39 protein-coding genes and 1 pseudogene are annotated in these 46,014 nt (G+C 64.1%); 23 read left to right on the top strand and 17 right to left on the bottom strand.

Going from position 1 to position 46,014, the window contains the following annotated elements:
* Positions 1–342: 342 nt before the first annotated feature.
* Genes CH274_RS24545 through CH274_RS24535 form a run of 3 tightly spaced genes read right to left on the bottom strand, consistent with a single transcriptional unit; the run spans position 343 to position 2,557 of the window.
* A complete protein-coding gene (locus tag CH274_RS24545; RefSeq protein ID WP_094659235.1) occupies positions 343–744 on the bottom strand; it encodes a RidA family protein in 402 nt (133 codons plus the stop codon).
* A 50-nt stretch (positions 745–794) separates the two neighbouring features.
* The gene (locus CH274_RS24540; RefSeq protein WP_094659234.1) at positions 795–1,538 is read right to left on the bottom strand and encodes an IclR family transcriptional regulator; all 744 of its coding nucleotides are present in this window, start codon (positions 1,536–1,538) and stop codon (positions 795–797) included.
* A complete protein-coding gene (locus CH274_RS24535) occupies positions 1,535–2,557 on the bottom strand; it encodes a sugar kinase (protein ID WP_256993686.1) in 1,023 nt (340 codons plus the stop codon). The genes CH274_RS24540 and CH274_RS24535 overlap by 4 nt, the downstream gene beginning before the upstream one ends.
* Positions 2,558–2,681: 124 nt before the next feature.
* Here CH274_RS24535 and CH274_RS24530 point away from each other — a divergent pair, with 124 nt between their 5' ends.
* The 4 genes from CH274_RS24530 to CH274_RS24515 are packed head-to-tail and all read left to right on the top strand — an operon-like array spanning position 2,682 to position 7,666.
* Complete coding sequence (locus CH274_RS24530) at positions 2,682–3,965, top strand: alanine racemase (RefSeq protein WP_094659233.1); 1,284 nt, start codon at positions 2,682–2,684, stop codon at positions 3,963–3,965.
* Positions 3,966–3,978: 13 nt separating this feature from the next.
* Positions 3,979–5,592, top strand: coding sequence for an N-acyl-D-amino-acid deacylase family protein (locus CH274_RS24525; RefSeq protein ID WP_256988257.1), 1,614 nt, complete (start codon positions 3,979–3,981; stop codon positions 5,590–5,592).
* Between the two features lie 5 nt (positions 5,593–5,597).
* Entirely contained in the window at positions 5,598–6,227 is a 630-nt protein-coding gene (locus tag CH274_RS24520; protein ID WP_094630839.1) for a bifunctional 4-hydroxy-2-oxoglutarate aldolase/2-dehydro-3-deoxy-phosphogluconate aldolase, read from the top strand.
* Positions 6,224–7,666 carry a GntP family permease gene (locus CH274_RS24515; RefSeq protein ID WP_094630690.1) on the top strand — a complete coding sequence of 481 codons (1,443 nt, stop codon included), beginning with the start codon at positions 6,224–6,226 and terminating at the stop codon, positions 7,664–7,666. Before CH274_RS24520 ends, CH274_RS24515 begins: the two co-directional genes overlap by 4 nt.
* A gap of 64 nt (positions 7,667–7,730) precedes the next feature.
* Here the strand turns inward: CH274_RS24515 and CH274_RS24510 are convergent, their stop codons facing one another.
* Together CH274_RS24510 and CH274_RS24505 are read right to left on the bottom strand one after the other, a co-directional pair.
* A complete protein-coding gene (locus CH274_RS24510) occupies positions 7,731–8,840 on the bottom strand; it encodes a hypothetical protein (protein ID WP_094659232.1) in 1,110 nt (369 codons plus the stop codon).
* Between the two features lie 70 nt (positions 8,841–8,910).
* A complete protein-coding gene (locus CH274_RS24505) occupies positions 8,911–10,092 on the bottom strand; it encodes an NAD(P)/FAD-dependent oxidoreductase (protein ID WP_094659231.1) in 1,182 nt (393 codons plus the stop codon).
* Between the two features lie 268 nt (positions 10,093–10,360).
* Between CH274_RS24505 and CH274_RS24500 the strand changes: the two genes are divergently transcribed.
* Together CH274_RS24500 and CH274_RS24495 are read left to right on the top strand one after the other, a co-directional pair.
* On the top strand, positions 10,361–10,630 hold the full coding sequence (locus CH274_RS24500; RefSeq protein WP_045194358.1) for a hypothetical protein: 270 nt from the start codon (positions 10,361–10,363) through the stop codon (positions 10,628–10,630).
* 196 nt (positions 10,631–10,826) lie between these two features.
* Positions 10,827–11,234, top strand: coding sequence for a VOC family protein (locus CH274_RS24495; protein WP_045194355.1), 408 nt, complete (start codon positions 10,827–10,829; stop codon positions 11,232–11,234).
* 12 nt (positions 11,235–11,246) lie between these two features.
* Here CH274_RS24495 and CH274_RS24490 read toward each other — a convergent pair whose 3' ends face one another.
* Positions 11,247–12,221 carry a sigma-70 family RNA polymerase sigma factor gene (locus tag CH274_RS24490; RefSeq protein WP_094659237.1) on the bottom strand — a complete coding sequence of 325 codons (975 nt, stop codon included), beginning with the start codon at positions 12,219–12,221 and terminating at the stop codon, positions 11,247–11,249.
* Between the two features lie 91 nt (positions 12,222–12,312).
* Between CH274_RS24490 and CH274_RS24485 the strand changes: the two genes are divergently transcribed.
* From CH274_RS24485 to CH274_RS24470, 4 genes and pseudogenes are all read left to right on the top strand, one after another.
* On the top strand, positions 12,313–13,293 hold the full coding sequence (locus CH274_RS24485) for a GTP pyrophosphokinase (RefSeq protein ID WP_032395080.1): 981 nt from the start codon (positions 12,313–12,315) through the stop codon (positions 13,291–13,293).
* A 50-nt stretch (positions 13,294–13,343) separates the two neighbouring features.
* A complete protein-coding gene (locus tag CH274_RS24480) occupies positions 13,344–14,813 on the top strand; it encodes a DUF2079 domain-containing protein (protein ID WP_094659230.1) in 1,470 nt (489 codons plus the stop codon).
* Between the two features lie 56 nt (positions 14,814–14,869).
* Positions 14,870–16,063 (top strand): annotated as a pseudogene (locus CH274_RS24475) (sulfite reductase subunit alpha); the annotation flags it as partial.
* Between the two features lie 77 nt (positions 16,064–16,140).
* A complete protein-coding gene (locus CH274_RS24470) occupies positions 16,141–16,959 on the top strand; it encodes a TY-Chap domain-containing protein (RefSeq protein ID WP_094659228.1) in 819 nt (272 codons plus the stop codon).
* Positions 16,960–16,977: 18 nt separating this feature from the next.
* Here the strand turns inward: CH274_RS24470 and recD are convergent, their stop codons facing one another.
* The 3 genes from recD to recC are packed head-to-tail and all read right to left on the bottom strand — an operon-like array spanning position 16,978 to position 25,450.
* The gene (gene recD, locus CH274_RS24465) at positions 16,978–18,840 is read right to left on the bottom strand and encodes an exodeoxyribonuclease V subunit alpha (protein ID WP_094659227.1); all 1,863 of its coding nucleotides are present in this window, start codon (positions 18,838–18,840) and stop codon (positions 16,978–16,980) included.
* Entirely contained in the window at positions 18,837–22,178 is a 3,342-nt protein-coding gene (locus CH274_RS24460; protein WP_094659226.1) for a UvrD-helicase domain-containing protein, read from the bottom strand. The genes recD and CH274_RS24460 overlap by 4 nt, the downstream gene beginning before the upstream one ends.
* Entirely contained in the window at positions 22,175–25,450 is a 3,276-nt protein-coding gene (gene recC / locus CH274_RS24455; RefSeq protein WP_094659225.1) for an exodeoxyribonuclease V subunit gamma, read from the bottom strand. Before recC ends, CH274_RS24460 begins: the two co-directional genes overlap by 4 nt.
* Positions 25,451–25,596: 146 nt before the next feature.
* On the opposite strand from recC, the gene CH274_RS24450 reads away from it, so the two are divergent.
* Both CH274_RS24450 and CH274_RS24445 read left to right on the top strand, forming a co-directional pair.
* Complete coding sequence (locus CH274_RS24450; RefSeq protein WP_032395074.1) at positions 25,597–25,947, top strand: VOC family protein; 351 nt, start codon at positions 25,597–25,599, stop codon at positions 25,945–25,947.
* A gap of 172 nt (positions 25,948–26,119) precedes the next feature.
* The gene (locus CH274_RS24445; protein WP_094659224.1) at positions 26,120–26,824 is read left to right on the top strand and encodes an excalibur calcium-binding domain-containing protein; all 705 of its coding nucleotides are present in this window, start codon (positions 26,120–26,122) and stop codon (positions 26,822–26,824) included.
* A gap of 6 nt (positions 26,825–26,830) precedes the next feature.
* On the opposite strand, the gene CH274_RS24440 is transcribed toward CH274_RS24445, so the two are convergent.
* The gene (locus CH274_RS24440) at positions 26,831–27,340 is read right to left on the bottom strand and encodes an O-acetyl-ADP-ribose deacetylase (protein ID WP_094647325.1); all 510 of its coding nucleotides are present in this window, start codon (positions 27,338–27,340) and stop codon (positions 26,831–26,833) included.
* Positions 27,337–28,263 (bottom strand): ADP-ribosylglycohydrolase family protein, encoded by a 927-nt coding sequence (locus CH274_RS24435; RefSeq protein ID WP_094659223.1) that lies wholly within the window; start codon positions 28,261–28,263, stop codon positions 27,337–27,339. Before CH274_RS24435 ends, CH274_RS24440 begins: the two co-directional genes overlap by 4 nt.
* 61 nt (positions 28,264–28,324) lie before the next feature.
* On the opposite strand from CH274_RS24435, the gene CH274_RS24430 reads away from it, so the two are divergent.
* The 8 genes from CH274_RS24430 (at position 28,325) to CH274_RS24395 (ending at position 38,384) form a co-directional block, all read left to right on the top strand.
* Positions 28,325–28,999: an NUDIX hydrolase gene (locus CH274_RS24430; protein WP_094647322.1), complete on the top strand. Its 675-nt coding sequence runs from the start codon at positions 28,325–28,327 to the stop codon at positions 28,997–28,999.
* 48 nt (positions 29,000–29,047) lie between these two features.
* Complete coding sequence (locus CH274_RS24425; RefSeq protein ID WP_094647320.1) at positions 29,048–30,214, top strand: hypothetical protein; 1,167 nt, start codon at positions 29,048–29,050, stop codon at positions 30,212–30,214.
* A 91-nt stretch (positions 30,215–30,305) separates the two neighbouring features.
* Positions 30,306–31,607, top strand: coding sequence for a T3SS (YopN, CesT) and YbjN peptide-binding chaperone 1 (locus tag CH274_RS24420; RefSeq protein ID WP_094647318.1), 1,302 nt, complete (start codon positions 30,306–30,308; stop codon positions 31,605–31,607).
* 92 nt (positions 31,608–31,699) lie between these two features.
* Complete coding sequence (locus CH274_RS24415; RefSeq protein ID WP_094659222.1) at positions 31,700–32,719, top strand: AurF N-oxygenase family protein; 1,020 nt, start codon at positions 31,700–31,702, stop codon at positions 32,717–32,719.
* A 46-nt stretch (positions 32,720–32,765) separates the two neighbouring features.
* Entirely contained in the window at positions 32,766–34,364 is a 1,599-nt protein-coding gene (locus CH274_RS24410; protein WP_094647316.1) for an FAD-dependent oxidoreductase, read from the top strand.
* Between the two features lie 184 nt (positions 34,365–34,548).
* Positions 34,549–35,358, top strand: coding sequence for a hypothetical protein (locus CH274_RS24405; protein WP_094659221.1), 810 nt, complete (start codon positions 34,549–34,551; stop codon positions 35,356–35,358).
* Between the two features lie 90 nt (positions 35,359–35,448).
* Positions 35,449–36,747, top strand: coding sequence for a DUF2786 domain-containing protein (locus CH274_RS24400; protein ID WP_143546637.1), 1,299 nt, complete (start codon positions 35,449–35,451; stop codon positions 36,745–36,747).
* A 20-nt stretch (positions 36,748–36,767) separates the two neighbouring features.
* On the top strand, positions 36,768–38,384 hold the full coding sequence (locus CH274_RS24395; protein ID WP_094659219.1) for an AMP-binding protein: 1,617 nt from the start codon (positions 36,768–36,770) through the stop codon (positions 38,382–38,384).
* Between the two features lie 10 nt (positions 38,385–38,394).
* Here the strand turns inward: CH274_RS24395 and CH274_RS24390 are convergent, their stop codons facing one another.
* The 3 genes from CH274_RS24390 to CH274_RS24380 all read right to left on the bottom strand — a co-directional run bounded on the left by CH274_RS24390 (position 38,395) and on the right by CH274_RS24380 (position 41,457).
* On the bottom strand, positions 38,395–39,990 hold the full coding sequence (locus CH274_RS24390) for an ABC-F family ATP-binding cassette domain-containing protein (RefSeq protein WP_179275855.1): 1,596 nt from the start codon (positions 39,988–39,990) through the stop codon (positions 38,395–38,397).
* 91 nt (positions 39,991–40,081) lie between these two features.
* Entirely contained in the window at positions 40,082–40,783 is a 702-nt protein-coding gene (locus tag CH274_RS24385; RefSeq protein ID WP_094659217.1) for an aminoglycoside 3'-phosphotransferase, read from the bottom strand.
* Positions 40,780–41,457: a SanA/YdcF family protein gene (locus tag CH274_RS24380; protein WP_045194325.1), complete on the bottom strand. Its 678-nt coding sequence runs from the start codon at positions 41,455–41,457 to the stop codon at positions 40,780–40,782. The genes CH274_RS24385 and CH274_RS24380 overlap by 4 nt, the downstream gene beginning before the upstream one ends.
* Positions 41,458–41,777: 320 nt before the next feature.
* Between CH274_RS24380 and CH274_RS24375 the strand changes: the two genes are divergently transcribed.
* Positions 41,778–43,151, top strand: coding sequence for a dicarboxylate/amino acid:cation symporter (locus CH274_RS24375; protein WP_032395064.1), 1,374 nt, complete (start codon positions 41,778–41,780; stop codon positions 43,149–43,151).
* A gap of 60 nt (positions 43,152–43,211) precedes the next feature.
* On the opposite strand, the gene CH274_RS24370 is transcribed toward CH274_RS24375, so the two are convergent.
* The 3 genes from CH274_RS24370 to CH274_RS24360 all read right to left on the bottom strand — a co-directional run bounded on the left by CH274_RS24370 (position 43,212) and on the right by CH274_RS24360 (position 44,944).
* A complete protein-coding gene (locus CH274_RS24370; protein ID WP_143546635.1) occupies positions 43,212–43,607 on the bottom strand; it encodes a hypothetical protein in 396 nt (131 codons plus the stop codon).
* 12 nt (positions 43,608–43,619) lie between these two features.
* A complete protein-coding gene (locus CH274_RS24365; protein WP_094659215.1) occupies positions 43,620–44,189 on the bottom strand; it encodes a DUF3558 domain-containing protein in 570 nt (189 codons plus the stop codon).
* 65 nt (positions 44,190–44,254) lie between these two features.
* Positions 44,255–44,944 carry a DUF998 domain-containing protein gene (locus CH274_RS24360; RefSeq protein ID WP_256993685.1) on the bottom strand — a complete coding sequence of 230 codons (690 nt, stop codon included), beginning with the start codon at positions 44,942–44,944 and terminating at the stop codon, positions 44,255–44,257.
* Positions 44,945–45,054: 110 nt separating this feature from the next.
* On the opposite strand from CH274_RS24360, the gene CH274_RS24355 reads away from it, so the two are divergent.
* The gene (locus CH274_RS24355) at positions 45,055–45,396 is read left to right on the top strand and encodes an ArsR/SmtB family transcription factor (RefSeq protein ID WP_032395060.1); all 342 of its coding nucleotides are present in this window, start codon (positions 45,055–45,057) and stop codon (positions 45,394–45,396) included.
* A 4-nt stretch (positions 45,397–45,400) separates the two neighbouring features.
* Positions 45,401–45,886, top strand: coding sequence for an SRPBCC family protein (locus tag CH274_RS24350; RefSeq protein WP_094659214.1), 486 nt, complete (start codon positions 45,401–45,403; stop codon positions 45,884–45,886).
* Positions 45,887–46,014 lie beyond the last annotated feature (128 nt).

Below are 46,014 nucleotides of genomic sequence, written 5' to 3'. Positions count from 1 at the left end.
CACAAGCGGATGGCTGATACATCGAATGCTTTCACCAAAATAAATTCGGCACTGACATTCATCGACACACTGTTGAGTTCTCAAAGAACACGCACACACCGTCGCTGCCGTTTGCACGGTAACTTCGGGGCTTACACGCTCGAACCCCAGGCATGGCTGATACCATCTCGCCTTGCCTGGGTTGTTCAGTGCACACTCCGTACAACCTCGTTATCCCAGTCCGTGAAGACCGGGTCGGTGTCCGTGTCGCTCTGACTCGACAAAAGTTACGCGAAGACCAACGCTTACGCAAATCGCCTGGTCAGATGTAATTTTCGTGTGAACATCTGCCGCCGGACTCGGTCAGACGATCGCGACGGCGTCGATTTCGACCAACATCTCTTCTCGTGGCAGGCCCGTGAACACTGTCGTGCGGCTCGGTAGGACGTCGCCCGAGGTATGCGCCGACACGAACTGTCCGTAGGCGTCGTTCATGGTGGAGAAGTCTTCGCGCTTGGTCAGATAGACCCTCAGCATGACGACGTCGTCGAATGTCGCACCGCTGGCCTCGACGATGGCCTTGACGTTCTCGAGAGTGCGGGTCGTCTGTGCGGCAACATCGTCTGGGTACAGGTACTCGCTGGTGACCGGGTCGACCGGTCCCTGCCCCGAGACCTGAACGAACGGTCCCTTCCGGACTCCTTGAGAAAAGGTGTGAGCCGGTGCGGGCGCGTCTGTGGTGCGGATTTCGATCTTTTCACTCATTGTGTTCCTTCCGTCGAGCTCTCGTCCTGTGTCTTGCAGTCCTGGGTTTCTCACGGTCGCCAGCCCAATCCCTCGGAGATCGCGGCCGCGGCGCGCTGTACTTCGGGGAGTGTTGCGAGGACTTGTTGGTGATCGAGCACCATGTCGGGAACAGACATCGACACCGCTGCCACGACCTCGCCGGTTCCGTCGCGCACTGCGCAGCCGATGCAGTTGACGAACGACTCGTGCTCCTCGCGGTCCTCGGCGAACCCCTGCTCGCGCACGAGGTCGAGCTCGCGCAGATAGCGCTCGGCCGTCGTGATTGTTCGTTCGGTGAACGGTGTGTATGTGATGCCGTGTGCAATCTGCGCTCGTTCTGCCTCGGGACGGGCCGAGACCAGAACCTTCCCCACAGCTGTGCAGTGGAGTGGTGCGGGCTTTCCGATTCGCGAATACATCCGCACACTCTGTTGGGCGTCGAACTTGTCGATATAGATCACGACGCCTGCCTCGTAGGTGGCGAGATGGACGGTCTGACCGGTGATCGAGTTCAGTTCGGCCAGATGCGGCCGCGCGATGCTCCGAACGTCGCGCTGTTCGAGCGCTCGGTTGGCGAGCTCGAACAGCCTGGATCCGAGCTGATAGCGGTGATCCACGTCGTGCTGGACGAATCTGTCGGCTTCCAACGTGCGCAGCAGGCGCAGCACGGTCGTCTTGTGAACCTCGAGGACCGACGCCAACTCGTCGAGTGACCGCGGGCCGTCGCCGAGCAAGCCGAGGAGTGTCATCGCTCGCGCGAGACTTTGACTCACTGCGATACCCCCGAGTGACGCGCGGTGGTGACTGCGTAGTCCAGCCTCGCCCAGTCGGCGTCGTGCAGTTCGGCCAGTTCGATCAGCACCGCCAGGGGCAGCACCGAGGCGATGTCACCGTGCCCGGTCAAGGCACCCGCCGCGCAGAGATGCCCGAACCGAACGCGCTCGACGGAACTCCTACCCAACATCAGTCCGGTCAGATACCCGCCCGCGAACGCGTCTCCGGCACCGATCTTTTCGACTACGTCGAGCTTCAGCGCCGGTACGTCTACCCGAGAGGTTCCCTCGAACGCCGTCACGGTGTGCGCGTCGTTCTTGATCACCAGATGGCGTGGCTGCGGGAACATCTCGCGCAGCTCGGCGGGATCGGATGTGCCGAACACCAGCGCAGCTTCGTCGGCCCCCATGGACGCCACATCGCTTCCCCGAACATGTTCCCCGAGCACATCTGCAGCTGCGTCCGGCCGAGACTTCCACAGCGCCGGCCGATAGTTCAGATCGAAGCTGACGACGGTGGGTAGACCCATCAGGGACCTCGTCAGATCGGCCGCGGTATCGGAGATCGCCACGGTGATCCCGGTGAAGTGGATCAAGTCGGCACGATCAACCAAGGTCGCCGCACGCCCGTCGATGTCTCCGGGCGACAGGGCGCTCGCAGCCGAGCCGGCACGGAAGTACGTCATGGCACTGTCTCCGCACGCGAGGTCGTGTCGATCATCGGAACCCGAGCCGCGTTGCTTCACATACATGCCCGTGGGTCGCGCGTCGTCGACCGTCACACCGGAGGTGTCGACACCTGCCGCGTCCAATTGGCCGACGAGGTACCGGCCGAATCCGTCGTCGCCCACTCTCGAGATCCACGATGCATCGACGCCCAGTTGACCGAACACCCTTGCCACGTTGGCTTCAGCGCCACCGGCCGTGCGATGGAAGGTGTCCGAATTCTCCAGTGGGCCAGGCTCGGCGACCAGAACGACGAGGCCTTCGCCTACGCACACCGCTCGTGGTGCTTTCACGTCGATCTCCTCGAACTCTTGCGGGAACGCTGGCTTTCGTTGCAGACTACAAATCATAAACACATTGCGCAACTAGCGTTGCACAATACGCAACGCTTTCGATTTCGAGACCCAGGAGACGACCGTGATCGACACCGATGCCGTCGAGGCACTCAGCCGGCGAGTGCTCGGACCCGAGCACAAGGCGCTGCCACCCAGGTCGTGGGGGCACACCATCGAGAGCTTTCTCGCCACGTCGCCACGACTCTCCGAGTTCACGACGCCCGTACTCACTCTCGACCGCGCACGCATCGCGTCGAACATCTCGGTCATGGCCGAGTGGACGGCGCGCGCGGGAGTGCTGCTCGCGCCCCACGGCAAGACGTCGATGGCCCCTCAACTGTGGAAACAGCAACTCGATGCGGGAAGCTGGGCGATCACCCTCGCAACGGGATGGCAGGTTCAGGCAGCGCGTGCGTTCGGGGTCGAACGGGTCCTTCTCGCCAATGCCGAGATCGATCCTGTCGCACTGACATGGATTGCGGCCGAACTGGATTCGCATCCGACATTCGAGTTCTATTGCTGGGCGGACAGCGTCGCGACGGTGCACGAGATGGACCGCATCCTGGCGGCGCAGGGAACACGCTCCATCCCGATCATCGTCGAACTCGGTGGCCCGCACGGTCGCACCGGAGCGCGGACGACCGACGAGGCGATCGCGGTCGCTCGTGCGATCGCGTCGTCGCCGCGGCTGACCCTGGCCGGGGTCGGCGGCTACGAGGGCGCACTCAGCCACGACCGGACCGACAGCGGCCTCGCGGCGGTTCGGACCTACCTCGACAACGTCGCCACCCTTCATCGCGCGCTCGATGCCGAAGGGTTGTACGGCGACCATGCGATCGTGACTGCCGGCGGTAGCGCCTACCAGGACCTGGTTGTCGAGCGGTTGCACTCCCTCACCACCGGCGAGGGTGTACCTACCGAGGTGGTGCTGCGCTCGGGTGCCTATGTGGTGCACGACGACGGCTTCTACTCGCAGATCTCACCACTGACTCCCGCCCGCACCGACGCGCCGCTGATGTCTGCGATGCACGGATGGGCTCGGACGGTATCCCGGCCGGAACCCGGTCTCGCGCTGCTCGATGCAGGCAAGCGGGACTTTCCGTTCGACGAAGGTCTGCCGGTCCCCCAGCTGGTTCGAGGAACCGAAACCCTCGATTCCGGTGCCGCTGTCACAGCGCTGAACGATCAACACGCGTTCCTTCGCCTACCGGCCGAGGACGCCGCGGCGCTGCCGGTGGGATCGGTGGTGCGGTTGGGCCTGTCTCACCCGTGCACCGCCTTCGACAAATGGCGTCTGGTTCCCGTCGTCGACGACGCCGATGGCGATGATCCCCGCGTCGTCGATCTCGTGCACACATTCTTCTAGAAAGCCGAAACCCTTGTCCGATATCCTCATTCGAGGTGCCGACGTCATCGACGGCACCGGGTCACCGCGGCAGCGTCGTGACGTTCTCGTACGCGACGGTCTCATCGCCTCGGTCGCCGAACCCGGCACCGTTCACGGTGCCGACAGAATCGTCGACGCCACCGAGGGGCACGTCCTGTCCCCCGGGTTCATCGACATGCACGCCCATTCCGATCTGCGTCTGCTGACCGACCCCGACCACTTCCCGAAGATCAGTCAGGGCGTCACCACCGAAGTCATCGGACAGGACGGAATCGCCTACGCTCCGATCGACGACGCGACGCTCGATGTGGTGCGGCGTCAGATCGCCGGATGGAACGGCAATCCCGTCGACCTCGACTTCTCGTGGCGTTCGGTCTCGGAGTACCTCGCTCGCCTCGACCAGGGCATCACTCCGAACGCTGCCTATCTCGTTCCCCAGGGAACACTGCGATACCTCGCGGTCGGCCCTGATCAGCGACCCGCGTCGCCGTCCGAGATCGCCCACATGCAGCAGTTGTTGGCACAGGGGCTGCAGGAAGGTGCCGTCGGGATGTCGAGCGGCTTGACGTACACGCCCGGAATGTACGCGGACACAAGCGAATTACGAGCGTTGTGCGAGGTCGTCGCCGACTTCGGTGGGTTCTATGCGCCGCACACTCGGTCCTACGGCGCGGGCGCGCTCGACGCGTATCAGGAGATGCTCGATCTCTCCGAGCAGACGGGATGTGCGCTGCATCTGACTCACGCGACGATGAACTTCGGCGTCAATCGGGGCCGGGCACGCGAGTTCTTGGACCGCGTCGATTCGGCGATCGCGAACGGCTGCGACGTCACCCTCGACACGTATCCCTATCTGCCCGGAGCCACCACCTTGTCTGCGCTGCTTCCGAGTTGGGCGATGTCGGGTGGCCCGGACCGCGCGCTGGAACGACTCGACGATCCGGACATGCGTCGACGCATCGCACGAGATGTCGATGTCAACGGGTCCGACGGCTGCCATGGCGTCACCGTCGAGTGGGAGACCATCCAGCTCAGCGGGGTGGCGAACCCCGACCTCGATCGGTACGTCGGACGCACGATGTCCGACATCGCGTCCGAGGCGGGTAGGTCCCCGGTGGACGTGTTCTTCGACTTTCTTCGACGAGACGCGCTGGCCACCACCATCCTGCAGCACGTCGGACACGAGGAGAACGTGCGCGAGATCATGGCGCATCCACGCCATATGGGCGGCAGCGACGCGATCCTGGTCGGCGAGAAGCCGCACCCGCGCGCCTGGGGAACGTTCCCCCGCTACCTGGGTCACTACGCGCGAGACGAGCAGTTGCTGTCACTGGAGGACTGCGTCAATCACCTGACCGGCCGTCCCGCTGAGCGACTCCGCCTGCGCGCCCGCGGCACGATCGCCGAAGGGTACGCAGCCGATCTCGTCCTGTTCGACCCGGCCACCGTCCGCGACACCGCCACGTTCGAGAACCCGAAACAACAGGCCCAAGGCATCAGCCACGTCATGGTCAACGGCGCGTTCGCCATCGACGAGCATCGCCCCACTCATTCTCTGGCAGGCCACGCCCTGCGGATGAACCCCACCGGAAGGCAAACATCGTGAACGCCATGACGACCATTCTCGAGGATCGCACACTGTCGGTGGTGCGCGCCCCGCACATCTCGGATTCTGCTGCGTTGGCAGATGCGCTCGCGCGCGGAGGAATTCGCGCGCTCGAGCTGACCTTCACCACGCCCGGCGTCCTCGCGCTGATCCGCGCGGCATCGGACGCAGGTGCAGTCGTCGGGGCGGGCACGGTCCTGACCGCCGACCAAGCCCGGTCCGCGATCGACGCCGGGGCGCACTTCGTCGTGACACCCGGGCTGCGTCCCGACGTTGCCGCGATCGTCACCGACGCCGGAGTCCCGCTGATGATGGGCGCACTCACCCCGTCCGAGGTGATGACCGCCCTCGATCTCGGAGCCGATGCCGTGAAGATATTTCCGGCTCGGACCGTCGGGCCCGCGTATTTCAAGGATCTGCTCGGCCCCTTCCCCGACGCACAACTCGTTCCGTCCGGCGGAGTCAACGCGGGCAACGCTGCTCAGTTCCTGACATCAGGTGCCGTCGCAGTGACTGCAGGTACCGATGTGGTCCCACCGGCGTCGGTCGCGGCCGCCCAGTGGGACGACATCACCGTGCGAGCGCAGGCGTTCGTGGCGGCTATCAGTGCACACATCAAGGAAGGCTCGTCATGAATTCTGTCGTCGACTGGCTCAGGACCTCGACTCCTGGTCTACTCGTACTGTGCGGCATCGCAATTGCCGTACTGCTCGTAGTCATCATCAAGGTCAAGCTCGAACCGTTCATCGCACTTCTCATCGTCGGCCTCGGATTGGCTCTGGCTGCCGGTTTGCCCGTCAACGAGATAGTCGGCACCGCGATCAAGAGCAACGAGTCGCTTCTCGAAACCGGGTTCGGCGGCATCCTCGGGCACATCGCAGTCATCATCGGACTGGGAACGGTCCTGGGGGCGATTCTCGAAAAGTCGGGTGGTGCACAGGCTTTGACCGCCAAACTACTCGGGATCTTCGGCGAACGCGGAGCACCCATCGCAATGGGACTGCTGGGGCTGATCTTCGGTATCCCCGTCTTCTTCGACATCGGCATCTTCGTGCTGGCACCGCTGGTGTACGTGGCGGCGCGTCAAGGCGGAAAGTCGTTGGTGCTCTATGCGCTGCCGATGCTGGCCGGGTTGTCCATGACGCACGCCTTCCTGCCGCCACACCCAGGTCCGGTCGCCCTCGGCGGGTTGCTCGAGGTGAACCTGGGCTGGCTCATCCTGTTCGGATTCATTTGCGGGATACCAGGATTCATCGCCGCCGGCCTGGTCTGGGGTAACTGGATCGGTAAACGCGTCATCGTCGACGTCCCCGAGGACTTCATCAACGACGGCGACGACGCAAGCACCACCGAGAGTGGAGGCGCAGGCACGGTCGCAATTAAGCGCCCGGTCGTCACGACGCCGCCGTCGGTGGGCACGATCGGAGCGATCATTGCCGTTCCACTGGTCCTGATCCTCGGGGCCACGTTCGGCAGCATTCTGCTCGATCCCGGAAACCTCCTCGAAGTACTCACCTTCTTCGGCACACCGGCCGTCGCGCTGCTCATCGCAGTTCTGATCGCGTTCTACGTTCTGGGCATTCGACGCGGATCGACAGTCCAGGAACTCAGCAAGCTGACCGGAGAGTCACTTCGTCCGGTGGGCATGCTGTTGCTGGTCGTCGGAGCTGGTGCGTTCTTCGGGAAGGTCATCTCGGCCACGGGTATCGGCACGGCGTTGGCCGACACCATGGCAGCCGCGGGCCTACCGATCATCGTCTTGGCCTACATCATCAGCTGCGCCCTGCGCGTGGCGCAGGGCTCGGCCACAGTGGCCATCGTGACGACCGGCGGAATCGTCGGACCCCTGGTAGCGGCGCAGGACTACTCGGCTCCGGCCGTGGCGCTCATCGCCATGGCCATCGCGGCGGGCTCGATCATCGCCAGCCACGTCAACGACGGCGGATTCTGGATCATCGCGAAGTTCTTCAACCTCACCGTCAAGCAGACACTGCAGACGTGGACGGTCCTCGAGACCATTCTGTCCGTGGTCAGCTTCGCCGTCGCGGGGATTCTGTTCGCAATCATCGCCTAGAGCCGGTGGCGCGATTCAGTGGCCCGAACGGCAGTGAATCGCGCCTCTGCGCCGATGGTGTCATTCAGTCGCGCCACTGTGTCCGCACTTGATTACCGACGAAGTGCGTGTTCTCGGCAGACATCTCCCGGCTCCCCGACCGCCCGACGAGGTCGTCGATCCGATCGTCCAGGCTGTGCGCACGGGCCATCGCGTCGGAGGTGCGTGCCTCGGTCTCCGAGGACTCGACCACGTTCGCGAGCCGAACCAGCGCAGCCACCCGTCCGGTCAACTGTTTCCACACCACTTCCAGTGCGACACGGCGGGATTCGACCTGTGCTGCTGTCTCCTCGTCGACCATCGTTTCACCGATCCGATTCAACTCGGTCGCTACCGTATGCAACGAGGTGGCATCGACCGAGATCTCGGTGAGTTCGACGAACAGGTCCAGCTGTTTGCGTTGGATCTCGAAGTACGTCGACTGCCATGCCGGCGACCGACGCACCCGATCGAACGCCGTGCCGGCAAGGAACAGCAGGGTGTCGTAACGATCGACGAAGCGGTCGTCCTTTCGATCCACGAACTGATCCACCACTCCTGTCGCCCACTCGACCCTGTCGGCCACCGGAGTTCTGCGCGCCAGCGTGCTCACCCGATCCGTGGCCGCGTCCACCAGCGAGAGGCCACGCTCGGCGATCGGGCCGAACTTCTGTGGTGCAGGCGTTTTCGTCAACGCATCGAAGATCGCGTCCCGCTGGTCCAGGTCCAGATGCACACCTTCCCTGCGCTCTTTGCGCGCCGCGCGTACCCCGGTGGCGTAGTGGCGATTCGACATCACCACGGTGGTGCGGTGGTGATTGACTCGTTTGGTCAACTCTGCAGCACGGAGTTTGTACACGAGCGCCGATCCGGGCTTGTTCGTCGTGTCCTTGCCGAGCCAGCGATCGCGCTCGTCCACCAGATTGCGCAGTGCGCCGAATCCTCCGATCGACGGCAGCGAGCGTCCGGCATGCCATCGGCCGACGAGGACTGCTCGGGTGGCCTCGTCCACTCGTCCGGCCGCGATGGCGACAGCCGCCGCGTCGGACAGCTGGTCGGAGCGACCGGGCAGCCGGCAGTCGGCACAGCGGCGATGGACCTCGTCGTCGAACCGGGCACGCTGATCGGCCGACTCACTGCGATCGAACTCGGACATCGTCTCTCCTAGGTCGCGCCGAATCGCCGGCGTCGTCGACGGATCGCTCGCGATCGAGTGTTCCAGAAGGTCAGATAAGTCCGCGCAACGATTGTTCGGTCTGCGGCTTCTTCTCCGCCAACAGGCTGCGCGCCACGTCGAGCCCCTCCCAGACGTTCCACATGAGCACGCCCCGGACGACGGCATCGTCGTCGAGGTAGTAGACGACGCCTTCCTTCCCCACCGATTTCCAGTCCTCGACGACGGTCAGCGTCGTGGACACCGTGCCGATCGCTTGATAGCCGTCGTCGTACACGTCGGAGTAGAAGTACGGGGTGTACGTGTAGGGATCTGCGGCACCGGCCATGTTGCGTCCGGCAGCCTTACCCATCTCGGTCGCATTGTCGACATGCTCTATGCGTCGGCGTCCGAGAATGGCGTCGGGGTAGTTCGCCACGTCACCGGCGGCGTAGACGCGTTCGTCCTCGGTGCGAAGAAACTCGTCGACGATCACGCCGTCGTCGACTGCCAGCCCCGCAGCCTCGGCCAGTTCCGTGTCGGGTCGCACACCGAGTCCGAACACGACTCCGTCCGCCTCCACGGTCGAACCGTCGTCGAGTTGCAGTTGCACGCGCGCCGACGCCTCGGCTCCGGAAACGACCCTCGTTCCTCGGCGCACGGTCACACCGTGGCCGGCGAAACCCTTGTCGAAGCCGGCTGCCAGGCTCTGCGGAAACATGTGTCCGCCGAGCACGGAGTCCGACGTGACCAGTGTGACCTTCACATCCTGGAGAGACAGCGCAGCTGCGATCTCGGTGCCGATGTATCCGCCGCCGACCACGGCGATGTGGTCGGCGGTCTTCGTCAGTTCACGCAGCGCCCGGTAGTCGGCGAAGGTGCGGAAGTACACCACGCGCGGGCTGGGGGTCAGTTCGATGCGCGTCGGCGTCGCCCCCGTTGCCAGGAGCAGCTTTCCGTACTCGTGGGTGTCTCCGGATTCCGTGGTGACCGACGAGTTCGAGCGGTCGACCGATAACACCCGAGTTCCGGTGTGCACCGATGCGTCGGTGTCGGACGCCGTGTCGAGCGAGACCTGATCGCGGCCGAATTCCGGGTCGGTCCACAGCTTCTTCGACAGCGCCGGCCGGGTGTACGGCGCATCGGGGTCCGCGCCGAGTATTCCGATGGAGCCCGTCGCGTCCTGCTCGCGGATTCCGCGAGCTGCGCTGTCCGCAACCATTCCCCCACCGATGATCAGGTAGTCGTAACGCATCGTTCACTCCTCGAAAGTCGACGTATCCGCTCCGCGGCTACCCGGAACATCGCGAGAAGAATCCTTCGAGCCGTTCCGTCCGAAGAACCCGCAGGTAGCGGAACCGACCGGACTGTATGCAGCATCACACCCCGAAGAGGTTGGCCCAGGCCCGTCGAGTGGGCATGTTGGTTTGGGCGACGAAACATCGTTTTTACTCGGATGGAGCTGTAACGGTTCCGGCCGACCGAACGACTCACACCTCAGGACGCGAACAAAAGGAGACGATGTGACTGTTCAGATCGATTCGCTCGCAATTGGCACCGACAGTGCCGACATCGCGACAGCTGACGTCGACCAGCTCTTCGACGAAGTTTCAACGCTGGACGCCACCATCCTCGACGCCATCGAGCGTCGCACCCGGCTGGCGCGCACGCTTGCTGCGGCAACGCCCGGCACCACCGAGTCGGACGAGGCATCCGACCCCTACGCAGATCTCGGCAACGACGGCCACGTCTTCTCGCGCATGCTGTCGCGCCTCGCGCAGATCACGCGATAGCCAGCAGATCACGCGATAGCGACACGCCCCCTTCAGCTTCGCAGTCCGCGACCCCGTCGAGCACCCGCTCGGCGGGGTCGCGTCGTGTCGGCACATCTTCACCCGATGACTTTTCGGATCGACAGCTGTCAGTACGAGCAAGACCGTTGTTCGACGGTTCGACGCAGCAGGTTCTTCACGGAAAAGGTGTGTACCCATGTCACGTTTGTTGTTCGCCAACATGCCCGTTCGCGACGTCGTCGCCACCCGCGCATTCTTCGAGGGTCTCGGATTCGAGTTCAACGACATGTTCAGCGACGAGAACACCGCTTCCATGATCGTCAGCGACCAGGCGACGGTGATGTTCCTGGCCACCGCGCGATTCGAGGACTTCATCTCGGACTCGATCTGCGACACCGGCTCGGCCCGAGAGGTGCTGATGTGCATCTCGGCCGATAGCCGCCACGAGGTCGATTCGCTCACCGACGCGGCGATCGCCGCGGGTGGATCGAAGTGGATGGAACCACAGGACCACGGGTTCATGTACGGAAGGGCGTTCCGAGATCTCGACAATCATGTATGGGAAGTGATGTGGATGGATCCGTCCGCCGTCTCGGAGAGCTGACCGACCTTTGTTCTAGAGGCGGTCGGGCAATCCGAATCGATCGAACAGAGACAGATCGAAGAAGCAGGCCACGTGTCCGACCCCTCTGGCATCGACATCGAGCACGTGCAGCTGGAACGGCCGGTGCACACCGTCCTCACCCAGCATGTACAACCCGTACGCCGGTTGTCCGTTGGCAGATGTCGACACCATCCGCATATCGCCTGCGCCGTTTGCCGGGCAGTTGTTGCGGATGAGTGATCCGATCGTCTCGCCGCCCTGGTACCACCCGACGAACGGCGGCATCTCCCACACCGCGTCAGTGGTGAACAACGTGACCAGCCGGTCGATGTCGTAGGCCTCGAAACAGTCCACGTACTGGGCGAGCAGTTGCTGCAGTTCTGCCGATTCGATCGGCTCGATGTCGTCCAAATCGGGCGCGATCTCGTCGAGGCGCTCCCTGGCTCGCTGCAGGAGGCTGTTGACCGCGGTCGTCGTCGTGGCGAGAACCTCGGCAACTTCCGACGCTTTCCACTGCAACACTTCGCGCATCAGCAGCACCGCGCGTTGTCGCGACGACAGATGTTGCAAGGAGGCGACGAAGGCGAGCCGCACGGATTCCTTCGCCACCACGATCGATGCGGGATCACTCGCATCCGCCAGATCGGAATCTGCAATCGGCTCCAACCACGGAATCTCGTTGTTCTGCACGAGTTCGTCGGTGGGGCCTGAACTCGGTGCACCCAAGCCCGTCGGCAGGGGACGCTTCGCCCGGCCGTCCAGAGCGGTGAGACAGGTGTTGGTTGCGATTCGGTACAGCCATGTGCGCAGGGACGAACGGCCCTCGTACTTTGCGTACCCCCGCCAGGCGCGAATGTACGTCTCCTGCAACAGGTCCTCGGCATCGTGGATCGACCCGGTCATGCGATAGCAGTGCGCGAGCAACTCACGACGGAAGGGATCGAACTGCTCGACGAAGTCGTCCTTCTGTTCCGAAGCCACGGTCATGCGGTAGAGCGTAAACCGCACACGGTCACGCCACAGCTCGAATGCGCGCCGCCGACAGGATCGGCGGTACTTCTGCGTTAACCTCGGCATCGTGACATCGGCAACGAGTATCGACGACTTGGTCGAAGAGCTGTACCTGCAGCGTCGTCGAGCGTGGGAAGCCGCTCTCGTCACCGCGCAGAATTTCCTCGAGACCATCGCCGACGAGATTCTCGAGGACGTCGATCGAGACCGACTGAATGCGCAGACGGCACGCATCAAGGACCCGGGCAGATCGGCCGACAAACTGCGCCGCTATCTCTCCGAGGGCCGCATCACCGAGCCGACCGACGCCGATGCCGTCGCCGAGGCTCTGCCCGATCTCGTCGGCGTCAAGGTGCTCTGCAAGACCCCGCGCGATCAGCTGACGTTCGTCGCTGCTCTCGAGCGTGCGTGCAACGACCCGGAATGCTCTGTTCGGTTCGCGCAACCACCGACCGATTACGTCGCCTTTCCCAAGCCGAGTGGCTATCGCGCGTACCACGCGGTGCTGGTCGTCCGAGTCGCAACGCATCAGGGTGATCTCGATGTGAAGGTGGAAGTTCAGGTCAAGACGCGCTTGCAGGACGCCTGGGGCGAGCTGACCCACGAAGACATGTACAAGCCCGGTGAGGCGCTCAAGCCGACCAAGAAGCACACCGACTACGCCGCACACATGGCCCACCTGCTCGATCAGGTGGATGCGATGGCCGACGATCTGGCCGCGCAGCTCGACTCGTTGACGGCCGCGTCGAAGGACGGGGGTGTGCTCGCGGCCGACCCGATACCGAAGGACCCGGACTTCATCAGCGCCAGGGTCACCCGTACCGGTCCACGCTATGCACTCGCCGTCGGACCGGACGGCCGTAGGGGCCTCGTTCCCGCTCGATCGGTGAAAGCAGTCATCGGCTCGACCGACCGGATCGCCGTCGACGATTACCTCGAAGTCGGCGACTTCATCGATGTGGTGGTCGAGGACTCCGAGGATGCGCTCTACTACCACCTCACCTCGCAGCCGCCGCGCCGCAAACCAGCGAAGAAGCGCAAGCGCTGACCGGCGGTTCTCAGGAACATCTCACGTCGGTCCGGTAGACATGCCTTCTCGTGACCACTACCGAGAAATCCACGGTCGTCACCGATGCCGACAGTGTCGACACAGCGACCGACGAAACAGCCACCACAGACCGGCGCTCGGCGTTCCGTTCCGCCGAGACGCTGGTGCCGGTCGTCTCCTTCGCCGTGCTGGCGACCCTGTATTCGGTGATGTCCGTCCTCGGCCATCGCCAGCTCCGTACGTCCGGATTCGACCTGGGGATATTCGTCCAACAGATCGCGTCCTACTCGCAGTTTCGCGCGCCGACATCCGACCTGCTCGGCACCGGCTACAACACGCTCGGCGATCACTTCTCGCCCATCACCGCGTTGCTGGGGCCCCTCTACCGACTGTTCCCGCACGCCGAGACACTGCTGATCGCACAAGCGGTGCTGTTCGCGCTCGCAGTGATTCCGATCAGCCGACTGGCGGTACAGAATTTCGGCACGGTCGTGGGCATCGTGACGGCCGCGGCGTTCGGACTGTCGTGGGGCGTGCAGGCCGCGCTGAACTTCGATTTCCACGAGGTGGCGTTCGCGATGCCCCTGCTGGCCATGTCGATGGTCGCGCTGGTCCGACAGCATTGGCTGCCGGCCCTGGCCTGGGCTCTACCGTTGGTGTTCGTCAAAGAGGACATGGGCCTGACGGTGATCGTCATCGGGGCGTTGGTGGCGCTGTGGACGACCGGCCGAACGCGCCTTGCGGGGGCGCTGACTGCTGTGTGGGGATTGACCTGGGTAGTGCTCGCGGTCAAGGTGATCATCCCGGCCCTCAGCTCGGACAACTCGTACGATCAGGGCTCGAAGCTGCCTCCGCTCGGCGAGGGCATAGCCGACACCGCGCACGGTCTGGTTGCCGGCGATTCACGGGCGGCCACAGCATTTCTGCTTCTCGCGGTCACCGGCTTCTTCGCCCTGAGATCGCCACTGCTCCTGGTCGCGGTCCCGACGGTCGCATGGCGCTTTCTCAGCGACAACACCAACTTTTGGAAACCGATCTACCACTACAACGCGATCCTGATGGTCATCGTGTTCGTCGCCCTGCTCGACGCGTTGGCGCGTAGCCACCGCCACGGTCAGCTCACCGAACGTGGCCGGAAGCTGATCGTCGCGTTCGTGGCAGCCTTCGCGGTCATCGCGCTGCCGTTCCTGCCCATGTCACGTGTGGTGCACGCGCAAGAATGGACGATCGATCCGCAGGCCGCGACCGCACGAGAGATCTCCGAGTGGATTCCCGCCGGTGATCGGGTTGCGGCGTCGAACAATCTCGTGGCTCAACTCGTCGCCGACCACGAGGTCTCGGTCTTTCCGCAGCGTACGACCGATTCGACCGTCCCGGATTGGATCGTCGTCAACCGGCAACGACCTGCGGGGTGGCCGACGGACGAGACCGGCGACCGTCAGGCGATCGACCGGGCGCTGGCGAGCGGATACGACGTCGTCTTCTCCGTCGACGGAATCGAGGTCCTGCACCGCGAGTGAGTGGCCCCGATTAGTGTTCGAACGAGTCGACCTCCCAGTCGGCTCACAAGACGACTACCGCAAGGCAGGTACAGGACATCGACGCTCGAACCGGCGATCTCGGCGCCACCAAGACCGCATCGAAGCGCTCACCGTGGAATCGGAAGAATCCCTATCGCGCGCAGATTCTGGGCAACCGACGTCTCTCCGGCCCCACGTCGGCCAAGGAAGTTCGACACTTCTCGATCGCGCTCGGCGACAGCGGCATCGCCTACGAGGCCGGCGACGGATTCGGCGTCAAACCCGTCAACGACGCGGCGCTGGTCTCGGCCGTGATCGAGCGTCTCGGAGTGCCTGCCGACACCGCTGTCCACACCAAATCCGGTGAGATCACCCTGGCGGATGCCTTGACCACGGACTACGAGATCGGCATCCCGTCCATGGATCTGATCGAGGCCGTGGCCGAACGCGCCGGTGACGCCGAGCTCGATCACGTTCTGCAGAACGGCGACCGCGCGTCGTTCGACGCCTGGACGTGGGGTCGGGACGTCGTGGACGTTCTCGACCTCGATCGGTCGGGAGCGTTCGATCCAGCCGAGTTCCTCGGACTGCTGCGACCACTGCAACACCGGGTGTACTCGATTTCCTCGTCCCCGATCGCGCACGAGGGCACCGTGCATCTGACCGTGTCCACGGTCCGATATCGGTCCGCCGAGCGTGATCGCGGCGGCGTCTGCTCGACGTATCTGGCCGACCGCGTCGGGGAGCAACAGCAAGCCGGGGTGTTCCTGTCGGCCAACAAATCGTTCCGCCTTCCATCCGACGACACCCCGATCATCATGATCGGGCCGGGAACCGGAGTGGCACCGTTCCGAGCATTTCTGCACGAGCGTCGAGCCCGGGGCGCAACAGGCGAGAATTGGCTGTTCTTCGGCGATCAGCATCGAGCGAGCGACTTCCTGTACGAGGACGAACTGGTCGATTTCGAGCGCGACGGTCTGCTGACTCGACTCGATCTGGCCTTCTCCCGCGACCAGCCCCAGAAGATCTACGTTCAGCACCGCATGCGTGCGGCAGGCAAGGAGCTGTACGGGTGGCTCGAAGCGGGTGCGCTGATCTACGTGTGCGGCGATGCGGCTCGGATGGCCAAGAGTGTCGACGAGGCACTGCACGAGATCGTCGCAGAGCACGGTGGCCGCTCCCCCGACGCCGCCGAGGACTACGTCAACGACCTCAAGCGATCCAAGCGCTACCTTCGCGACGTTTACTGACCCAGGTTCTTGTCGGACCCTCTCGCTACGGTCTCGGATACAGGCATCAGTTCTCGTCCGAGAAGAGGGTTCGCATCGTGACCGCATTGCAGAACGGCCATTTCGACTCCGCCACCGCGCTTGCGTGGGCCACGTTCACCGAAAACCTGCACGCCCGTCTTCGGACCCTGCCGAGACGTGACTACATCACGGTTTCCGCTGCCCAGGCGAGCCCCGGTGAGCGCGGATTGCGGCCGTACATCGACGTGGCAGCGACGGACGGCGGCGTGCTGGTGTCGGTGGCAGCGCTGCCGTCACTGCTGTACCCGGATGCCCCGGACGCAACGGCCATGGATGTGCAGCTCCTCGACTTCGGTTGGCTGGATCGAGGCAAGCCGGTCGCAGACGGGTCGATCATCGATCTCACGCGCACCGACACCCGAGCAGATGCAGCGCTCGTCGCGGAGATGATCACTTGCGCATTCCGGGAGCTCTGGAACGTCCCACATCCGTCGTTCCTGAGCGTGTGGAGCGTCGCGGCCGACGCTGCGTCGTCGGGACCGGTCGACCTGCAGCGCGGGTTCGTCGGTAGCACAACCGTCGCAACGACCGAAAGCCCGTCGGAGACATCCGAGGACGTGCCTGCCGAGCTGAGGTCACTGCAAGCGTTGTGCCAGTTGGTCGGTCGACGCGTCGATGCGCACACTGTTCGATCGGTGTGCGCCGACGGCGATATCGACGCGTTGAAAGCGCAAGCACTGTCGCTGCATCGATCGGCCGCCGTCCGGGCTCGCCCCTCCGCCGACGCGACTGGCAACAACTCGATCGGGGTATGGAAGAACCTGGCCCGCACATGGCTTCTGGTCGCACACAGCATGGACGTCGTGACGAGGGCAGACCGGCATGCGTGCCGGTGACGAACACGATCGAACGAGCTACAGGATCTTTCGGCGCAGCCCGCTCGCCCGCAGCACCTGACGTTCGACGCCCGCGCGGATGGCCTCCTCGGTACCGATCACTCGAACGTGCGATCGTGCGCGGGTGATGGCGGTGTACAGCAGTTCTCGCGTCAACAGCGTCGATGCCTCGGCCGGCAGCAGAACCGAGACCGTGTCGTACTGACTGCCTTGGCTGCGGTGGATCGTCATTGCGTACACGGTGTGTACCGAGGAGAGCACATTCGGGTGAATCAACACGTGGCCACGACCTCGAGCAAACGCCGCCATCGGAGTCCCGTTGTCTCCCAACACCACAACGCCGGTGTCTCCGTTGTAGATCCTCGCCTCGTGGTCGTTGGCCGTGACCAACAACGGCTGACCGGGATACCACAGCGAAGGGTCGAGAAATGTTCCGGTGCCTTCTCCTACCCACTCCATCGCTTGCCGATCCCACCGCGAGACTCCCCATCGCCCCTCGCGGTGCGCACACAGGAGGCGATGTTTCTCGAGCCCGAGCAGTGCTTCGGTGGCATCCCCGCGTACGGCGGCGGCGGTGACCTCGGCTGCGGTGTCGATCACGTCCGAACGTAGAGCGTCGACGTCGTCGGGGCTCTGAAACGAAATCTCCTCCGCGCCGGATTCGAGCAACGCCATCACATCGTCGGCCCGGCCGTCCCTGACGGCCACGGCCAAGCGAGCGATGGCTCCGCCGAAGCGTCGGCCACGACTGAGCCGAACGACGCCGCCGCGCAATCGGTCTCGCTCGAACGCGCTCAGCGCCGCTTCTTCGGGATCCTCGGCGGCGGCGAAGTCCGCGTCGACGAGCTGAGCCAGAACCGGGTTCTCCGTGCCGGTGACGGGTCTGGCCACCAGATCGGCCAGCACCGCGCCTGCATCGACCGACGTCAGCTGGTCCGGGTCGCCGACGAGAATCAACCGAGACTCGGGACGTACGGCTTCGAGCAGCCGACACATCATCGTCAGAGACACCATCGAGGTTTCGTCGACGACGACGACGTCGTAGGGCAGCCGATTCTCCGCATCGTGCCGAAACCGCGTCTTGCTTCCGGGCTTCCATCCCAGAAGTCGGTGGAGCGTCATTGCTTTCAGGTCCGCAGGAAGTCCGAGGAGCCCGGCTTGTTCGGACACGGATTCCTGCAGTCGGGCTGCGGCCTTACCGGTGGGTGCGGCCAGTCCGATGCGCAGATCGCTGCCGTGTTCGCGTACGAGGAGCGCCAGAATTCTCGCTACGGTGTGGGTCTTTCCGGTTCCGGGTCCGCCGGCGATGACCGTGGTCCATTGTGTCGCTGCCAGAGCCGCCGCTATCCGCTGCCGATCGGGGGCGGCCGTGGGTGCACCCGATCCATCCACGAACAGCGCGGCCAAGGCCCCGCCGATCTCGACGGCATCGGCGGGCGGGTGGGATTGCGAACGCACGTCGAGGAGATCCCGAACGGTGCTCTCCTGCAGATGGTATCGGTCCAGATACAGCAGCTCACCCTGATCGGTGTCGACCAGTTTCAGCGGCCTCAACGGCCCATTCGAGCTGCCGACCACCAGTGGACTCACCCTCAGCGCTTGGAGCACGTCGTCGAGCTCGGGCCACGGGAGTGCGCTCGGATCGACGTCCGAATCCTCGTCGACGGTGACGTCTTGCAGTCGTCGCAGATCCAGGCACACCGAGCCGGATCGCACCGAGCGCACCGTCAGAGCGGTGGCGAGCAGCACGTGCTCCGACGATTCCCCGGCCAGGGCACCGAGGCGCAACGCAACGTGTACGTCGGATGCCGACAGCACACCCACGTCGTTGAACGTACGTAGAATTCCACTGCCTCGCAGCGCAATCGAGACACCGGTCATCGGCTCGCCCTGCCCGCGAGCAGATCCGACAGCTCGACCACCAGAGCTGCGGGCGGATCCCAATCGAACACTCCGCATCCTGCGGGAGTCTGCGGTCCGACCATGCCCCGCACGAACAGGTACCGGATGCCGCCGAGATGTAGTTGCGGGTCGTAGTTCGATTGACGCCATCGTAGATATCGATGCAGCGCAACGGCATACAGGATTGCCTGCAGCGGATAATGCGAGCGGATCATTTCCTGGGCCATCTTCTCGCGGGTGAAGTTGCCGGTGGTCAGATCGCCTCTCGCGATTCGATTCGTCTTGTAGTCCACCACGACGTATCGAGGTCCGGCCACGCGCAGAACCGAATCGATGCTCCCGGTGAGGAAGCCGCGAAGCGGTGTTGCCTCGAGATCGTCGAGCAGATCTGCGTAGGACGCGAGCACGTCCGTCGGTTCGAGATGGCGACGCAACAGCCGCGCCACGGACTTCAGCGTGACCGTGTCCGCCACCGGATCGTCTCCGCCGGCCAAGGGCAGCTCGAAGTCGAGCTCGGCCAGATGGTCGCACGGCGCTACGTCGGCCAGCGTCCCGAAACCCAACGGTGTCTGCATCACCGGTAACAGAGCCTGGGCCAACGCCATCGGATCGACCTCCGCCATTCGCGACGCGACCGCCGCAGCGCAGCGACCTTCGAGTTCCGCGAGCAGGTCCGGTGCGGACGTGTCGACGTGTTCGAGAGCCTCGTGGACGAGCGTTCCGAACGCCGCACCGGCAGGCATGCCGTTCATCGGTGACGCGATTCCGTCCAGCTGTTCGTCGATGTACTCGCTTCCTGGATAGTCGCCGCCGACCGACGTCTCGGCGGGCTCGTCCGTCTTCTCGGGATGCTCGGCCTCGCTGGTCACTCCTACTTCGAGCCGGCCGGGCGCGGCGTCGTGAGCATGAGCTGTCAACGCGGAGTACGACGTCCGACGCCACAGTAGGTCGAGGGTTCGATCGAAGCGTGCGGCGGCAACGTCGAGGTGCGGTTGCTCGGGACGAATCCAATGTGCAGTGGACGGCTCACCGGGCCCCACCGGTTCGACCGAGATGAGCCCGGCTGCCGACCCGACCCAGGATTGGAGCCGGTTCGCGGTCGTCGCGTCGTCGAGAACCTTGTACGACGGCTCGGGCAGAGCGATTCCGGGGATGCGTCCGAACAGCATGCGGTGCAGCGAGGAGGTCGCGGTGTTTCGGCCCGGTGCCCACCACAGCACGATCCGGCACTCGGCGCGGGTGAGACCGACGTAGAGCAATCGCAGTTCCTCGCCTGCCTCCTCCTGATCGTTGAGGATCTTCCTGGCCGCGTACCCCGCCCCGGACGGTCCGCCGACGTCTCGGATTCGCTTGCCGTTCTCGTGCAGCAACAGCGTCGACGGCTTGCTGAAGAACAACGTGTCCCAGGCGTAGGGCAGGTAGACGACAGGGAATTCGAGCCCTTTGCTTCCGTGTGTCGTCATGATCTGCACTGCTGCGGAATCACTGTCCAGTCGACGGCTCCGGTCGGTCGACCCGCCCGCTGCCGGTTCCTTGATGCGGTCGGTCAGCCAGCGAGTGAGGGCGGTGATTCCGTAGGACTCGGATACCGCTGCGCGATTGAGCAATTGGGCGATGTGTCGCAGATCGGTCATCGTGCGCTCACCGGATTCGACCGCGAGCAGCCTCGCATCGAGTCCGGACTGGGCCGACACGCGCTCGAAGAGTGCTGCGAACCCGGCCTCGTCGAACAGCACCGAATACTCGCGCAGACGACTGCTGACCTGGGACAGCGCGTCCTCGGCTCCGGAGTCGAGTCGCGCGGCGGTCCACCCGAGCAGCGGAGTCAAGGCGGCCAGACGTACGCGATCGGTGCGATGAGGTTGCTCGATCGCCTGCAGCAACCACAGCCAGTGTCGTGCACTCTCGGTGCCGAACACGCTGGTGCTGCTCGATACGACGGACGGCACCCCGACCGCGTCGAGTGCGTCCCGAATCAACGCCACCTGCTTGGTCGTTCGGGTCAACACGGCAATGTCCCGCGGTTCGATCACCCGAGGGCCGTCGGGACGCTCGATCACGGCATGTCCGGACAGCAGCTCGACGATGTCCGCCGCAACGTCCGCCGCAACCCGGGATCGGAGGCGGTCGACCGTGGGAAAACCCTGTCGCAGTGGACCAGCGCCGGTTCGGGGAAGATATCGCAACCGCAGGGGAGGATGTCCGACCATGCGCGAGAGAGGGTTTCGAGCCTCGACTCGGTGCACCACGATGTCGTCGTGACCGAGGGCTGCGCCCCCGTACAGATGATGCAGGGCGTCGAGCAGCCCCGAATCACTACGCCAGTTGGCAGTGAGCTCGTAGAGGTGGTCCGCGGTCTGCACCGCGTCGAGGTAACTCAGTACCTCGGCTCCACGGAACGCGTAGATGGCCTGCTTCGGATCGCCGACGAGGATGAGCGTGGTGAATCCGTGAAACGCCCGCCGCAGAATGTCCCATTGCATGGGGTCGGTGTCCTGGAATTCGTCGATGAGCACGACGCGGAATCGGTCTCTCACTCGGGCGCAAGCGGCCTCGCCGTGGACGGGGTCGGACAACACCGAATGCAGAAGTCCCAGCAGATCGTTGTAGTCACGCACCCCGAGCAGGCGTTTGCGACGTTCGATTTCCCGGCGCGCTTCCCTGGCGAACCGCACACGCAGTCCAGGCTCGCGGTTGCTGTCGTCCAGGTCCTCGATGTCGGGGTACAGAATCGACTGCGGGTCACCCACGGCCGCCAACGCCAACTGCTGAGCGTCCCGCCTACCGAATGCCGGCGCCTCGTCGTCACCGCTGAACATCTGCAGATACAGGTCGTCCACGACCTGTTCGAGCAGGTCCGAAACCGATTCGACGAAGGCCGATTCCGGTTCGCGTTCGCCCGCGATGCCGAGCCCGTCGAGCATGCGCTGGCAGAAACTGTGAGTGGTGACGATGGTTCCGGCGTCGAAGTCCGACAGTGCCCGTCGCAACCGACGACGCCGCCGGTCCACTTCGGCGTCGTCGACGGTTGCCAGAAACGCCACGAGTGGATCCCGAGATGCGCGAGCGGTGTCCGGCTCTGCCAGGTCCCGGGCGATCGAGGCGAACCTGCTGCGGGTGCGGTCTCGGAGTTCCTGGGTCGCGGCCCGACTGAACGTCACCAGGAGCAGGTCCGAGATCTCGGCGATCCCTTCGGCGATGTAGCGCGCGGCCAATCCCACGATCGCGTACGTCTTGCCGGTCCCGGCGCTGGCTTCGAGGACGGTAGTTCCGGTCGGCATCGGACCGAGCAGGTCGAATCCGCGGGCGGCAGTCATGCGTTCCCCATGTTCTCGGCGGTCAGCAACGGGTCCCACAGCTTTCGCGCGAGAATTCCGAAGCGGCTCTTTTCGTTCGACGGCTCGGTCTCGTCGGCATGCGGGGTCGCGGCGAGCAACGTCTGGAACGACAGTGTCGACCCATGGACGTAGCGCAGCGACCGGTCGGTCCCGTCGCCGAAGTCGCCCCGCCACGCCCACGCGGCCGATTCGTAGCCGTCCTCGATGGTTCCGCCACCGAAGCGCTTCTCCGCGTAGGCCGACGCGGTACCGGTCGATATCGGCAGCGGCGAGGTCATTCCGCGATCACGCAGGTCCACCAGGTCACGCAGCACGGCTGCGGGGTCCCGCGGGGCGCTCAACCGAGAGCGACGAGGCGGGCGCATCCCGCTCGCTCGGCCGATGGTGACGGCGCTCCACTCCCCTGGCTGGGATGCGGCCACCGCCAGCAACCGCACCCACGCGGCCAGTCGATGTTTGGCGGCCAGGCGCGAGTAGGACGATCGCGCCAGCGTACGGCCGTGAATTCCGGTGACGGTGCCGGTCAGGCGGCGTCCGTCACCGAGATCGACCGCGACGTCGACGGTCTCGGCCGGACCCTCGTGGAAGGGAGCGGCCGCGTCGGCGATGATTCCGACGATCTGCCGGATGTCGGACATCTCTCTGCGGCCCTGATGGAACGGAGGAAGGGTGCCGCGCCGCCACTCGGCGTCCGCGAATTCCCCGATGTCCCCACCGGCGAGCACTGCCGCGAGCATCCGATCACCGATGTTCCACCGGGACAACGGATCCAGCTCGATGTCCAGACTGTCCGCCAGGTCGTCCTCGAGCTCCGGAACTCGAAATCCGAGCCGTTGCCGCAGAAAGGCCTGCACCGGGTTCTCGACGAAGGCGATCAGTTCGGCGAGCTCGACGTCCCCGCGATCGGTCGGAGGTAGTGCGTGGAGCAGAAACGGTGCCACCGGATCGGGCGTCCGCTGCTGGGAGACCGCTCCGGCCAGGGCAACGGTGTCGAAGCTGAACGGGTGTTCGGCTTCGAAGTTGTGCGGATCGAACGGCTGCAGCGGATGCCGGTGTTCGACGCTTGCGCCCGCCGTCACCTCGAGCGCGTCCATCAACTCTCGCAGCGGGATCGCGGGCGGCTTGATCGACCCGTCGACGGGGTCTGCTCCGGTGTAGAACAAGAGCAGCTTCTCCTCGGCGGACATCACCGCGTCGAGGAGGAGTTGTCGGTCCTCACTGCGGATATCTCGTTCGCCGACGGCCGGATCACGGGCGAGGATGTCGTCTCCGTCGATACTGCCCACTCGGGGGAACACCTCGTCGTCGAGCCCGAGCAACACCACCACTCGGTGCGGCACCGAGCGCATCGGCACCATGGTGCACACGGTCAGCTCGCCGGTGCGAAAGTTCGCACGGGTGGGTCGACCGGCCAGTCTGCCGGCCAACATAGCGCGCACGTCCGCGAGCCGTAGCTCGGCGGTGCCGCCGTGTTCGGTGGCGTCGGAGATCTCTCGATGTGCCTGTGCCAGTTGCCATTCGTCGGCGGTGGGCACGTCTGCGAGGAGATCGAGGGCGCGTCCCAGCTGCCGGGTCCATTCGGTCACCGATGCCGGACCGGCAAGTGCGCGGAGCACCGAGGCAAGCCGATCGACGAGCTCGGCGAAGCGGCCGCCGAGGGTGATGTCGTTGCTGTCGACGTCGTCGAGGGGCAGCGCGAGGTCGAGGTATTCGTTACGAGTCTCGTCCGCGGCCACTCCCAGCAGGATGCGGTCGAGCGCAGATTTGAATGTGTTCTGGCGAAAACCGTTCAAGCCGTATGCTTCTCGTTGCCGAACCGTCAGTCCCCAGCGAGCACCGGAGCTCGCCACCCACTCGCGCAGGCGCTCGAGATCGTCGTCGGTGAACGAGAACTTCTCCCGCACCGGGCCGCTCGCAGCGAAGTCCAACAGCTCGCTCGCCGTCACCCGCCCCTCCGAGAAATCCAGCACCGTGGCGATGACATCGAGGACGGGGTTGGTGCGGCGCAGGCCTCGATCGGCCAGGCGCACCCGCAACCGGTGTCCAGGATGCACCAGCGCCGCCTGCCCGAAGTTCGCGCGGATCAGCGGCGCATAGGTCTCGACATCCGGACACATGACCAGCACGTCCCGTGGTTCGAGCGTCGGGTCGCCGGCGAACAGATGCAACAACGACTCGCGCAGCACTTCGACCTGTCGAGCAGGTCCGTGACAGGCGTGAATCTGCACCGATCCGTCGACGAACGTTGTGCCGTCGTCGAATTCGGGAGACGGAGGCGAATCGGCGGTGATGTCGGCTTGAATTCGACCGAGCAGGGTGTTCGCCGCTTCCGGGCCCTGGTGATGCACGGTGTTCGTCGCCACCGACGCGATGGTGGCCTGGAGTTCTCGCACGTCTCGCGAGAGGCCGGCCAGCAGTGGGTGCTCGACGGCCAGAGCCGTCGTATCGTCTCGTCGGCGCGTCACCGCCGGAATCTCGGCGAGGGTGCGCCACATCGACGGGCTGGGATGCGGAACCCAGACGTGCACATCCCGAGCCTGCGACAGTGCACTCAGTATCTCGAGCTGATCGGTGGTTAGCCGGGTCGGACCGAACACCGACAACCGGCTCGGTAGGTCCACCGACTCCGGTGCATCCCTGAGTCGCGCGCAGGTCTGCGGCAGTCGTTCGGCCGGGCTCGGGCTGCCGATCCGCTCGCGCATCGCGGCCCACACCCGCGGTTGCCACAGCAGGTCCTCGTCGAGATCGCCGCCGTGGCCGTCGGTGAAACGCCCGTCGAACCAGTCGCGCAGCATCTGAGGACGTTGTGATCCGTAAGTGCGAAACAGTTCTGCCACATGCGAAGCCGTCGACCAGCGGCGTCCCACCCGGTGATCCTCGGAACCGGCACCGAGGTGCTTGAACAGAACGGCCGCCCAGGGTTCGGTTCGGCACTCGTCGATCACCTCCAGCGCCGTCCAGAGAACCCGGCCAGGGGCCCACGGATCTTCGTCGGGGTCGATGTCGTCGACCGCCGCGATGGCGCGCGATACCAATCGCGTCGGGCTCGGGAAGTCGATGTTCGCGGCGATGCCGTCGCCGTGCGAACCGCCCAGGGTGCTCGACAGTCGCTGGGTGAGCCAACGCTCGACGCCCTTGGCCGGGACCGACACGATCTCGGGTACGAACGGATCGTCCAACGGAACGGACAGGATCTCGGCGAGTGCAGCCGCGAGTGTTCCGGCGCGTTCGGCGCGGTGGAGCGTCAACACCGTTGCGGTCCCCTGCCTGCTCGTATCGGTGCCCGATTTCGGACTCGTGACGACCCTACTCGAGCCACCGACAGATTCTGCGCGATGAGTCGGGCCGCCGGATCCGGTCCATATCTGCGAACCCGAACGATTGTGAGGAGAACGCAATGATCGAACATGTGCTTGCCGTGGTGGCGGTGCGCGATATCGACTCGGCACGACAGTGGTACGAGCAGCTGTTCGACCGCCGCCCCGACAACAATCCGATGCCGAGTCTGGTGGAGTGGCGGCTTGCTTCGGCTGCGTGGCTGCAGGTGACCGTAGATCCCGAGCGGGCAGGCTCGTCGTTGTTCAACGTTGCCGTCGGAGACATCGAGGTGTTCGTCGATGCCGCTCGTTCCCGCGGTATCGACTTCGGCACCATCGTCGACGCGAACAAGGGGGTCCGACTGTCGTCGGTCTCCGATCCCGACGGCAATTCCATCACTGCCATCGGCGGCTTTCGCGAGCTCTACTGATCGGGCGGTTGGCGTTCTCACACGGGATGTAACGAGGAGCCCGGTCGGTGCGACATGGTGAACGGAAATGCGACCGACCGGTTCGGACAGAACGAGACGGTAGCTTCCGGTCTCGCGGGTGACATCTCGGCCGCGGCATCGACACCCCTCGCGACCCGAACGGACCCTCGACATGACCAGTGCCTACCCACCACCCTTTCAGCGCCCGGCACCCGAGCCACAGACGCCTCGCCGCCCCCTGTTCGGGAAGATATTCGCTTGGGTCGCAATTGTTTTCGGTGCACTTTTTCTGATCGGGGCAGTGGTCTCGTTCGAGTTCGGTGCGCTACTCGTCGGCGCGTTGCTGGTCGGCAGCGGAGTCACGTACCTTCGCTCGTCGCCCGCGCGGGGTCGCAAGGTCTGGGCGGCACCGGCCATCGCCGTCCTCCCCGCCCTGTTCGTGATCGGGCTGACCACCACGACCGAAACCGAGACCCCGACCGCCATCGCACCGGTCGCGGCCGTGCCCGCGTTGCCGACCGTCACGACCACCACCGCACCGCCGTCGACCACAACACCGGCCCCGACCACGACGACCGCGGCTCCGACCACCGAGCCGGTGGCCGCCGCCGTCGAGATACCGACGACCACGGAATACATCCCGTTGCCCGAGCCCGAACCTGTGTACATCCCGGAGCCCGTCTACACGCCGGAACCGGTGTACACACCCGAGCCCGTCTACACCGCTCCCGCGCCGTTGGCCGCAGTGCCTTCCGCTGTCTCGTACGCCAATTGCGATGCGGTCCGTGCGGCGGGTGCAGCCCCGATCTACTATGGGGATCCGGGCTACAGCATCAAACTGGACCGTGACGAAGATGGCGTCGGCTGCGAGAACTGATGACAGTCAACCCACCAACCGCCGCGTCAGGTCCGCGGCTTCGTGGGAGTAGGCGACCAGCATGACGAGGTCGACCGACGGTCGGGCAGCTTTGACTGCCAGGACTTGTTGGGTGACTGCATCCTGCATCGGCCATCCGTAGGAGCCGCCGGAAACCAGTGGAAATGCGATGGACTTCATGTTCATCGACGCTGCCAGCGCCAGACTCCGGGCGTAGCACAGTCGCAGCAGCTCCGATCTGTCCTCGTGCGGGGAGTAGCGCGGGCCGACGGTGTGGATGACACAGCCGGCTCGAAGTCGGCCCGCAGTGGTGGCGACGGCTGCCCCGATGTCGAGGCCGTGGGGCAGGGTGGTGGCCCGCAGCGCCTTGCATTCTGCGAGGATCTCGGGTCCACCGGCTCGATGGATGGCACCGTCCACTCCCCCGCCGCCGAGCAATCGCGTGTTGGCCGCGTTGACGATCGCGTCTGCCGCCACGTCCGTGATGTCGCCCTGGACGACGTCGATGACTGTCATGAAAGCTCCTTCGCTGCAATGATGTTCGAGGTGATTCGGTCGAGGTCGTCGGCGCGCAATCCCGGGTAGCCGTGGACGATGTCGCGCCATTCGCTCGGCACCGCCGATGCGCCCCAACGCGCTCCGAGGAGTCCTCCGGCTATGGCCGCCGTGGTGTCGGTGTCGCCGCCGGCGCGGACGCACAGTTCCAGAGCGGCGGGCAGGGGCTGCTCCGCGTCGGCAGATCGGTGGATTGCCCACCACGCCGTTTGCAGAGCGTGGACCACCCAGCCGTTGTTCGGGAAGTCGGACGGCTGCCCCTCCTGTGCCTGACGAAGCAGGGGCTTCCAGAACTCGCGGACGTCGGCTTCGGCCTCGTTCACGAACTCGGTCACGCCGTCGTAGGTGGAGTTCACAATCGCGTATCGAATTGCGTGACTCCACAATTGACACGCTTGACCGGCACGGGGATCGGAGTGGGTGAGGGCACTGATCCGCGCCGCAGCATCTCGACAACCGGCCGGGTCGTCGAGGTAGGCCAGGGCAACCGGTGCCGTTCGCATGAGTGATCCGTTGCCGCCGGTTCTACCGGCCAACGACGCTGCCACCGCAGTCATATCGGCACCGTCGAGTGTCGGCTGCGACAGCACCAGCCGAGTCTGGTTCCCCACGTCCGGAGGGTTCTGGTCGAACCAGTCGCGAAAGTACCCGGCGATCTCGTCGACGTCGCCGCCCTGCTCGAGTGCGCGCGCGATGCAAAGCGCCATCGAGGTGTCGTCGGTCCATTCGCCCGGAGCCCAGTCGAATGATCCGCCGCCGATCATGGCGATGGTCTCCTCGGACGTGGGATACCCGAATTCGTATCCTGCGCCCAACGCATCGCCCACCGCGGTTCCGAGCAGAACCCCTCGCGCCCGATCGTGCTGAATGTCGGTCAACCGCATCTCTACCCCTTAGATTGATATTGCGCTAACCATAGATCACATCGGCGCTAAGATGCAAGGCATGACGTGGCGAGACAAAGACGGCAAGGCTCTGACCGACTATCCGCGCCCCTCGGTGGCCGTCGACGTCGCAGTACTGACCATCCGCGAACGGCGACTGCACGTCGTCGTCGTTCGGTCGGACCGCGGCCTCGCGTTACCGGGCACTTTCCTGCGGCCGTCGGAGACTCTCGCCGACGCGGCCGACCGCGCGTTGAGGACAAAGGCAGGCCTGATCGATCTCTCCTTCCATCAGCTGAGGATGTTCGACGGTCCTGATCGCGACGACCGCGGATGGGTACTGTCGATGGCGCACAGCGCAGCGATATCGGCTCGATCACTTGCTCCCACAACAGAATCGATGCCGATCGACGGCTCGGAACCGGTCTCGTCGCTGGCCTTCGATCACGGCGACATGGTGACCGAGGCGGTGCTCGACCTCCGTCATCGCTACGCGCGTGAGGTCGATCCCGCGCTGTTGACGGACGCTCGATTCACCCTTCTCGAACTGCGTGAGCTGTACGAGATCGTGTTCGATCGCCCGCTGCCGAAAGACACTTTCCGACGCCACGTCATCGGCTCGTTGCAAGGGACGGGCGCAACCTCGACCGCAGGTGGCGGCCGCCCCGCAGAGCTGTATCGCCGTGCCGCGGATCCAGCTCTTCCCGCGGCTGCGGGATCGTTCCTTCTTCGCTGAGGGCACGGATCGACGAAACCGGACATGCCAACAGATAAGCTGGGAGTCATGGGATCGAAGCGGCCTGCCAACCGCGGACAGAAACGCGCAGAAAAGACCAAGGCCCGGCAACGGCGTCACCAGCAATCCCGACCGGCCCCGACCGGTGCCGCCACCGAACGCATCGCCGACCTGATCGACGGTTTCGTCGAATGGCTCGACGAGAGCGAGATGTCGGAACAGTCGGAGGCCATCTCTCGGCTCGTGTCGTCGACACTGACCCAACTGGCCGGGGCGCGTCAGGGATTCTCGCCCAGCGCCTGGCTTCCCGCAGACGCGCACCTGCTGGTGGATGCGGCCGAACGGATCCTGCAGGAAGAGTCCGACACTGCGGAGGACACCGCGGTCAATCTCGTTCTCACCTCGCTGCAATACCTGACATTCCTCGACGAGACCGATCTCTGGGACGGCAGCCCCGAGGACTACGCGCACTGCATGGAAGACCTCTCGGACTTCCTCGAGGGCGACGAGCCCGACATGCTCGATGCCGACGACATCGACCTGCCAGACGTTTCCCTGGCCCAGGAACTCGCCGCGATCTCGGCGCTTCCCCTGCTGCCCGCCCTCGATGACATCGTCGCGCGTGTGGCCGATGGATTGGCGGTGGCCGACAACGCCGACCTGCAGGAGGCCGTCGGCTCGGCCCTGGTCGATCCCGCCCGACTCGATGTGGGTGCCGCGGTCGATTACTGGTCGACGGCCATCGCCACCGAATTGATTCGCATCGACGGAGACACCGCCCGTCCGGGAGACAACGCCCATTCGCTGGCCGGCCGTGGAGCCGAGACCGTGCACGAGCTGGTTGCCGAACACGTTCGCGTGCAGCTGTCGGGAGACGCCGACGACCCCGACGTGTCACGGTCGCTGGCCAACACGTTCGCGGTGCAGACGCTGCTGGCTGCCATGACCGACGAGCTGCCGATCAACAACGAGGGCGAGGACTACGCCGAGCTCGAAGGTGAGGATCTGCGTACGGCACAGCTGATCGACCACCGCGTTCGATCCCTCATCGAGCAGGGCATCCTCGTCAGGATCGAGGAAGTACTCGCCGTTCCGCACGCGTTGCGTCCGGCAGTGCTGGACGGTGTGGCCGAGGCGCAGCCGTTCGGTGTGATCGACGAGGAGTCGCAGGACGACCCGCTCTACGGCTCGGTCGAGGATTCGGCATCGTCGTGACAACCCACGCGAGCGCCGAGACCCTGTCGGTGGTCGCCGCTAGCGTCACCGACTGCGCGTTACGTCGACGCGATCTGGGTAAGGAGCCGACATGAGCGATTCACTCGAGTTCGACTTCGACGTCGACGCTGCCTGGATGCACTTCCAGCGCAAGCTCGGCGATTACGTCAGCGCGATGCGCGACGGCGATGCGCTGGTGATCGAGTCGCGTTACGACACCACCGACGGTGTGCCCGACACCGCCGCCTGTGTGCAGTTCTATGCCTGGGATCTGGATATGGTCCGCTGCGAAATTCCCGCGAACGAGCATCTGCACAGTAGCCGTGCCATCACCGTCGAGCAGCGAGATGCGCTCAGCCATATCGGATTTCGCACGTCGGTCGATTCGGAGCCCACGGCACCACACGTCGACCGAAATCGCTCGTGGTCCGATGATCTGGCGAAGAAGACCGTCGCGGTGTTTCGCGACATCTGGGGTCTGCCCCACCCGTCCTTCCTGGGCTCACGCGCCACCGGTCGCTACGACGTCCCGAGTTTCGACGCCACCACCGCCGAGACCGACACGGCCGTCGTCCCACTGTGCGTGCAACCGAAGGGCAAGGAGCACCTACAGCAACTCGTCGACCGCGCCCTCGAGCCATGGTTCGGCTTCCCGCCGGATCACGACCCCGACGGCGACATCCCCCTGCGGTTCGCGGGCGGTACCGCGTACGTGTCGGTCAAGCCCACCGAACCTGTGGTCGAGATCAATTCGACGCTGGTGCACGCCGTATCCGGACGAACCCGCGCAGCCGAGTTGCTGGTCGATCTCAATCTTCAACTCCCCGACGTGATGCTGCACCTGGTGCAGGACTGCATCGTCGCGCAGGTGCGAGTGAGCGGGTCCCCCTTCGTTGCCGATCACCTGCTGTGGGCGGTGCGGATGCTCAGCCACGTGTGGGAGCAGGTCGACGAGAAGTTCGCCGAGGATTTCGGCGGCGCACTCGGGGAACCGACTCCGCCGTCGATCGACGCGGACGACTTTCCGGACGGGCTGCTCGAACTGGTCGAGCTTCTCGACCGGTCCGACGAATCCCTCGACCTCGACACCGTCCTCGGTCGTTGCTCCTCCGATCGCGATGTCGTCGTCTCCTACCTGCGCATCAGCGCCGAGCAGGAGGCGTCGTGGCGGGGTATCGCGGTCGCTGCAGACCTCGGTGACGAGCACTGCGATGTCGACGAGGCAGACCGAGAAGCCGGCAAGTGGGGCCGCGCGGTTACCGCTCTGCGCGAGGTACTGCGCAGCACGCCCGAGCAGGTCACGCCGGTGGTCGATCCGTCGGCGATCCAGTTGCAGCTGTTCGAGACCGACGAGGTGGCAGAGATCTCCGACGAGCGTTCGGACGAACAGTAGGCGGCGACCCAACAGGATTTCTTCTACGCGCTTCCCTTTCGTGTTAACTGGGGTTACATTAACCCTATGTTCGCACCTCGTTTGGAGAAGCCATGACACTGACGACAGGCACCACGTCCGTTTCGGTCGATACCGACACCACGGACGAACAGCAGTACAACGAGACACTCACTTTGCTGTCCGAGGGTTCTGTGCACAAGCACTTCGATCCGTACGTCGACATCGACTGGGAGTCCGAGAAGTTCGCGGTACCTGCGAACGATCCCCGCTGGGTACTCCCCGCCAAGACGGACCCGATCGGCGGCCACGACTGGTACCGCGCACTATCGCTCGACAGGCAGATCGAGATCGGCATGTGGCGCCAGGCCAACGTCGCCAAGGTCGGTCTTCAGTTCGAGAACATCCTGATCCGCGGCATGATGCAGTACGTGTTCTCGCTGCCCAACGGCTCGGCCGAGGCACGCTACTGCACTCACGAATCCATCGAAGAGTGCAACCACACCCTGATGTTCCAGGAGATGGTCAACCGCGTCGATTCCGACGCCCCCGGCATGAGTCGGCCCATGAAGATGCTCTCGCCGTTCATTCCCCTGTTCGCCACGCTGCTGCCCGAACTGTTCTTCGTCGGCGTTCTCGCAGGCGAGGAACCCATCGACCACATTCAGAAGTCGGTCCTGCGGTCCGGTGAAGACATCCATCCGATCATGCAGAGCGTCATGGCAATTCACGTCGCCGAGGAGGCGCGACACATCTCGTTCGCGCACCAGTTGCTGCGACGTCGCGTTCCCAAGATGTCCAAGGCCGGGCGGTTCCTGCTCTCGCTGGCCTTCCCGGTCACGATGCGCATCCTGTGCGACGTCATCGTCATTCCGCCGAAGAAGTTCTGGACCAAGTTCGACATTCCCAAGCAGGTGAAGAAGGACCTGTTCTGGGGCACCGAGGAATCACAGCACGCGCTCCAGGACTACTTCGGAGATGTGCGCATGCTGGCCACCGACACCGGCATGATGAACCGCGCTGCTCGCCTGGTGTGGAAGCTGTGCGGAATCGACGGCAAAGCGTCGCGTTTCCGTAGCGAACCCGACCGCAGCTCGAGCCAGTTCGCCGCATAGCCCTCTCGCCGCTCAGCCATTCTTGCCTCTGCCGTCAGGAACCCTCATGCCCCACGTCGTCACCCAGTCATGTTGCAGCGACGCGTCATGCGTCTACGCGTGTCCCGTCAACTGCATTCATCCCACTCCAGACGAGCCGGACTTCCTGACGGCGGAAATGTTGCACATCGACCCGCAATCGTGTGTCGACTGTGGCGCGTGCGTTTCGGCCTGTCCCGTCGACGCCATTGTGCCGCAGGCGAAATTGACCGAGGCGCAACTGCCGTTCCTGACGATCAATGCAGATTTCTACAAGCAGGAGCGCCCGCCGCGGCCCATCCTGGCACCGGTCACCCCTGCAGCCTCGGTATCGAGGGATCGTCAGCCGCTACGAGTCGCAATCGTCGGATCGGGACCGTCGGCCATGTACGCAGCGGACGAGCTGCTCACCCAACCCGGCGTTCGCGTCGATGTCTACGATCGACTTCCGCGGCCTCACGGCCTCGCCCGACTCGGCGTCGCACCCGATCATCAGAAGACACGTCAGGTGTCCCGGTTGTTCGAAACCATCTCCGCGCAAGAGGGATTCACCTACCACCTCGGCGTGGAGGTCGGCAAGGACGTCACCCACGACGAGTTGATGGACACCCACCATGCCGTGATCTACGCCGTCGGGGCATCATCGGATCGCGAGCTCCGCATTCCAGGAGCCGAATTGCCCGGGCGCAGTTCGGCGACCGACTTCGTCGCCTGGTATAACGGCCACCCCGATCACGCGCACCGCACCTTCGACCTTTCGCACGAACGTGCCGTCGTCATCGGTAATGGCAACGTTGCACTCGACGTCGCGCGCATTCTGACGATGAATCCGGATGCGCTCGCCCAGACCGACATCGCACCGTATGCCTTGGACGCCCTGCGCCACAGCGCAGTTCGTGAAGTTGTCGTCGTCGGCAGACGCGGAGTGGCTCAGTCCGCCTTCACGGTGCCCGAGTTCGCCGGATTGTTGACCGTCCCCGATATCGACCTGGCCATCGATCGCAGCGAACTCGCACTCGATCCCGTCACCGTCCGACTCGCCGCGACCGACGACCTACCCCACGCCGTGGCACAGAAGCTGCAACTGCTTCGCCACGTCGACGAATCCCCCGAGCACAGCGACGGCCGCAAGCGAATCACTCTGCGCTACCTTCTCTCTCCCACCAGAATCCTGGGCACCGACCGCGTGACGGGAATCGAGTTCGACCGAATGGGCCTCTCCGCGGACGGCGACGACGTGGTTCGCAGCACTTCGACCGGCGACGTGGAGAGCATCGAGGCCGGACTCGTCCTCACCTCCATCGGCTACCGCGGTGTCGCGCTTCCCGGAGTTCCGTTCGACGACCGGGCGGGCATCATTCCCAACACCGGCGGCCGTGTGCTGGAGGAATCCGGCGGGCAGACTGCAGTCGGCAGCTACGTCACCGGGTGGATCAAGCGGGGTCCCTCGGGATTCATCGGCACCAACAAATCCTGCGCTCAGGAAACCGTCGGCCATTTGGTCGACGACTTCAACGCCGGTCGCCTGCCGGATCCGATCGAGCTGCCCGACACCTGGCCGACCGGGGCGAACCGGGGCACGCTACGACGCTCGAAAGACAGGCTGCTTGCTCTGCGCCGCTCCTGATTGCTCACCTCGGTTGGGATCAATGCGCCTTTCCGTCACTCCAACTGCAAGAAAGCCACATTCATCCAGGTGACGAAGGCCGCAGAACCAGGGAAACAGTGTCGAGGTTGAAGCGTCGACCATCGGGGTACACCGAGGCATCGGCCACCGATTCGCGGCGGGCCAACACCTCGAGGAGTACGAGATGACGGCCCTGCGACGCATCTTCACCAGGACTGCTGTCCCAATTGTCGGTATTGCCGTGGCGTTGGTGTGCGCAGTACCGGCCCAGGCTCTGCCGACGCCCGGTGACCTCGCAAATGTCCCGGCCCGAACCTCGATCTCGTACGAACACATCCCGACGGGGACCTACGTGGGCAGCGCGGAGGACAACTCGGCGCGCCCAGGACTGTCGACGGTAAAGCTCTACATGGCCGACTACGTCGTCCGCTTCGGCGACGGTTCGCCCAGAGACCTCGACCTGGCCGCCAGGATGGTCCAGGTCAGCGACGACGGTGCCGCTTCGACGCTCGACAACAAATACCCACAGGCGATTTCGGCAACCGCCGCGGAATACGGACTCACCTCTACCTCGCGGGGCGGTTTCTGGGGCAACTCGTCCACGAGCACAGCCGACACCGTGCGATTCCTGGCGGCGAAGAAGCGCACCGATCCCGCCAGCCCCGTCCTCGCATGGATGAACACCGCGGCTCCTGTGGCACGCGATGGAATGGTTCAGGACTGGGGCACCGAGCAGTTGCCCGGCGTGACCGGGACCAAGTGGGGATGGGCCGACGACCGATCGAGTGTGGTGGCGTCCGCGTCGATCGGCGATGACTTCGTCATTGCATCCAACACGTACGGACCGACCCGATCCAACACCGACGACGTCATGGCGGGCCTCGGCGGCATCGAATTGACGGCACCGCCCGCCGCCGCTCCTGTTCCGAACCTTCCAGTGATACCCGGCCTGCCGTCCGTCGAGGAACTACTGCAGATGCTCGCTCCTCGCTGACACGTTCGAATAGTTTGTCAGACCCCTCCCTTACTCTGCGTCTCACCGAACAGTTCGGGGACCACACCGGGGGACGTGGAGGGGACGACGATGAGTCGTATCGATCTGGACAATTTTTTCAAGTACACGCGCGCGACGAACGCGTGGGAGGATGCCGACCCGAGCGAATTGCTCGACAGCGGAATCGGTTTCGCCCAACTCGGATCAGCCGGGAGAGACAGGGTCCGGCTGGTTGCAGAACGCTTGGCCGCTGTGGGCGAGCAACAGAGTCGTCCGGAGCACGACCGCGCAGCGCGAACACTCGACGAGGCTCTCGATGCTGCTTTCGAGAATGGTTGGCAGCCGGCCGAATTGGTGCACGTAGCCCGCCAGTGCGCCGGAGGCGACGCCACAGTGGTCATGGTCGAGGCTATCGGCGCACACGCGGCGCGAAGCTCGGCGGAGCGCCTCGCTCCGGGTTCCTGGCGTGATCAATTGTCCGAGCTGCATATCGAGTACGCAGGGGGCACGACGGCCGAGCGCCTTCGGCGGTGGCGGTCGTACAACCGACGATCGTCGGCGCAGTCCTGGTACACGCTGTTGCTCGTACTCGGTTGTGCGACGTGGTTGTTGCCCCTCGAGCAGCTCCTGCCCCCTCCGGGTCGATGGACCTCACAGTCGGCAGCGAGCGGCCCCGGACAAGCCACGGACTCGAAGATGCTCGGCAGAATACGAGGGCTGCTGGCCAAAGCCGAGTCGACGCAATTCCCCGCTGAGGCCGAGGCATTATCGGCCAAGGCCCAGGATCTGATGACCCGCTACGCGATCGACAGTGCGCTTCTCGACGCGGGGAACCATCGCAGCCTGATCGACGATGTCGTCACCCGTCGCATCATGGTGAGCAATCCGTACTCCAAAGCCAAACTGCTTCTGCTGCACTGCGTATGTCATGCAAATGGCACCAGGACGCTATGGAAGAAGAAGTACTTGCTCGCCAGCGTCATCGGCATGCCCGTCGATCTCGATCTGTGCGAGCTGCTGTACACCTCGCTGCTGGTCCAGTCGGCACGTGCACTCGACGAGGTCGCCGAATCTCCGACTACGCGCACACGCAGCTTCCGCAACGCATTCTTGATCGCATACGCCCATCGAGTCGGCGAACGACTCCAGGACGCACGCAAGCGAGCCACGGCGGCTGCAACACAGCAACACGGTTCTGCACTGGTGCCCATCCTGGCGAAGCGATCCGATGCCGTGAATCGTGTGTACGCCGCCCGGTACCCGGCGACGAAAACGATCAGGTTCAGCAGCAACAATGCGGCGGGATCGTATGCCGGCCGCGCTGCCGCCGAACGCGCCGACCTTACCGGTGGGCGCGAACGTATCGACAAATCCGATCTGGCCTCGTAGTGCGCGCTACATTGACTGCCATGACCGGTCTCGATACTCCCTTGACGCCCCTGCGCTTTCTCGAACGCGCAACGGAGGTCCACCCCCACAAGACCGCCGTGGTGGACGGGCCGAGGACATTCACCTACGAGGAGTTCGCCGCCACTGTCACTCGGCTCGCGCACGCACTGCGCGCGTCGGGTGTCGGCCATGGAGATCGGGTGGCGTACATCGCGTCGAACTCGGCGGAGCTACTGTTCGCGCACTACGCGGTGCCGCTGGCCGGTGCCGTTCTGGTCGCGATCAACACCAGGCTCTCACCGGACGAAGTTCGCTACATCTGCGATCATTCCGGTTCGGTTCTGTTGGTGGGTGATTCGGCACTGCTGGCCGGCCTTGGAACAGATCCCATCGCAGATTCGGTCACCGAGATCGTCGAGACTCCCTCGGTGGACGGCACGTACGAGAAGCTGCCGCACACCACTCGATACGACGCATTCCTCGAACGGGGCACGGACGAACCGATGGAGTGGGAGGTCGACGACGAGACGTCGACCATCACGATCAACTACACCTCGGGCACCACCGGTCGACCCAAGGGCGTGATGTACACCCACCGCGGTGCTTACCTCAATTCCCTGGGAGAACTGCACCACCAGGGATTCGGTGTCGACACCCGCTATCTATGGACGCTGCCGATGTTCCACTGCAACGGGTGGTGCACCACGTGGGCGGTCACAGCCGCGTCCAGCACACACGTATGCCTTCGCGGAGTGCGCGGCGACGCCATCTGGTCGGCCATCGACAACGGCGTCGATCACCTTGCCGGTGCGCCGACCGTGTTGACCACTCTCGCCACTGCTGCAGAGGCACATTCACTCGATCGACCGCTGACCATCGTCACAGCGGGAGCTCCTCCGAGCCCGACGATCATCGCCAAGATCCGAGCATTGGGAGCAACGCTCGTACACGTCTACGGCCTCACCGAAACCTACGGTCCCTATTCGGTGTGCGAAGCAAAGCAGGAGTGGCTCGAACTGGACGCCGACGAACAGGCTCGTCGTTTGGCCAGACAGGGAGTCGGCATGCTCACTGCGGACCGTCTGCGCGTGGTACGCGACAAGCCCGGTCCCGGTGGAGTGTTGATCGACGTCGAACCCCACGGCGGCGAAATGGGCGAGATCGTCATGCGCGGCAACAACGTCATGAAGGGGTATTACAACGACACCGCCGGAACGACAAAGGCTTTCGCGGGCGGCTGGTTCCATTCCGGTGACCTCGGGGTGATGCATCCCGACGGCTACGTTCAGCTACTCGATCGCGCCAAGGACGTCGTCATTTCCGGCGGCGAGAACATCTCGACCATCGAGGTGGAGCAGGCGCTGGCGAGCCATCCTGCCGTCGCCGATGTTGCGGTCATCGGGGTTCCCGACGACAAGTGGGGAGAGCGACCGAAGGCGTTCGTGGTGCTGGTGCCCGGCGCGGACGCCTCGGAAGCCGAGCTCGTGGCGCACGTGAAATCGGCCATCGCGTCGTACAAGGCCCCGCGCAACGTCGAATTCATCGTCGAGCTGCCGAAGACATCGACCGGCAAGATCAGGAAGAAGGAGCTGCGCGACGCCGAGTGGGGCACGTCCGCGTCGAAGATCAACGGGTAGCCCGCTCTGGTCACGCCATCTGCACACCGGCGATTTCGGTGACGCCGCCCTTGCCGTCGAACGACAACTGCCGAAATGCCACCTTCTCGACGAAGAACCTGTCGTGGCTCACCAGGATCACCGCGCCGGGAAACGCCATCAGTGCGCGTTCGAGCACCTGGGTGCTCTGCAGGTCGAGGTGGTTGGTCGGCTCGTCGAGCACGATGACGCCTGCGCCGAACAACAGGCACTGCGCCAATGCAACTCGTGCCTTCTGCCCTCCGGACAGCACGCCGATCTTCGACTTGAGATCCATCTCGGAGAACTGCAACAACGTGAGAAAGCGGTGCACTTCCTTCTTCGTCGCCGTCAGAGCGAGACTGCCCGGCATCGCGTTCACCGAATGCGACACCGTGTCGTCGAGATCGAGATCGGCCAGCACCTGGTTGTAGTAGATGAACGACGGCGCTTTGGTCTTCCATTTGATCTTGCCGCTGTCCGGCTGCTCGGCACCGACGAGAATGTCGACGAGAGTGGTCTTTCCACATCCATTGGGTCCGGTGATGGCGATGCGGTCACCGCGGTGCACGGTGAAGGAGATGTTGTCGAAGAGTCGTTGCTCCCCATAGCTCTTGGCGATCCCGTTGATCTCCGCCAGGTTGTCGTGCACATGCAGACCGCCGTAGATAGCGGTGACCACCGTGTCGACCGGCCGTGGACTCTTGCTCTTCTTGATGTTCGCCAGTCGACGTTTGAGCACCCCGCTGGGGTTCTTCACTGCTTCCTTGCGATCACTGATCGCTTCTTGCTCGTAGGCCAGCAGCTGTTGTTCGTTGCTGAACTCACGTTCGAGGTTCTTGAGTCGAAACTGTTTCTGCTGAACGTATTCCGAATAACTACCGTCGTACGTCTGCAGGTGATGGTTCTCGATTTCGACGATGCTGGTGACGACCTGCTCGAGGAATGCGCGGTCGTGCGAGACAACGAGAAGCGCGCCGCGGAAATCTCGTAGCCAACGTTCGAGCCACGCGATTCCGGCAACATCGAGGAAGTTCGTCGGCTCGTCGAGGAGTAGGACGTCCGGGGCCTCGATGAGGATCTTGGCCAACGCTGCGCGGTTGCGCCAACCACCGGACAGTCGATCGACAGGAAGCTCACGTCGTTCGGCGTTGAATCCGAGCATCGACAGCACCGTGTCGATCTGCTGGTGGTAGGTCCAACCGCCGCTGTTCTCCATGGCGTCGAGCAGTTCGGCTTGGCGGTCGACGAGCTTGTACATCTGCTTCTCGTCCAGGTCACCGCCCAATGCGGCCTCAACCTCGGCCAATTCGGTCTCGATCGCGTGGACAGCGCCGAACAGCGATTCGAGCTCCGCCTGGATGCTGCGATCGCCGTCCAGTTCCGAGAACTGCGAGAAGTACCCGATCCGGGCTCCCTCGGTGACATCGACCGTCCCCGTATCGGGCGTCTCACGCCCGAGAAGCAGCTGCAGCAGGGTGGTCTTGCCCGTTCCGTTGCGCCCGATCAGCCCGATGCGATCACCGTCGGCGAGACGAAAGAACACCTCGCGCAGCATCACCTTCTGGTCGTATCCCTTGGCAACGTCGTTCAAGCGAATCCAGCTCAAGCGTCCACTTCTCCTGAATACACGGGTCCGCTGAGTAGTCGAACCGGGCTCGCTCACTCTAGCCGCGCGCGGCTCCGTTCGATTCTGCTGCTCACGTGGACTCCCACAACCACAGGTAGTAAGCGAGGCGCTCACTGTCGAGGTCGATGCCGTATGCGTCCAAGAAGGCCGCGCAGTAGTCGCGTCCGAAGTTGTACTCGGTGCTCCAGATTGCCGGTGCCAGGTCTGCCCATCGATCGGCGACGCCCATGGTGCCCATGTCGACGTGTGCTGCCCAGGATCCGTCGTCGGTGATCAGGGTGTTGGGCATACAAGCGTCGCCGTGGCACACGACGAGTCGATCGATCGGCGGCGGTTCGACCGGCAGGTCGCGATCGCCGATGCGAGAGATCACCGACCAATCGAACGGGCATTGTGCGACGGGGACAGCATCATGAAACGCCCGAAGGCCGGTCGCCGCCCCTCGAACTGCGACAGCCGGGTCGGTCTTCCACCGATCGGCTACCGCGTTCCCCCACGGCAAGGCCTCGGTCACCATCCAGGAGCCCGAGTCATCGGAACCGGTGTCGAGGACCTCGGGCACCGGGCTGTATCGAATCACCCACTGCAGACGACGCCTCTCCTCCTCCAAGTCGATCGAGGCCGCGACCGGCGTCCACTTGACGTAGCGTCCTGTGCCGAGACGAAAAGTCAACCCGCCCAGTTCATTCGACCACACCGGCTCGATATCGTCAGGTCCCGCCAAGTCTCGCACCACGGTCGGGACTGTGATGTCGCCGTCGGGCACACTCATCGATCGGTGATGTTCGCAAGAGAATCGACGGGCGGAGACACCACCACGGGGTCGCGACCCGACCACAGATCCAGTACCGCTTTGGGGCGCGCCAGCAACTCTCGCGCGTAGTTACGCACCACTGCAAGGGTATTGCAGTCGATGCACTCGGCCGTGACTCCGTCGACGTCGAGGTCCATGTCCTCACACAACGCTACTGCTCGCGACACGTGGAGGGGTTGGCTGATGATCAGTCCCCGTTCGACGCCGAACGTCTCCTTTGCTCGGGCGCAGGTGTCGTAGGTGTCGATGCCGTGATCGTCTCCGATGATCACACTGGGGTCGATTCCGTGCTCGATCAGGTAGTCGGTCATGGCTTGAATCTCGTTGCCGGAGTTGCCGTCCGCGTCACCGGAGACCAGGATTGCCTTGATCTTCCCCGCTGCCATCAAGGCAATCGCCGTGTCGAGCCGTCCGGCCAGAAATCGCATCGGCTTGCCGTCGCGTACCTGTGCACCGAGGACGATGGCCACCGGCGCGTCCGGCGCATCGTCGACGTCGTAGACCTTCCCCGCCGTCGCATACGCCACCCAACCGGCCGATGCCAGAACGACGGCAACCAGGGCGGCGACCACCGCGCAGAAGGCACCGACGAGTCGCCGGCCCAATCCTCGGGGCTTCGATTCGGTACTCATGATCTCGTTTCGTCGTCGTCAGGAAACCTCAAGCTAACCCACGAATACGGCGACCGAGGGTCGCCGCAGCGCACCCATACCGATTCCACAGTGATCCCTCAGAGCCCGCCCCTGCTTGATTGCACAGTTCGGAGGCGGAGTACCGTTCGATCAGTGAATCCGCTGCTGACCTCTCGACGGTATGTCGACTTGCGTCTGCAAGCCAGCGCTACCTGTTGACGGTCCTCCAGACCGCAACCCCCTGAAGTTCGGCCCATCGGCCGACCAGCACTTCTGTCGCCCATCCCTGGCGATACCTCTCCTTTTCGAAAGGCATATCCATGTCTGCGCCCAGCGCTACCCGAACGCGCCGTGTCCCTACCTGGGCAACCGCATTCGGTCCACAGATCATTGCCGGACTCATTCTCGGAGTCGTATTCGGACTCATCGCCCGATCGATGCCCGACGCCGCCGACGGGAACGAGAACTGGTTGGTCGGCACCCTGTCGACCATCGGTTCGAGCTACGTCAAACTTCTCACCGTCGCGGTGATCCCGCTGGTGTTCACGGCGATCGTCAGTTCCATCGCCAACCTGCGCGAGGTCACCAATGCTGCCCGTCTGGCGATCCAGACGCTGTGGTGGTTCGCCATCACGGCATTCATCGCCGTCATCATCGGCATCGTGATCGGGTTGGTCGCGCAGCCCGGCTCGCGTACCAGCGCGGGCGCAGATTCGGCGGGCGATCCGTCGAGCGTCGGGTCGTGGTGGTCGTTCCTCACGGGGCTGGTGCCGAACAACTTCCTCGCGCTCGGTGCGAGGACCACGGTCGCCGACAGCGGCACCGCAACCACATCGCTGAGCTTCAACATCTTGCAGTTGCTGGTCATCGCTGCTGCCATCGGCATCGCTGCACTCAAGGTAGGCAAGAAGGCCGAGCCGTTCCTCGAGTTCAACGCGTCACTTTTGGCCATCGTGCAGAAGGTGCTGTGGTGGATCATCCGCTTGGCACCGATCGGCACCGCCGCTCTCATCGGCAACGCAGTGGCGACCTACGGCTGGGATGCCATCGGTTCACTCGGAGTCTTCACCGTGTCGATCTACGTCGGCCTCGCCGTGGTGTTCTTCGTGGTGTACCCGTTGATCGTTCGCGCGCACGGCCTTTCGGTGCGCAACTTCTATTCGGGAGTGTGGCCGGCCACCCAGCTGGGCTTCGTCTCGCGTTCGTCGATCGGAACCCTGCCACTCACCGAGCGCGTCACCGAACGCAACCTCGGAGTTCCGCGCGAGTACGCGTCGTTCGCGGTACCTCTCGGGGCGACGACCAAGATGGACGGTTGCGCGGCAATCTACCCCGCAATTGCAGCGCTCTTCGTCGCTCAGTTCTACGGCATCGATCTCACCATCACCGATTACCTGCTGATCATTGTGGTGTCCGTGATCGGTTCCGCCGCAACGGCAGGAACAACGGGTGCGACGGTCATGCTCACCCTCACGCTGTCGACACTCGGATTGCCGTTGGCCGGTGTCGGTCTGTTGCTTGCGGTGGAACCGATCGTCGACATGGGACGCACCGCAGTCAACGTGACCGGTCAGGCATTGGTGCCGACCATCGTCGCCAAGCGTGAGGGAATTCTCGACCTCGAGCGCTACAACGCTCCGCGAAACGGTGACCCCTTCGTCGACGAGGAAGCGGACGTGGAACTCGCTCGCTGACAGAGCAATTCGATCTGCGATTCCCGACGACCGAGCACCTGGGTCGTCGGGAATCGGCGTCTATCGCGGTGGTGACAGAGCTTCGACCGCGGACGCGGTGTCTGTATCGGTCGCCTCGACACTGGCGAAATAGTGTCGAAAGAACTCCCGCATCGTCTTGATTATCTCGATCTGTCGCGTAATTGCGAACCGAGCTGAGCCGTCCTCCCCAACCGCCAAACGGTGAAACTTTGCCCCGAGCATCTGTGCTGAGGGCAGCTCTCCGAACGCTTCGGGTTTCGACAGCCTGAGCGTCATTTCGAGCATTCTGTACAAATCGTCCAGGTAGTTTGCACATACGTTGTCACACGCGCGCGCCATGTCCGCTTCGATATGAAGTGTGCCGTCCGATGCTTGCTGTCGTAGAGACCGCCAGTGGGTCAAGTTCTGGGCGAGTCGTTCGGATTCGTTGATCATTGCGTCCCCTGTTCAGGCCGGCAAAAAGCTTTGGAGCTCGGTGGCATGTCTTTGGACCTCGGCGCAAGGGTCCCCCAAAACGTCTTCCAATCCGATCCTGTCCAAGGCGAAGATGATCAGGTTTCCCCCTACGTCGAGCACGATGTCGCAGCCAGTTGGCGGATCTCCCTGGTAATCGGTGTTGTACCTCACCGCGTCGCGTGAGCCGACCTGCAACGGCAATTGGCGTTGATTCTGTGGGCTCCGCAAGTATTCGTCGATCGAGTTGATCGATGACATGACGGATAGGTAATACCAAGGGCTGGTTCCGGAGGCGTCCCAGGTGCAGTTTTTCCAACCTGGGTAGGTGGTGAGACCTGCGAAATCCGGTCGCTCAGTGCTGACGTCCAATCCACTTGCCGTCACGGCAGATTTCGGAATGGTGCATGGATCGAATGGCTCCGGACCGGCCGCCATCGTCGTCGATTCCGTCGAGGCGTCCCCACTCGCGACCGGGCTGCCCTGCGTCGAGCCCCCACAACCCGTCAGCACCAGCGCCGAAGCACAGACCACCGCGAGCAAACGCCCACCCACCAGCCGCATTCGTCCAACCTCTCGACACAGACGTCACTGAACGGTTGGACGCGACGCGTGCTCGATCGGTTCCCTCAGACAGGCTGAGAGGCTCGCAGCTCCCGAGTCGCCTTCGAGGTGAGGCTCCTGCGTTCTGCCGCCCACACCCACAGCGCCAGCGATATCAATGCGATCACTTCGGCGACGACGAGCACCCGCTCCACGTAGCCGAGTGTGACGACGCGGTACCAAGGCCGCGAGCCGGTTGCTCCCACTGCCAGCGCGTAGACGATGGGCATCAGTGTCACGACGGAGAGCGCGCTGAGTCCCATGGTCACGCGGGCGCGCACTGCCCACACGGTGCCCCGAAGCCAGGGCCGCGAGAACGCGAACACCGCGACCGGGATGCTGACGAACGCCACGGCAGCCCCCAACCTGTGGATCGTCCCGCCGAGGCTCAGGGAGGCGTCGTTCGACCAGTCCTGCTTCGGCACAGCGACGACGGCAATGAGCCCCACGGTCCACAGCGTGAGGAAGATCGAGGCGGCTGCACCAGGCCGAGTGAGGCGATATCGAATCGCGGACGCGAGGGTGAGTGCAGAACCGAATGCGAGCAGTACGACGCCGATCGAGAACACCCACTGCTGCGCGCCGAGTCCGTATTCGCTGATCGTTCGGCGCAGATGGGAGGGCGTATGCCATGCAGTGTGGATATCGAGAACCAGCACCACGAGTGCGCCCAGCACGATCGTCAATGCGCCGATCATGGCCGGTCGAATCGGCACAACGCCTCCCCTCTCGCACGGCGTCGATCGCCGTCCCGCACTCCATGTTGCCTGAAGGTTCGGGCGTACCCCCTTGACCCGAGAGAAAGGCGGGCATAACCTACAACCAAATGGTTGTAGATGAGTTGAGTGACGATGAGGTCGATCGCCTGTTCCAGGCGTTCGCCGACAAGACCCGGCGTGACATCGTCGCGAGGGTCACTGTCGGCGAACAGTCGGTGTCGGAATTGGCGGCTCACTACGCCATGAGTTTTGCCGCTGTGCAGAAGCACGTCGCCGTTCTCGAACGCGCCGACGTGATCACGAAACACAAGCGTGGCAGGGAGCAGATCGTGCGAGTTCGATTGGACACCATCGCACGAGCCCGCGCACTGCTCGACGCATACGAAGAGATCTGGCGACGTCGAGTCGACCGGATCGACGAACTACTTTCCCACGACGAGAAAGGCTGAATCCATGCCGTTCATCAGCTCCCACAAGGATGCGGAGAATTTGACCATGACGATGGTCGCCGAGTTCGACGCAAAAGTCGAACGGGTGTGGCAGATCTGGGAGGACCCTCGACAACTCGAGCGCTGGTGGGGACCGCCGACGTGGCCCGCGACCTTCGAGAGCCACGACTTCGTTCCGGGCGGAAGGGCGTCGTACTACATGACCGGCCCTGAGGGCGAAAAAGCCGCCGGCTGGTGGCTTTTCACCGAGATCTTCGCGCCGACCACACTGTCCTTCGATGACGGTTTCGCCGACGACTCCGGCAACCCGTCGTCGACGATGCCCGTCACCCACGCCATCGCGACCCTCGAAGACGTCGGTGGCACAACACGTATGACCATACGTTCGCGATTCGACAGCCTCAGCCAGCTCGAAGAACTCGTCGAGATGGGCATGGACGAGGGCATGGCACTGGCACTCGGTCAGATCGACGCCATCGTCGCCGACTGATCGTGGTGCGCGGAAACTCGGACTCGGCGACGTGTGCTGTCTTGATACATGTGGGACACGGGTGTCTCGATACATGTGAGACACGATTCTAAGCGGCGGGGCGGGGGAGTTGTCCTTGGTAGAGCTTG

This window comes from Rhodococcus sp. 06-418-5, from assembly GCF_002258285.1.
Classification (GTDB): domain Bacteria; phylum Actinomycetota; class Actinomycetes; order Mycobacteriales; family Mycobacteriaceae; genus Rhodococcoides.
Note: the sequence above shows the minus strand (reverse complement) of the source record. Positions and strands in the feature narration are given on the sequence as shown.

Excerpts from the sequence above, each read along its gene's own strand:
- CH274_RS24545 (WP_094659235.1), bottom strand. The coding sequence starts at position 744 with ATGAGTGAAAAGATCGAAATCCGCACCACAGACGCGCCCGCACCGGCT.
- CH274_RS24520 (WP_094630839.1), top strand. The coding sequence starts at position 5,598 with ATGACGACCATTCTCGAGGATCGCACACTGTCGGTGGTGCGCGCCCCG.
- CH274_RS24515 (WP_094630690.1), top strand. The coding sequence starts at position 6,224 with ATGAATTCTGTCGTCGACTGGCTCAGGACCTCGACTCCTGGTCTACTC.
- CH274_RS24510 (WP_094659232.1), bottom strand. The coding sequence starts at position 8,840 with ATGTCCGAGTTCGATCGCAGTGAGTCGGCCGATCAGCGTGCCCGGTTC.
- CH274_RS24505 (WP_094659231.1), bottom strand. The coding sequence starts at position 10,092 with ATGCGTTACGACTACCTGATCATCGGTGGGGGAATGGTTGCGGACAGC.
- CH274_RS24495 (WP_045194355.1), top strand. The coding sequence starts at position 10,827 with ATGTCACGTTTGTTGTTCGCCAACATGCCCGTTCGCGACGTCGTCGCC.
- CH274_RS24490 (WP_094659237.1), bottom strand. The coding sequence starts at position 12,221 with ATGACCGTGGCTTCGGAACAGAAGGACGACTTCGTCGAGCAGTTCGAT.
- recD (WP_094659227.1), bottom strand. The coding sequence starts at position 18,840 with ATGACCGGTGTCTCGATTGCGCTGCGAGGCAGTGGAATTCTACGTACG.
- CH274_RS24460 (WP_094659226.1), bottom strand. The coding sequence starts at position 22,178 with ATGACTGCCGCCCGCGGATTCGACCTGCTCGGTCCGATGCCGACCGGA.
- CH274_RS24450 (WP_032395074.1), top strand. The coding sequence starts at position 25,597 with ATGATCGAACATGTGCTTGCCGTGGTGGCGGTGCGCGATATCGACTCG.
- CH274_RS24445 (WP_094659224.1), top strand. The coding sequence starts at position 26,120 with ATGACCAGTGCCTACCCACCACCCTTTCAGCGCCCGGCACCCGAGCCA.
- CH274_RS24440 (WP_094647325.1), bottom strand. The coding sequence starts at position 27,340 with ATGACAGTCATCGACGTCGTCCAGGGCGACATCACGGACGTGGCGGCA.
- CH274_RS24435 (WP_094659223.1), bottom strand. The coding sequence starts at position 28,263 with ATGCGGTTGACCGACATTCAGCACGATCGGGCGCGAGGGGTTCTGCTC.
- CH274_RS24430 (WP_094647322.1), top strand. The coding sequence starts at position 28,325 with ATGACGTGGCGAGACAAAGACGGCAAGGCTCTGACCGACTATCCGCGC.
- CH274_RS24425 (WP_094647320.1), top strand. The coding sequence starts at position 29,048 with ATGGGATCGAAGCGGCCTGCCAACCGCGGACAGAAACGCGCAGAAAAG.
- CH274_RS24420 (WP_094647318.1), top strand. The coding sequence starts at position 30,306 with ATGAGCGATTCACTCGAGTTCGACTTCGACGTCGACGCTGCCTGGATG.
- CH274_RS24415 (WP_094659222.1), top strand. The coding sequence starts at position 31,700 with ATGACACTGACGACAGGCACCACGTCCGTTTCGGTCGATACCGACACC.
- CH274_RS24410 (WP_094647316.1), top strand. The coding sequence starts at position 32,766 with ATGCCCCACGTCGTCACCCAGTCATGTTGCAGCGACGCGTCATGCGTC.
- CH274_RS24405 (WP_094659221.1), top strand. The coding sequence starts at position 34,549 with ATGACGGCCCTGCGACGCATCTTCACCAGGACTGCTGTCCCAATTGTC.
- CH274_RS24400 (WP_143546637.1), top strand. The coding sequence starts at position 35,449 with ATGAGTCGTATCGATCTGGACAATTTTTTCAAGTACACGCGCGCGACG.
- CH274_RS24395 (WP_094659219.1), top strand. The coding sequence starts at position 36,768 with ATGACCGGTCTCGATACTCCCTTGACGCCCCTGCGCTTTCTCGAACGC.
- CH274_RS24385 (WP_094659217.1), bottom strand. The coding sequence starts at position 40,783 with ATGAGTGTGCCCGACGGCGACATCACAGTCCCGACCGTGGTGCGAGAC.
- CH274_RS24380 (WP_045194325.1), bottom strand. The coding sequence starts at position 41,457 with ATGAGTACCGAATCGAAGCCCCGAGGATTGGGCCGGCGACTCGTCGGT.
- CH274_RS24375 (WP_032395064.1), top strand. The coding sequence starts at position 41,778 with ATGTCTGCGCCCAGCGCTACCCGAACGCGCCGTGTCCCTACCTGGGCA.
- CH274_RS24370 (WP_143546635.1), bottom strand. The coding sequence starts at position 43,607 with ATGATCAACGAATCCGAACGACTCGCCCAGAACTTGACCCACTGGCGG.
- CH274_RS24365 (WP_094659215.1), bottom strand. The coding sequence starts at position 44,189 with ATGCGGCTGGTGGGTGGGCGTTTGCTCGCGGTGGTCTGTGCTTCGGCG.
- CH274_RS24355 (WP_032395060.1), top strand. The coding sequence starts at position 45,055 with ATGGTTGTAGATGAGTTGAGTGACGATGAGGTCGATCGCCTGTTCCAG.
- CH274_RS24350 (WP_094659214.1), top strand. The coding sequence starts at position 45,401 with ATGCCGTTCATCAGCTCCCACAAGGATGCGGAGAATTTGACCATGACG.